The sequence below is a fragment of the Streptomyces sp. NPDC088350 genome (assembly GCF_044753545.1).
GTDB lineage: Bacteria > Actinomycetota > Actinomycetes > Streptomycetales > Streptomycetaceae > Streptomyces.
On sequence record NZ_JBIVNL010000012.1, the window covers coordinates 283093 to 332347 of the forward strand.

Sequence of the window (49255 nt, forward strand, 5' to 3'; positions counted from 1 at the left end):
CAGACCAGCATGCTCTTGCAGTCCCACAACGGTTGGCTGCAGAAGCGAGCACTGCGGTGGCTCGGAATCTACGCTCAAGCGTCGCGGCCCATGCGAGCGAATTGAGCAACCGTTGCAGCGGGTGCGTCCACGTGGGCGGTTCCAAGGGACGGACCTGAGCGTTGGGGAGCCCTCGGAACAACCAGTACACAACCAGGACGATGAAGATCCATCGCGTGGCCAGATTCTGAAGGAGGTGGAGACCGACGTCAGGGTGATCCCAGAGCGCTGCCGATTTGATCTTTAGCCATGAGACCGCCTTGACCGTCGTCCCCACAAGGAACCACCCGACCAATGAGACCCTCAAGCACCACTTCCGAAAGGGTCTCCACAATGCTGCGCTGAATGCCCAGGCGCGTACACCGTCTGCGACGGATCGCGGTATCTCCCAGCCTGGTTGCATCGCATTCAACGACCGCTGTACCCCGGACAGCCTGTCTTGACCATGCTGCTGTCGCGCACTGTCGAACGCTTGGCGGAGATCGTGCTGGAACGCCCGTAGCTGTCCTTGAAGTTGCGAGAAACGAGCGCGTATCTGTGTGATCACAGCGGCCTGGCATGTCACCGCAGCACCGCACTCCATGCCAGATTTTCCTCTCCGGCGTCATGCTTGAAGTGAACCGTATCGGGGTCGGCGGCACGGTCGCACGCGAGGACGTGCAAGGAGGCGGTGTTGTTCATCGATCCCTCTGACAGAGCGTGTTGACCTCCGTAGTCTTGATGCATCCGAAGCAACAGGGGGATGCATGTCGGATCTGGGCTTTGTGGCCGAGAGCGTTACCACTGCACTTACTGGGCTACTGGTCAGTGACGCTTACACATCCATACGCCCGCGGCTGAGCGCGATTTTGGGTCGCTCGCACAGCAACGAAGGCCTCCGAATCGAAGATCTTGACCGTCTTCGTGGGTCGGACCCCGCGAGGTTGCGTAGCGCCGTGTACGAGTACGTCCAGCGACTTGCAGCCTCCGACGAGCACCTTGTGCGGCAGTTCCGGGACGTCCTGGGAGTACCGGAGCCCCGTATCCAACTGAACGTCCACGACAACCAGTTCCGTGGGCCCACTCAGGTGGGCGGCATTCAGATCGTCAACATGCACGAGGTGGAACATGAGCCGGAACTCTGACGCCTCGGAGGTTCACCACAACGTCTTCAACGGGCCCACGGTGATCGGCGGTACCCAGAATCTGGTCGGCATCACTCCGGTCCAGACGTCTCCCCAGCCGTCGATGTACTCGCAAGCCTGGATAGCGATCATGCTTGCCTGGGCGTTCTGCCCAACGGCGGCACGGTTGGCGCAGTCCGCTCCCGGAGGGGGACTCCTGTCAAGCCTCGCGGACCTGGTCCATGCCACCACGCCGTACATCTGGCTGGCGGGTGGTGTCGCTGCCATCCTTGATGTGGCGGGCCACTTTCTGCATCGGCACTGGACTGTGGCGCAGCGAGCGATCACTCACCCCGTCACGTGGAAGCTGAGGCTGCTTGCCGTTGCCGTTGGGGGCGCCACTCTGGCCGTGGTCGCATTCATGAGCGGTCGGTAGCTTGCGGTCAGAGCACGGCGAGGCGAGGTCGTTCCTCTCCGGAGGGCGTTGACCTGGATTTTTTTACGGTGCCCTGGTCGTCTTCGGACGGCCGGGGCACCGCCCTGGTGGCGACGGTCTCGGCGGAGGGTGGCGTGCCGTCTACCGCTTCGCCGCGAGGAAGTCCTCCAGGATCTCGGCGAACCGCGCCGGCTGCTCCTCGGCCGGGTAGTGGCCGCAGTTGTCGAGGACGACCCCCGTGACGTCGTCGGCCGCGAGCCGCATCGTCTGGGCGGCACTCGCGCCGCTCCACAGCGCGCCGCCGACGGCGAGCACCGGGAGCGGCAGCCGGGTCCTGCCGCGCCGCTCGTTCTGCGCGATCGTCTCGTCCAGCGCGCGGTAGTACGCGAAGCTCGCCCGCAGTGCGCGGGGATCCGCGGTGATCGCGTCGACGTAGGCGTCGACGGCGTACGCGGGGATCGCGTCCGGGGTGGCTGCCTTGGTGGCGAACTGCCAGCCGAAGAAGAGCCGTTCCCGTCCCCGGACCAGTTCCTCGTTGAGGTCGGTGAGCCGGTTGAAGCCGAACTGCCAGAGCCGCTGGTTGGCGGCGGCGGGGCCGAAGAACGGCGGGGACGGTGTGAGGCCGGGGATCACCGCTTCGACGATGGCGAGCCGGCCCACCCGCTCGGGGTGATCGGAGGCGAGGGCGTATGCCGTCCATGTACCGATGTCGTGGCCGACGACGTCGAACCGGTCGTGGCCGAGCGCAGTCGTCAACGCGACCAGATCGTTGGCCAGCGTGCCGGCGTCGTACCCGTCGTCGGGCTTGTCGGAGAGCCCGGCCCCGCGCGAGTCGACGGCGACGACGGTGTGCCGGCGGGCGAGCGCGGGCATCACCTCCCGCCAGGCGTACCAGGTCTGGGGCCACCCGCCGATCAGCAGCAGCGCCGGGCCGTCCCCACCGGTGACCGCGTGCAGGCGCAGCCCGTTCGCCTCCACGTGGCGGCTGGTGAAGACGTCGAGGAATCCGTCGGGCAGGCGTAGCGAACTCAAGTTCGTCATGCCGGGGACCCTACCCATCTTTGAACGATCGGTACAAGATGTGTAGGGTGACGGACCATGGCAGGCCGCAAGCAGTTCGACGTGGACGAGGCGCTCCGACGTGCGATGCACGTCTTCTGGCGCTGGGGATATTCGGAGGCCTCGATCGATCGCCTGACCGAGGGCACGGGCCTGGGCCGGGGCTCGCTCTACGGCACCTTCGGCGACAAGAGCGCCCTCTTCCGGAAAAGCCTCCAACGGTACGCGCAGACCTACCAACCGCTGTACGAGCAGGCACTGTCCGGCCCCCACCCGAACCCGAGCGCCGTCGTGGCCGCCTACCTCCAGGTCGCCCTGAACCGCATCGCCGACCCGACGGTCCCGGACGGCTGCCTGCTCACGGTGTCGGCGACGCAGATCCCGGCGCTCGACGCGGAGGGCCGGGCGATGGTCCGCGCCATGATCGACGGTCTGCGGGCGAGGCTGGAGCAGGCGTTGCTGGCGGCCGGGGCCGGTGAGCGGGAGGCGGCAGAGCTGGCGTTGTGCACGCTGGCGACGAACAAGTCCCTGGCGGTGCTGAGCCGCGCCGGCTTCTCGGGCGAGGACCTGGCGACCGTCGCGGCAGCCGCCGCCAGGAATGCCGAGGCTGTGCCGAATCGACCGGCTGATCCGGCTGATCCGGCCGAACCGGCTGATCCGGCCGAACCGGCCGAACCGTCGGGGCCGCGACAGGCGGGAACGACTTCCTAACACCCATCAGCCGCGGCGCATCCCCCGCGAGAGCTACCCGGACCGTCCCTGCGCGGGTGATTCGCGGATTCCGGCGGATTCCTAGCGTGGTCGTCGGGTCGGTCGCCGTCGGAGTGGCCGTCGCCGCAGGGAGGTCACGATGAGCACGCCGTCCGCCGCACACGACGACGCAGGGTCCCGCCCGGACGAGGACGGTGGCGACCGGGGCGGCCGGGGTGGCCGGGGCGGCCGGGGTGGCCGTCTCGGCCGGTTCGTCCGCGCTCCGCTCGGCTGGATGCTGGCGGGCCTGGTGGGTGTCGGCCTGGTCTCGGGGCTGACCGCGACCGGCCCCGGTCCGGTGCCGGTGCTGGGCGCGGTCGCGGCGGTCGCCGTGTACGGGGTGGTGATGCGCCGGGTCGCGGGACGCTCCACCCCGGAGATCGCCCGGCAGGGGGCCGGCCGGGAGGCACTGCGCGGCGGTGCAGTCGGCCTGGGCTTCGTCCTGGTCTCCGCCCTCCTGATCAGGGTGTTCGGGGGCTACGACTTCTCCTGGGCGGGCAACGGCTTCTTCTCCGTCGTGTGGTCCGCCGCGATGGTGCAGGCCGGCGCCGCGGTCACCGAGGAGCTGATGTTCCGCGGTCTCGCCCTCCAGGCTCTGGAAGAGCAGTGGGGCAGCCGGGCTGCCATCGTGATCACCGGGCTGTTCTTCGGTGTCGCCCACCTTGGTGCTCCGGGAGCCGGTGCGTGGAGCGCGCTCGCCATCGCCCTGGAGGCCGGTGTGATGCTCGGCGTCGCGTTCCTGTGGCGGCGTAACATCTGGTTCGTCGCGGGCCTGCACTTCGCCTGGAACACCGCCGAGCAGCTGCTCGGCATCCCGGTCTCCGGACACACTCCCAAGGGCCTGTTCACGGTCGACACCCACGGCTCCGCCCTGCTCAGCGGCGGCACCTTCGGTCTGGAGGCATCGATCGTGCCCGTCCTCATCGGTGTGCTGCTCACCGTCCGGATGTCCGTCCTCGCCCGCCGGAACGGCGGTCTGCGGCCCCGGCGTCCCGGCCGGCGCTGAGGCAGTCCGCAGGCCGCCGCACGGGACGGACGCAGGCTGATCGGAGGAAGAGGCAAGTGATGTTCCCTCAGGGCCCTTTGCGGACACCAAGGTTGCGGACACCGTGGTTACGGACATCGTGGTTGCGGTTACCGCTCGAACGGTGGAAGGAGCAGGACGCCTTCCTCAAAGACGGTGTCCTCGCCCTGGTGCTCACCCTGCTGGCCTTCGTGCCGACCCTGTCGGTCATCGGGGCGCAGATCGGCGATCTGCCCGAGCGGCCGGCGAACGCGCTGGGCCTCGGACTGATCCTGGCCCAGACCCTGCCGTTGGCGGCCCGCCGCCGCTGGCCCGCGGGCTGTCTGGTGGTCGTCGCCGCCGCGTTCGCCGTACACCAGGCGCTGGGTTTCGCGACGACGTTCGGCAGCATGGGGCTGTATCTGGCGCTGTATTCGGCCGGCGCCCACCAGGTCCGCTTCCGCCCGGGTCTGGCGGGCGTGGCGAGTGCGGGGTATGTGGTGCTGGCCCTTGTCCTGCACCGGCTCGGCTCCCCGCAGGACCCGACGGACTATCTCGCCTTCTATCTGGTGCTGGCCGCGGTCCGGCTGGTGGGGAGCGGTGTACGCAAGCGGCGCGGCGAAGAGGCGGAACGGCGGCGGCTGGCCGCCGAGTTGGCCACGGCCGCCGAGCGGGCGCGGATCGCCCGGGAGCTGCACGACGTGGTCACCCACCATGTGACGGCCATGGTGGTGCAGGCGGACGCGGCACAGTTCCTGATCACGTCCGCGCCGGAACGGGCCGCTACGGGAATGGCCTCCGTCAGCGACACCGGCCGCCGGGCCCTGACGGAACTGCGGTATCTGCTGGGGGTGCTGGAGGCGACCGGCGAGTCCATGACCTCCAGGTCTACGACACCCAGGTCTACGACAGCCAGGTCCGCGCCCGGCGACCCCGCCCATGAGGGCTCCTCGCACGGGAGCCGGGGACCCGCTTTCGGCCGGCTGGGAGACCTCGTCGAGCAGGCCCGCAGGTCGGGTCAGCCGGTGGAGTTCAGCGAGCGGGGCGAGCGGCGGCCCCGGAGCGTGGACGTGGAGCTGGCCGCGTACCGGGTCGTACAGGAAGCGCTCACCAACGCGATGAAGTACGCGACCGGGCAGCCGACACGGGTCCTGGTCCGGCACGGCGAGGAGCGCGTCGAGATCGGGGTGACCACCGACGGCCCCACCGACGGCCCTACCCACGGCCCCGTCCCCGTCACCACTCCGGCGGTCGTGCCGGCCACCCGCGAGCCGGGCACCGAGGGCGGACGGGGGCTGGCCGGGCTGCGTGTCCGGGTGCGGATGCTCGATGGTGAACTGGAGGCCGGACCCCGGCCCGGGGGCGGGTTCGAGGTCCGTGCCACGATTCCGTCCCAGCCCCAGCCCCAGCCCCAGCCCGGGTCCGGGTCCGGGTCCGAGCCCGGGTCCCAGCCCGAGCCCGGGTCCCAGCTCCAGCCCGAGCCCGAGCCCGGGTCCCAGCCCGAGCCCGGGTCCCAGCCCCAACCGCAGCCCGAGCCCGAGCCCCAGCCCGGGTCCCAGCCCCAGCCCCAGCCCCAGCCCCAGCCCCAGCCCCAGCCCGGGTCCCAGCCCCAGCCCCAGCCCGGGTCCCAGCCCCCGCCCCTTCAGGAGTGACCCCGTGAGCGACGTGCCGCCGTCACCGATCCGTGTGCTCGTCTGCGACGACCAGGAACTGGTGCGGACCGGCTACGTCACCATCTTCTCGGCCCAGCCCGACATGGAGGTCGTAGGCGAGGCGGAGAACGGGCACGCGGCGGTGGAAGCCGCGCGGCGGCTGCGGCCCGACGTGGTCGTGATGGACATCCGGATGCCCCTGCTCGACGGCATCCAGGCGACCCGGCAACTGGCCGGCCCCAGCGCCGGGGAACCGCCGAAGGTGCTGGTCGTCACCACGTTCAACGTCGACGCCCATGTCTACGACGCGCTGCGCGCCGGAGCCAGCGGGTTCCTCCTCAAGGACGCGCCGCCCGCGGAGCTGGTGAACGGCATCCGGACCGTCGCCCGGGGCGAGGCCCTGCTGGCGCCCGCCGTCACCCGCCACCTCATCGGCCACTACGCCGAGCACCTGCGCCCGGCCGAGTCCTCCCGGCCGGCCAGAGAGGACGTCGTACGCGCGCTGACGCCCCGCGAACTGGAGGTGCTCCGGCAGCTGGCCGAGGGGCTGTCGAACGCGGAGATAGCGGCGGAGCTGTACATCACCCCCGAGACGGTCAAGACCTATGTCTCGCGGATCCTGGCCAAGCTCGCCCTGCGCGACCGGGTCCAGGCAGTCGTCCTCGCCTACCGGGTCGGACTGGCGTCCGGCACACCGTGAACCGGCTCGGTACGGATCCACCGGCTGATGTGCGGCGGACCGTCTCCGGGCGCGGACAGGAGCCGTCCGCCTCGGGCCGAAGGGCGCTCCGGCGGCGGAGAGCCGCTGTGCCCGAGGGGTCGTAGCGGGCGGCACAGTGCGGCTGACGCGGCTGTGGCCGGTGTCGACGTGAAGGTCAAGGCCTCGGTAAGGCCGTCGTCAGAAAGGTCTTGGCGTCCCGTCAAAGCCCCGTCAACGGGAGGCAGTCGACCCTGTTCCGGGCCGTAGCGTCGCCGGGGGCGCCCGACCGGCGCCTGCGCAGCGGGCCCCCACACGCCCGCACCGAGGAGCTGACGACCATGACCACCACCGTGCCCGGCACCACCCCCGCGGCCGGGCCGCTCGGCGAGCGGTACACCGACGCCCGCGAGAAGGACATCATGCGCTTCCGCGTGGTGTCCGGCCCGGATCTGACCACCCGGAACGACGCCTACCTGGCCTGGCAGCTCGACCGCCAACAGGCGGACCTGTGGCCGTACTTCCGCCGCTACGACACCGCGCTGACCACGCGCGCCACCGTCGTCTCCGACACCGGCGTGATCACCGAGGGGCCCAACTTCGGCGGCCAGGACTACCTTTCGCTCACCGGTCACCCCGCCGTCCTGGAAGCCGCCCACCAGGCTTTGCGCGACTACGGCCCGCTCACCGCCGGTTCTCCGGCCCTGGGCGGCGCGACCCCGGTCAGCAGGGCGCTGGAGGCCGGGCTCGCCGAGACCCTGCGCACCGAGCACGTGGCGCTCTTCCCGACCGGCTGGGCGTCCGGCTTCGGCACCATCCGGGCACTGATGCACCGCCGTGACCACATCCTGCTCGACAGGCTCTCCCACGACTCGCTGCGCCAGGGCGCCGCCGCGAGCGGGGCGAGCGTGGAGTTCTTCCGTCACCTCGACAACGACGCCGTACGGCGCCATCTGGCGGGCATCCGCGCCACCGACACCGCCAACGCCGTCCTCGTCGTCACCGAGGGCGTGTTCTCCATGGACTCCGACACCCCGCAGCTGGCCGAACTGCTCGGTGTCTGCCGGGAGTTCGGTGCCCAGCTGATGGTCGACGTCGCCCATGACTTCGGCGCCATGGGCGAGCGCGGGGGCGGACAGCTGGAGGTGCACGGGATCCTCGGCCAGGTCGACTTCGTTGTCGGGGCGTTCTCCAAGACCTTCGCCACCACCGGCGGCTTCCTGGCCACGCCGTCGGCTTCCGCGCGGGAGTACGTGCGCATGTTCGGCGGTCCGCAGACCTTCTCCAGTGCCATCACGCCCGTACAGACCGCGGTGGCCCTCGCGTCCCTGTCCCTCGTGAACTCGCCCGAGGGCGCCCGGCGCCGGGCAGCGGTCAAGGCCGTCGCGACCCGGCTGCGCGAGGGCCTGACGGCCCGCGGTCTGGAGGTCATGGGCGACGTGGTCTGCCCGGTCGTCCCGGTCCTCATCGGCGACACCCCCACCGGCCGTACGGCTTCCGGTCTCATCGCCCGCGCCGGCCTCGTCGCCCACCTCGTCGAACAGCCGGCGGTCGCCTCCGACGCGGCCCGCTTCCGTATGCAGGCCATGGCCGACCACAGCGACGACGACGTCGACACCGCGATCGACATCCTCGACACCTGCATCCGCGCGGCCCGGCAGCGGACCGCCCGCTGAACCCCGCCCCGTGACGTGAGAGAACCGGGCGGGCGGTGACAGGTGGAAGGGCTGTTCGGACGGCCTGTCATCCGCGCCCTCGGCTTCGACGTCGCCCCCATGGCCTTCGCCCGGGTGCGGCGCAGCTCGTACGTACCCGCACGTCCCGCCTGTTTCTTGCGGTCGAAGCCTCCGGCAGGGGCTTTCCGGTCGAGGTAGGTGTTTGCCCACCCCAGAAGTAGGTTTCGGCCCATGGCGCTTGCCGGACCCCTCGCAGCAGCATGAATCTCCGGGCCACGTCGCGTGGCCCGGAGACGAGACGAGGGGCGTATATGTGGCCGTTTCCGGTGGGCGGGGCGCCCTGGCCGACGGGCGTGCTCGTGGCGTTGACCGCGGTCTGCGCGGTGCTGGCCTTCAGGGCGGAGCAGGCGCGGGACCGACCGGGGCGTACCGCGCGACCGGCCCGGCGGATCGGCTGGCCGGTCGTGGCGGGACTGGTCGGTACGGCCGCGTACGGCAGCGTGCCGACCCTGCTGTTCGCCCTGCACAACTCCACCGGATCGGGCGGCTACGTGGTCACCGTGCCGGAACTGCAACCCGACGGGCTGCTCGCGGCGGCGCTGCTGATGGCCGGCCTGCTGGCCACCACGCTGCTCACCTCGGCGAGCGCGCCCGCGCGATGGGTGCTGCCCGGCGTCGCGGCGGTGACCGGCGAGCTGCTGGAATCGACGTACTGGCTCACGCATTCCTCTGCCGGCTATGGGCAGACACTGCTGAACGTCCTGGTGGGCTGTGTGAGCGTCCCAGTGCTCGCCGCCCTGGCCGGTGCGGCTCTGCTCCGGCCGGCGAACGGCAGGCCCGCGCGGCTGGCCGGAGCCGGCGCGTCGGGGTCCGCGCGCTGGGCCCTGCTGCTGCCCGCCGTCGTGGTGATGACCGGTGACCTGCTCGGTCTCGATCTGTGGCAGTTCGCGTCACCGGGCACCGGGATCGGGCCGGCGGTGGTGGGTTACCTGGCGGGGCTGGTGCTGCTGGCCCTCGTCGTGGCCGGGCTGGTGCGCCGGCCCGGGGTGGCGGCGAACCTGGCTGTCCTGGGGCTGGTGGGGATCGGGGCGTACGACGTCGCCCAGAGCGGGTTCGGGCACTACCTGGTGGTGGTGCGGAAGTTCGGCTCCCCGTCCGGGGCGGCGCCGTCCCTCCCCCTGGAAATCGCCCACCACGCATCGGTCCTCGGCGGCATCCAGGGGGCGGTGCTGCTGACCCTCGGGCTGTGGCTGCTGCCGAGGACCGTGCTGGCGGATGCCGGTCGGCTGCTCGGGAGGGGGCCCGACCCGGCGCTGGCCCGGCGGGTGCGGGAGCTGGCCGACACGCGGGCCGATGCGGTCAGCTCGGCCGCCGCGGAGCTGCGCAGGATCGAGCGGGACCTGCACGACGGCGCACAGGGACGGCTGGTCACCATCGGGATGAACCTCAGGGTCGCGGAGGAGATGATCCACAGCGATCCGCAGGAGGCCGCCGCACTCGTGGTGGAGGCCCGCGTCGCCTCGGCGGCGGCACTGGAGGAACTGCGCGGCCTGATCAGGGGGATGCACCCGCCGATGCTGGCCGACCGGGGCCTGGCGGAGGCGGTCCGGGCGCTCACGCTGGACCTTCCCCTGCCGTGCGGGACCGAGATCGATCTGCCCGAGCGGCTCGCCGCCCCGCTGGAGTCGGCCTGCTACTTCGCCGTCGCCGAGGTGGTCACCAACGCCGTCCGGCACGCCTCGGCGCAGGCCCTCCAGATCCGCATGGCCCGGACGGACGGGATGCTGCGCATCGAGGTGGTCGACGACGGGGTGGGCGGCGCGGATCCCGCCCGGGGCACCGGGCTCGCGGGGGTCGAACGAAGGCTGGCGGCCTTCGACGGCATCCTCGCGGTCAGCAGCCCGCCCGGGGGGCCGACGATCGTGGTCATGGAGGTGCCGTGCGCGTAGTCGTCGCGGAAGATCTCTTCCTGCTCAGGGAGGGGCTGGTCAGGCTCCTCAAGGCACGTGGGTTCGAGATCGTGGCGGCCACCGACAGTGCGCCGGGCCTGCTCCGCGCGCTGCTGGAGTGCCGGCCGGACCTCGCGATCGTGGACATCAGGCTGCCGCCCACCCACACGGACGACGGGCTGCGTGCGGCGCTGACCGCCCGGGAACGGATACCCGGACTGCCGATTCTGCTGCTCTCGCAGTACGTCGAGCAGATCTACGCCCGGGAGCTGCTCGCCGACCAGGCCGGAGGGGTCGGTTACCTGCTCAAGGACCGGGTCTTCAGCGACGACCAGTTCGTCGACGCGATCCGTACGGTCGCCGCGGGCGGCACGGTCATGGACCCCGAAGTGGTCACCAAACTGCTCGGCCGCCACGGGCGCGGCGCACGCGAACCCCTCTCCAGGCTGACCGAGCGGGAACGCCAAGTGCTTGAGCTGATGGCCGAGGGCCGCTCCAACAGCGCTGTCGCGAACCGGCTCTTCATCAGTGAGAAGGCCGTCTCCAAGCACAGCACCAGCATCTTCACCAAGCTGGAGCTCGCGCCCTCCGAGGACGACAACCGCCGTGTGCTGGCCGTGCTCGCCTACCTCATGTCCGCGCCGCGAGAAGGCCGCATCCGCCCCGACCACTGAGCTGATCAAGACCGAAACCCAAGGAGGGTCCGTGACAACCACGCCGTTCATGAACCGACAAGGGATGACGCGCCGTCGCATGCTCGGAGCAGCGCTGGCGGTCGGGGCCGCCGTCCCGATGGGGGGCGCCCGCCCCACGTGGGCGGCTTCGACCGCCCCGGGCCCGGTACGGCTCACCCTGCCCGTGCCCACCGGACCGTACCCGGTGGGCACGGTGCCCCTGCACCTCGTCGACACTTCGCGTCCCGATCCCGTGGCCGGTCCCGGGCATCACCGCGAGTTGATGGCCGGCGTCTGGTACCCCGCCCGGGGCGTCGAACGGTTTCCACCGGCCCGCTGGACGTCCCCGGCGGTGGCGCGGGCGCTCCTTACGTCGGTGGGCTTTCCGGCCGACGTCGCGGTGGCGCCACTCACAGCCGGCCATGAGGGCGCGCCGGTCCGGCGGACGGGCGCGCGATTGCCCGTCGTCGTGTTCTCGCACGGCGCGCACGATCACCGTGCGGACACGACCGTCGTGGTGCAGGAGCTCGCCGGCCACGGGTATGTGGTGGTCACGGTGGATCACACCTACGACGCGTTCAGCTTGTTCCCGGACGGTCGGCTCACGGTCCCGCTCGGCCGACCCGGCCTGACACCGCGGGACTTCGCCACCGACATCCGGTTCGTGCTCGATCGCGTCGAGGACCTCGCGGCCGGACGCAACCCCGACGCCGAACACCGGCCGCTGCCGGCCGGCCTGCTCGGCGCCCTCGATCCGCGGCGCATCGGCATGTTCGGCTGGTCGAAGGGCGCGTCGGCGACGGCCTTCGTGATGAGCGAGGACCGGCGCGTCCGGGCCGGGCTGAGCTTCGACGGGCCGATGCAGCCCACGGTCACCACCGACCTGGACCGGCCGTTCATGCTGATGACCGCCGAGTTCCCCCGGGCCACGGAGCCGAGCGTCGCCGAGTTCTGGTCGCACCTGCGGGGATGGCGGCTCAACGTCCAGGCGGAGGGCGCGGTTCACTCGTCGTACTGCGACGCCCAGTTCCTGATCCCACAGCTGGCACAGGCCGTCGGGATGAGCGACGAGGAGCTGCGGGGCTGGATCGGCACCCTCGATCCGGCTCGGGCGGTGCGGATCCAGCAGGCGTACCCGCTCGCCTTCTTCGACCTGCATCTGCGCCACCGGAGCCAGGGGCACCTCCTCGACGGCCCGTCTCCGGCCTTTCCGGAGGTGAAGTTCATCCCATGAAGCGACGGACCGCGTCACTCGTGCGCGGACGATGCGGCATGAGCCGACACGAGCGGCACCGCGCTCCCTGGCCCGCTACCGCTTGTGAGCTTGTGAGCTTGTGGGTTTGTCGGCGCGGATGACGGCCGCGTGCATGCCGTCCGCGACGGGGTGGGTCGGGGTGATGTCGACACCGGTGAAGCCGGCGGCCTCGAGGCCGGTGCGGTACTCGGCGAAGGACAGCGCACCCGCGATACAGCCGACGTGGTCGCCGCGCTGCGCGCGCTGTTCGGGGGTGAGGGTGTCGTCGGCGACGACGTCGGAGACGCCGATACGGCCGCCGGGCCGGAGGACGCGGAAGGTCTCGGTGAAGACGGCGGGCTTGTCGACGGACAGGTTGATCACGCAGTTCGAGATGACCACGTCGACGGTGTTCGCGGGCAGGGGGATCGCCTCGATGGTGCCCTTGAGGAACTCCACGTTGGTGGCGCCCGCCTTCTCGGCGTTGCCCAGGGCGAGGGCGAGCATCTCCTCGGTCATGTCCAGCCCGTACGCCTTGCCGGTGGGGCCGACGCGGCGCGCGGAGAGCAGGACGTCGATGCCGCCGCCGGAGCCGAGGTCCAGGACGCGTTCGCCCTCGCGGAGTTCGGCGACGGCGGTGGGGTTGCCGCAGCCGAGGGAGGCGGCGAGCGCTTCGGTGGGGAGGCCGGTCCGTTCGGCGGTGGGGTAGAGCGTGGCGCCGAAGTTCTCGTCGGTCGCGGTCTCGCTCTTGACGGGCTCGGGGCCGCAGCAGGCGGTGCCGCCCTCGGTGACCTTCACGGCTGCGGCGGCGTAGCGCCGGCGGACGGTTTCGCGCAGGTTGGCGCCTGACTCGCTGGGCTCGGTGGACTGTTCGCTCATTTCTCCACTCCTAGCTGCCTGTATTGACGTTCATTGATTCAACCTTGCGCCTTGGATTGAAAGACGTCAACATAGAAGGATGTCGAAACAAGAGCTTGAGGTGGTCGCTTCGGCGCCCCTGGGCGACGAACGTGCCACCGAGCTGGCGAAGGTGTTCAAGGCGCTGGGCGATCCCGTGCGGCTGCGTCTGCTGTCGATGATCGCCTCGCGGGAGGGCGGCGAGGTCTGCGTGTGCGAGATGACGCCGGCCTTCGACCTGTCCCAGCCGACGATCTCCCACCACCTCAAGCTGCTGCGGCAGGCCGGTCTGATCGACTGCGAACGCCGTGGGACGTGGGTGTACTACTGGGCGCTGCCCGGGGTCCTGGACCAGCTCGCCGCGTTCCTGACGACTCCGCAGGCCGGCACCGGAGTGACCCTGTGACGGCCTCCCTCGCTCGCCGTGCCGTCGCCGAGGCGGTCGGGACCGGGCTGCTGGTGACCGTGGTCGTGGGCTCCGGCATCCAGGCGGCCGAGCTGTCGCACGACGTCGGCGTGCGGTTGCTGGCCAACTCCCTGGCCACCGTCCTCGGTCTGGGCGTGCTGATCACGCTGCTCGGGCCGGTCTCCGGCGCGCACTTCAACCCCGCCGTGACGCTGGCCACTTGGGCGAGCGGCCGTCGTAGCGGATCCGGGCCGGGACTGCGGGAGGTCGCCGCGTACGTTCCGGCGCAGGTTGCCGGGGCGATCGCCGGCGCGGTGCTGGCCGACGCCATGTTCGCCGAGCCGCTGGTGGAGTTCTCCACCCACGAGCGGTCCGGCGGCCACCTGTTACTGGGTGAGGTCGTCGCCACGGGCGGGCTGGTCCTGCTCGTCCTCGGGCTGGAGCGCGCCGGTCGCGCCTCCCTGGCCCCGGCGGCCGTGGCCTCCTACATCGGGGCCGCCTACTGGTTCACCTCCTCGACCTCCTTCGCGAATCCCGCGGTCACCGTCGGCCGCGCCTTCACCGACACCTTCGCCGGGATCGCCCCCGCCTCCGTCGCCCCGTTCGTCGGGGCGCAACTGCTGGGCGCCGTAGTCGGGTTGGCGGCCGTGGCCGTCGTATACGGACGTCCCGTTCGTACGACGGACGTCGTCGTCCCGCACGGTGAACCCGAACTCGCCTCCTCCTGACCGGACTTCAGCCCCCAAGGACACCCGCCATGACTTCCGCCGCCCCGCGCCCCTCCGTGTTGTTCGTCTGCGTCCACAACGCCGGCCGTTCCCAGATGGGCGCCGCCTTCCTCACCCATCTCGCCGGTGACCGGGTCGAGGTCCGGTCGGCGGGTTCCGCTCCCGCCGAGACGGTCAACCCGGCGGTGGTCGAGGCCATGGCGGAGGTGGGGATCGACGTCTCCGCCGAGACGCCGAAGGTGCTCACCGTCGAGGCCGTGCGGTCCTCGGACGTCGTGATCACGATGGGCTGCGGGGACACCTGCCCCGTCTTCCCGGGCAAGCGGTACCTGGACTGGCGGCTCGACGACCCGGCGGGGCAGGGGGTGGACGCCGTGCGGCCGATCCGGGAGGAGATCGAGCGGCGGGTGCGCGGTCTGCTGGGCGAGCTCGGGATTCCGGCGACGCCGGCCTGATACGGGGGTGCGAGCTCCTCACCCCCTGTGCCACTCACTGTGCGGATGTCGCCGCCTCGATCCCGGGGTTCCGCGCGCAGAAGGGCCGCCGCAGACCACGTAGTACGATCCGCGCAGAACTTGACCTGAGGGCTTACGCCCCGGCGCCATCGCGCGGCCGGGGCCCCATCGTGTGTCCGGGGGGACCTGCGTGAAGACGGGGCGTTTTCCGCTGCTGGCCGCTGCGGCGACGGTACTGGGACTGACGGGGGTGATCGTCCCCGGGGCGGCCGACTCGTACGCGGTGTCGGGGGTGTCGCTGCCCATCGCGCGCTTCTCGCACCTGCTGGTGGACGCGGCCCACGGGCATCTCTTCTTCAGCGGGGGCGCCGGCACGGACGGCATCCTCGTGACCGATCTCGACGGCGGCGACGCTACGACGATCGGCGGGGAGCCGGGGGCCACGGGGCTGGCGCTGTCGGACGACGGTTCCACGCTCTACGCGGCGCTGCCGGACCAGGACGCGATCGCCGCGATCAGTACGGACACGCTGGCGGAGACCGCCCGCTACGGCACCGGTGCCGGTACGCGGCCCGACTCGCTGGCCGTCGCCGGGGGCACGCTCTGGTTCGGGTACGGGACGGCGGCGGGCACCGGTGGCATCGGGTCGGTGGACGCCACCGGGACGGTGAAGACAGCGCGGGACGACGGGAGTTGGGCCGGCACGCCCATGCTGGCGACGACGCCGACACCGTCCGGCGCGCTCGTCGCGGCCGTACAGACGGGGGACACCTCGGCGTTCGTCACGTACCGGATCGCGGACGGCGGCGCGCTGACGCGGCAGGCGGCCCGGACGGAGCCGATCCCCGACCTGACCGACTTCGCGGTCAGCGCGGACGGGCAGGACGTCGCGGTCGCGTCGTCGCGGAACGTGTTCGCGAACCGGCTCCGCTTCTCCGACCTGGCAACGGAAGGCGCGTTCGGCAACGCGCTGGGCGCCCCAGCCCTGGCCGTCGCGCCCGATGGCACCCTGGCCGGCTGGGACGGCCGGGCGTATCTGACCGTTCCGGTGAGCGGCTCCGGCTTCTACGGCGAGCACGTGATCGACGATTCGCTACGGCCGGCCGCGCACGGGCTCGCCTGGACGCCGGACGCGAGCCGGCTGTACGCCGTGTCCGTGGACCCCGCCGGCGGAACACCGACGTTGCAGCTGACCCGGTCCCCGGAGACCGCCGCCGTCAGGATCATCGGGCCCGGCACCGAGCCGTTCGCTCCCGGGGAGCCCCTGTCCTTCACGGCGGTGTTCGACTCCACGCTCTCGCTCGACGCGGGCGACAACGGTCAACTCCCGGGCTCCGTACGGATAACGCGCTACGACGACACCCATCCGGACGGCGTGGCCGTACCCGACGTGACCAGGGTCCCGGCGAGTCCGAGGGCCACCTTCGGCACGTACGGCATCCAGGACACCGCCCCGCTCACCGGCACCCTGAGCTACCGCGTCGACTACTCCGGCGGCGGCCACTACGCCCCGGCCACCCGGACCTTCGACGTCCCCCTCGCCAAGTACGAGCCGACCCTGACCCTGTCGTCGCCCGCCGCCGGCACCCGCGCCGCGCCGCTCGTCGTCACCGGTCAACTCACCTGGCCCCACGCCCACTTGACGACCGGCACGGTCCACGTGGTCAAGACGGACGCGGCCCACCCGTCCGGCTACGCCCTCCCCGCGGTCACGCCCGCAGCCGACGGCGGCTTCACCGTCCACGACACACCGCAGGTCGGCAGCACCAACACCTACACCGTCACCTACGACGGCGGCACGGCCTACCTCCCGGTGACCGCGTCGGCGAACGTCCAGGTCTCCCGGGCCACTCCGGCGCTGAGCGTCACGGCGAACGCGGGCGCCTACCGTTCCGGTGCCGCGGCCAAGGTCACCGCGCACCTCGGGACGACGTACAACTCCCGTACGGTGACGCTCTATTCGCAGCCCGCCGGAAAGTCCCGCACCCAGCTCAGGACCGGCCGCGTCGACTCGTCGGGCAACCTGGTGGCGACGGTCAAGGTCACCCGCAACACCACCTTCACCGCGGTCTTCGCGGGCGACTACCGCTACGCCCCACGGACAGCGACGCACGCCGTGACGCTCACACCGGCCGTGACGCGGACCCAGCTGCAATGGCCGCTCGCGACCACCCGGATCGGTTCGACGACGTATCAGGTGTTCTACAAGTCCGAGGTGAACATGGGCTACGACCTCAAGGTCGCTCCCCACCAGTCCACCGGATGCATGTCGGTGTACGTCGAGCGCTCCACCTCGGGAGCGTGGCACCAGGTCACCTCGCAGAAGTGCGTGCCGTTGTACGGCGACGGCTGGTACGGCTACAGCCGCGCCCTCGAACTCTTCGCGGACAACGGCCGTTACCGCCTGCGCGGCCACTACACACCGCCGACCAAGGGTGCGCAGACGGGGTCCGCGTGGAGCGGCTGGACCTACGTCACCGTCCGGCCCGGTAGGCCATGACCCTGCTGAAGGTCGTCACAGGGCCGACTTGATCGTGCGCAGTACCGCGTCCGCCATGCCCCGCTCCCCGCGCGCGTTCGGGTGCACCGGAGCCGCCGGGTTCTGCGGTGCGAGCGGTTCTATCCAGCGGGTGGCCTTCGCCGTGCAGGCGTTGTGGCCGGCGGAGGGGGTGTACGTGTCGACGTAGCCGGCCCCGGCCTCCGAAGCCCGTTGGCGCAGCATCGTGTTGAGCTGTTGCTCCTTCTCGCGGAGGAAGGTCACGTCGCCCGGTGCGAGGGACATCTCTCGGCCGCAGTCGGCGCTGTCGGAGGGCAGGATCGCCGGGTAGGAGACGACGTACACGCGGGCCTCGGGGGCGCGGCGCCGGACCTCGGTCAGGACCCGGGTGAGCCGGTCGCCGGCCGTGGCGATCTTCTGCTTCACCTTGTCGGAGTCGCCGTTGACGTAGTTGCGCTCGCAGGGCGCGTCCTCGGTGAAGTACTTGCCGCTGCCGGTCAGTCGGTACAGCGCGCCCATGGCCACGCACCGTTTGATCACCGAGCCGAAGCCGATGTCGTTGCCGCCGATGCCGACGGTGACCAGGCGGGTCTCGGACGAAAGCGCCCTGAGCTGGGGCGGGTTGGTGCCGTCGTCGGTGTTCTGGTGGGTGGTGAGGTCGGCGGTGGTGGCGCCGCTGCAGCTCACATCGCGGAACTTCCCTCCCCTGAGGCCGAGTTCGGCGGCGACGAGGGCCGGGTAGTTGCCGGCGGAGCGGTCGCAGCCGGCGGGGGTTCCGGTGGGGTCGGTGATGCCGGGACCGGCGGTGTAGGAGTCGCCGAGCGCCACGTACGGGCCCTTGGACGGGGCGGAGTAGGCGATGCCGGTGTGGTCGTCGCCGCCGTCGCCGTCGCGGGTGACCAGGACGACGGTGAGCAGCGTGCCGCAGGCGAGGAGCCCGGCGACTCCGGCCTGTACGGAGGTCTTCATCGAGGTGCCCTCTCGCTGTCGGAAATTGAGTAAATGCGGCTAAAACTTGCGTAGTTGGACGTCCGCGGGCCCGGCGACGGGCGGGGGGAGTGCCCCGTCGCCGGGCCCGGGACTTGCGCCGGTCCCCGTCCCCACAGGATCCGGCGCCGCGGGGCCGCCACCGCTCTCGGCGGCCCCGGTCTGCGGGATCCCTAGGGGACGGGTGTGAGGCGGGCGGTCGGGGTGTCGGTGGCCGGTGCCGGGACCTTGTGGCTCAGGGCCTCGCCCTCGACGTCCACGCGGGGGAGGATCCGGTTCAGCCAGCGGGGCAGGTACCAGGCCTTGTGGCCGAGCAGGGAGAGGACGGCCGGCACGATCGCCATGCGGACGACGAACGCGTCGAACAGGACCGCGATGGCCAGCCCGAAGCCGATCATCTTGATCATCGAGGCGCCCGCGCCGATGAAGCCCGAGAACACCGCCATCATGATCAGCGCGGCGGCCACGACCACCCGGGCGCTGTGCCGGAACCCGGAGACGATCGCCTGCCCTGGCCCGTCCCCGTGGACGTAGGCCTCACGCATCCGGGAGACGAGGAACACCTCGTAGTCCATGGCGAGTCCGAAGACGATGCCCACCAGGAAGATCGGCATCAGGCTCATGATCGGGCCGGTCTGGTCGACGCCCAGCCAGGAGGCCAGGTGCCCCTCCTGGAAGACCGCGACGACCGCGCCGAGCGCCGCGAGCACCGAGAGGAGGAAGCCGAGGGCCGCCTTCAGGGGGACCAGGAGCGAGCGGAAGACCAGGAGCAGCAGCACGATCGCCAGGCCCACCACCAGGGCCAGGTACGGGATCAGCGCGTCCTGGACCTTCTGCGCCACGTCGATGTTCAGCGCGGTCGTACCGGTGACCTCGAAGCTCGCGCCGGAGGACTTCGACTCGATCCCCGATCGTTCGTCGCGGATCGTCTGGACGAGCTGCTTGGTCTTCTCGTCGGTGGGGCTGGTGGCGGGGGTCGCGGAGAACACCGCCGTGTCGCCTGCCGTGTTGAAGCGGGCCGGTGACACGGAGACCACTCCGTCGGTGGCCGCTATCTCCTTCGAGATCGTCGCTACGGCACTCTTCGCGTCCTCCGCCTTCTTGGCGTCGACGACGATGGTCAGGGGGCCGTTGAAGCCGGGGCCGAAGCCCTGGGCGAGGTCGTCGTAGGCACGGCGTTCGGTGGTGGCGGTGGACTTGGCCTCGTCGCCGGGCATGCCGAGCTGGAGGTTGAGGGCGGGCAGCGCCATCGCGCCGAGGCCCACGACGCCGAGCAGCAGGACGGGGATCGGGTGGCGTACGACGATCCGGGCCCAGCGGCTGCCGCCGTTCTCGCCGTTGCCCCGCTCGGCCCTGCCCTTGCCCTTGGCCTTGTTCTTGCGTTCGCGGCGGGAGAGGACGGCGTTGGGCCAGAAGCCGAGGATCGCCGGGACGAGGGTCAGGCAGATGAGGACGGCCAGGAGGACCGCGCCGGCCGCCGCGAGGCCCATCTTCGTCAGCATCGGGATGCCGACCACCGACAGACCGGCCAGCGCGATGACAACGGTCAGACCGGCGAACACCACTGCCGAACCCGCCGTACCGGCCGCCAGTCCGGCGGCTTCGCGGGGCGCGTGGCCCTTGGCGCGTTCCTCGCGGTAGCGGGAGACGACGAACAGGGCGTAGTCGATGCCGCAGGCGAGGCCGAGCATCGTGGCGAGGGTGCCGGTGGTCTCGGAGAGGCCGAAGGTGCTGCCCAGGGCGAGGACCCCGGACATGCTGATGGCGACGCCGATGATCGCGGTGAGGAGGGGCAGGCCGGCCGCGGCCAGCGAACCGAAGGTGATGAGCAGGACCACGGCCGCTATCGCGATGCCGATCGCCTCGGCGCTGCCGCCCGCCGCGGGCTGGGTGGCGAGCGCGTCGCCGCCGACCTCGACGGTCAGGCCCGCGTTCCGGGCCGTGTCGATGGCCCGCTCCAGATGGGTCTTGGCGGAGTCGGTGAGGTCGTGGGCCTTCACCTCGAAGGTGACGGTGGAGTACGCCGTCGACGCGTCCTTGCTCACCGCCTTCGCCGCGAACGGGTCGACGGCGGAGGCGACTTGGGAACCGTCGGCCGCCTCCGTCACCAGCTTCTCGATCGCCGCCCTGTTCTCGGTCGCGGTGACCTTCTCGCCGTTCGGCGCGACGAACACGATCCGGGCGTTGGCGCCGTCCGCCGCGGTGCCGGGGAAGCGCTGCTCCAGCAGGTCGAACGCCTTCTGCGACTCGATGCCGGGCATGGTGAAGCCGTCGTCGGGAGCGGCGGGGGCCTTGGTGGCGGCGAATCCGACGGCGCCGAGGACCGCCACCCACAGGAGGGTGACGAACCAGCGCCACCGGAAGGCCACGCGGCCCAAGTGATAGAGGAGAGTAGCCATGGCTGGGGAAGGCCTCCGAGTCGGCGGTCGGTCGAGATCCGGATCGCGTTCGTGATCGTGGTCTCAAGCCTTCCGCCGGCCGCTCCCCGGCACGAGGGAGTGCCCTCCCGAATGGATGGTGTAGCCCGCTACACCACCGGGCCCCGCACGGAGCGGCTCAACCCGCGTGCAGCTCCGTCAACTGGCCCAGCGGCAGGGTGTGCTGGGTCTGCAGGACCTTCGCGCGTAGATACCGGACGTTGTGCGGGGTGGTGAACACACCGGTCGGGACGCGGTCGTGGACCTCGATGCCCAGGCCGCGCAACTGGTCGGCCTTGTCGGGGTTGTTGGACAGCAGGTCCAGGGACGTGATCCCGAGGGCGGTGAGCATCTGGGCGGCGGCCGTGTAGTCGCGGGCGTCCTCGGGCAGGCCCAGCGCGGTGTTCGCCGCGTACGTGTCGAGGCCCTGGTCCTGGAGGGCGTACGCGTCGAGCTTGTTGTAGAGGCCGATGCCCCGGCCCTCCTGGCGCAGGTAGAGCAGGACACCGCCGCGGTCGGCGATGCGCTCGACGGCCTCGCGCAGCTGGGGTCCGCAGTCGCAGCGGGCGGAGCCGAAGACGTCGCCGGTCAGGCACTCGGAGTGCAGCCGGACCAGCGGGGTGGTGCCGGGGGCGGGGTCGCCGAGGACGACCGCGACATGCTCCTGGCCGTCGGTCAGGCCGTGGAAGGTGACGAGTTCGGCGTCGACGCCGTAGCCGTCCTGGAAGCGCAGCGGTACCCGGACGCGGGCACGCGGGGTGGCGGCGGGGAAGTCGGGCATGCGGGTTCTCCCGGTCCGGTGGACAGTTGTGGCCGTTGCCGGATGTGCTTCAGTTTTGAAGCACATCCACGATCACGGAGACTACCCCATGCTTTAAATTTGAAGCAACAGAATTGTGGGACGGCTCACGAACACGAGGGGGAGGAGCGGCGGCGCCACGGCACGTCCTCCGGCGCCTCCAGCGCCCGCGCGATACCGGTGCTGATCTCCTCCAGCTGGCCCACCTGCTCCGGGGTGAGATGGTCGAAGATCGCGGCGCGCACGGTCTCGACATGGCCCGGCGCGGTACGCACCAGGACGGCCATCCCCTCGTCGGTCAGGACGGCGGTGCTGCCCCGCTTGTCCGACGGACACCCCTCACGGCGCACCAGACCGTCCTTCTCCAGCCGGGTCACGGCGTACGTCAGCCGGCTCCGGGTGATCTTCGACTTCTCGGCGAGGTCGGTCATGCGCAGCCGGTGGTCCGGTACGTCGGAGAGGTTGGCCAGGATGGAGTAGTACAGGTGGGGCATGCCGGCCTCCTGCTGGAGCTGCCGGTCGATCGCGTCCTCCAGGAGGTGCGTCGCGGCGATGTACGCGCGCCAGGCGCTCTGCTCCTCGGCGGTGAGCCAGCGAGTCGTCATGCCCCCAGTGTAGTTTTGTTTCAAACTTGAACCAAGCCCCGCCGTTTCCCAGCCCCGCTGTTCCGTCGAGCCGAGAGCGCGTCGATGTCCTTCCCCTACGTCCTGCTGTCCGCCGCCGTCTCCCTCGACGGCTACCTCGACGACACCGGCCCCGACCGGCTGCTCCTCTCCAGCCCGGCCGACTTCGACCGCGTCGACGAGGTCAGGGCGTCCGTGGACGCGATCCTGATCGGCGCCGGCACGATCCGCGCCGACAACCCCCGCCTCCTCGTCAACTCCCCCGAGCGCCGCGCCGCCCGCCGCGCCGCCGGCAAGCCGGAATACCCCCTCAAGGTCACGGTCAGCGGCTCCGGCGACCTGGACCCGACGGCGAATTTCTGGCACACGGGCGGCGGCAAACTCGTCTTCACGACGGACAAGGGCGCGGAGCGAGCACGCCAACTCGGCCTCGCCGCAGACGTGTTCGCCCTGGGCCCGGAACTCGACTGGCGCCGACTGCTCGAACACCTCCACTCCGTCAGGGGAGTTGACCGCCTGATGGTCGAGGGCGGCGGCACGATCCACACCCAGCTGCTCCAGCAGGGCCTCGCCGACGAACTCCACCTCGTCCTGTCCCCCCTCTTCGTGGGCACTCCGGACGCCCCCCGCCTCTTCGGCCCCGGCACCTACCAGGCAGGCCGCCTCCGCCTCGTGGAGACCCGCCCCATCGAGGACGTGGTCCTCATGCGCTACGAACCCACCGCCCCCGGCACCGGCGACCTCCCCTCCGCCGCCGACCACCACTGGCTCGCCCTGGCCTGCGCCCTGGCCGCGGACTGCCCGCCTTCGGAGACGGCGTTCAGCGTCGGCGCGGTGGTCGTGGCCGAGGACGGCACGGAACTCGCCCGGGGCCACTCCCGCGAGGCCGGCGACCCGGTGGTCCACGCGGAGGAGGCGGCCCTGGCCGAGCTGGACCCGGCGGACCCCCGCCTCCCCACCGCCACGGTCTACACCAGCCTCGAACCCTGCACCCATCGCGCCTCCCGCCCCAAGCCCTGCGCCCGTCTGATCCTCGACGCGGGCGTACGGCGCGTGGTGACGGCCTGGCGCGAGCCGGACACGTTCGTGGAGGGGGCGGACGGGAGTGGGATGTTGGCGGCGCGGGGGGTGTCGGTGGTCGTACTGCCGGAGTACGAGGAGCGGGCGAAGGCGCCGAACCGGCATCTGCTCGGCTGAGGTGCACCCACCCCTCTCCGCAGAAATGTGACACCTCGGGGGGTGAGTGTCACGTTTCTGCGGAACACCCCCTGCCCCCCGGCCCTCGCCGCTCCCCGACCGGCCCATCAGATCCTGCGGCTCACCGCCCACCGGGTCACGCTCGCAGTGAACCCGGTGCGGACAACGCGGAGGTAGGACACATGAGGGCAGTGGCGGTGCTGGGTGCGACCGTGGTCGTAGGGCTTCTCGCCTCCTGCGCGGCGACGGACACCGGTACCCGGACCATGGCACGGGCCCTGCCCGCCGACGCGGCGTTCACCCACCCCGGAGTGCTGGTCAGCAAGGGCCAGTTGGACGCCGTACGGAAGAACGTGACCGCCGGCAAGCAGCCCTGGCTGAAGGCGTACTTCGGGATGCGGGACAGCAAGTACGGGTCGTACAAGTACACGGCGAAGCCGTACGCCGACGTCGACTGCCCCTGGAACGGCAAGGCCGCGCACGGCTGTGTCGAGGAGCGCGAGGACGCGATCGCGGCGTACACGCAGGCCCTGCTGTTCAGCATCACCGGGAAGCAGCACCACGCGCTCAAGGCGCGGGAGATCATGGACGACTGGTCGGCGAGGATGAAGGAGCACACCTCCGAGGACGCCGGGCTCCAGACCGCGTGGGCGGGCTCGACGTGGGCGCGGGCGGCGGAGATCGTGCGGTACGCGCCGGGCGCCGGGTGGCCGGCGGACCGGGTGCGGCGGTTCGCGACGATGCTGCGCACCGCCTACCAGCCCGAGGTCACCAAGGACCTGCCGGACTACAACGGCAACTGGGACCTCGCGATGACCGACGCCGCGATCGGCATCGCCGTCTTCCTCGACGACCACAAGGCCTTCGACGCGGCCGTCACCCGCTTCCGCGACCGCGTGCCCGCCTACTTCTACCTCGCCAAGGACGGCAAGGTGCCGCTCACCCCGGCCCGCTCCAGCGTCACCACCCCGCAGAAGCTGACGACGTACTGGTTCAAGCAGACCACCTTCAGGGACGGCGTCGCCCAGGAGACGTGCCGCAACTTCAAGCACGTCGGGTACTCGCTCGCCGCCACGGCCCACATCGCCGAGACCGCCTGGCACCAAGGGGTCGACCTCTACAACGAGGTCAAGGACCGGCTCGCCGCCGCCCTCGACCTCCACGCCCGCTACCAGCTCGGCGAGTCCGCGCCCGCCTGGCTCTGCGGCGGGAAGGTCGACCGGAACATGGGCCCCGACCTGGAGGTCGCCCTCAACCACCTGGAGGACCGGCTCGGCATGAAGGTGCCCTCCGCGCACCGGCTCGCCGAGTCGACCCGGCCGGCCGGCAGCGACGACCTCTTCGTCTCCTGGGAGACCCTCACGCACGCCGGGAACCCGGCCGACTGAAACACGTGTGACATCGGACCCCGCGGATGGCGTATAGTTGCAATCACAACGGCGCGGGGTGGAGCAGCTCGGTAGCTCGCTGGGCTCATAACCCAGAGGTCGCAGGTTCAAATCCTGTCCCCGCTACTAAGGCCAAGGGCCGGAATCCGGAAACGGATTCCGGCCCTTGGTGTTTCTCCCTCGCGTTTCTCCCCCTGTCGGCCCACCCCGCTCGCCGCCCTCCCCCCACCGGGAAAAACTGGACGCGTGGAGGAGGAGGGTCCGTACATGCGAGCCGGCGGGCGCCTGCCCGCCGATCCCGTGCCCGACCCCGGCCTCGGCCGCGTCGAGGGACGGCGCATCTCGAACACCCGCGCCGTCGTCCACCGCCTGCCCGCGCTGCTGCTGATCGTCGGCGCGTTCTACGACTACCTCACCCCGCAGGACTTCACCGCGGCCCCGTTCTTCACCGCCGCCCCGCTCGTCGCCGCCCCGCTGTACTCGCGGCGCGGCACCGTGCTCACCGGCCTGGCCTCCGTCGCCGTCGTCCTGGTGACCCACATCAGGCTCGGCATCGTCCTCCACGCCGACGCGGTCACCGAGGCGGCCACCGTGGCGACGGTCGCCGTCCTCGCCGTGCTCATCAACGTCCTCGTCCGCCGCAGCAGCGAACAGCTCGCCTCCGTGCGCGAGATCGCGGAGGCCGCCCAGCGCGCCGTACTGCCCGAACCGGCCGAGCGGATCGGCGGGTTCGAGATCGCGGCACGCTACGAGGCGGCGCAGGAGGGCGCGTTCATCGGCGGCGACCTGTACGCGGTGCAGGACACCCCGCACGGCGTACGGCTGGTCGTCGGCGACGTGCGCGGCAAGGGCATGGGCGCGGTCGCGGCCGTCGCCGTGGTCATCGGGGCGTTCCGGGAGGCCGCCGAGCAGGAGGTCACCCTGGAGGCGGTCGCGCAGCGGCTGGAGCGGGCGCTGGCGCGCGAGGGCACCCGGCGCGACGGGCTCGACGCGTTCGAGGGGTTCACCACGGCCGTCCTCGCCGAACTCCCGCACGGCGACGGCGTCGTACGGATCGTCGACCGGGGCCACCCGCCGCCGCTGCTCCTGCACGAGGACGGCACCGTGGACACCCTGCTCGTCAAGGAGCCCGCACTGCCGCTCGGGATGGGGGAGTTGGGGTTCTGGCCCGACCGCGTCGAGGAGTTCGCGTTCCCGGGAGGTTCCACGCTGCTCGTGTACACCGACGGCCTGTCCGAGGCCCGCGACTCCCACGGCGTCTTCTACGACCCCGGGGAGCGGCTGGCCGGCCGGACCTTCCGCAGCCCCGAAGCGCTGCTCGGCATCCTCGCCAAGGAGGTGCGCCGGTACTCCGGGGGCGGGATGACGGACGACATGGCGATGATCGCCGTACGGCATCCATGACCGGCATGTACGGCGGTTGTCACGGGCCGTGACCGGGTGGGCGCCCTCCGCATAACAACTGACATACCGTCAATGGCTGTGGGAATTCTGAGACCTGGTCAACTCGCCCGATTTTCGCCGGTGGTGGCCCGTTCGTCCAGCAAGGAAAGGTTAATGATCAAGCGGAACAGCTTGGAATCGGGCACCCGGGTCTATTAACGTTCGATAACGCAGCGCGGTCGTCCCAGCCGTCACAAGAGACGGCTCCGTGCGCACGCGCCGAATCCCGCGAGGGAACCGGGGAACCACCACTTGGGGTGAATCGCTCGTCGACAGCCGTGGGTACACGGCAGGTTGACGCGCGTAGGAGACCTTCCTGCTCCGAACCCGTCAGCTAACCCGGTAGGCGAGAAGGAAGGAAAGGAGCGCGCCCACGTGGCGTCCAACTCTGCTGCCCCAGAAGCCCCGTTCGTCTACGGCGGTTACCGCCCCGACGAGGGCCCCTGGGAGGAGTGGAACCCCAGCGCGGAGTCCGTTCCTCCCCAGCGCGGCAAGCACCGCGTCGCCAAGCAGCGCGGCGGCGGGGGATTCGCCCGCAGCTCCACCGTCCTGGGCGTCGGTGTCATAGCCGCCGTGAGCGCCGGCGGGATGGCCAGCGCCAACACCGGCAAGCCGCCGGTCTCGATCTCCCTGCCCGACCTGCCCTCCGTGGGCCACCTGCTGGACGACTCCTCCAGCACCCCCAAGGGTTCCGCGACCGCGCTCAGCAGCGTCGGCGTGACCACCACCGAGACCGCCAAGGGCACCTCGGGCGCGGGCGAGCTGCTGCGCAACCGGATCATGGAGCAGGCCGAACTCCAGCAGCTCCAGGTCGACGGCAAGTCGCAGGCCGCCGCCGAGGCCGCCGTCGCCAAGCAGGTCGACGCCGCCGCGGCCAAGGCCGAGAAGGACGCCGCGAAGAAGGCCGCCGACGCGAAGAAGGCCGCGGAGGCCGCCGCCAAGAAGAAGTCCGAGGCCACGAAACTCGCCGCGCTGGCCAAGCAGTACACACTGCCGGTCGGCTCGTACACGATCACCGGCACCTTCGGCCAGGCCGGCACGATGTGGTCCTCCGGCTACCACACCGGCCTCGACTTCGCCGCGCCCACCGGCACGCTGATCAAGGCCATCCACAGCGGCACGGTCACCGAGGCGGGCTGGGCCGGGGCGTACGGCTACCGCACGATCATCACCCTCAGCGACGGAACCGAGCTGTGGTTCTGCCACCAGTCCTCGATCAACGTCAGCGTCGGCCAGAAGGTCGCCACCGGTGACGTCATCGGCCGCGTGGGCGCCACCGGCAACGTGACCGGGCCGCACCTCCACCTGGAGGTGCACCTCAACGGCGCGGCCACCGCCAGCGACCCGGCGCCCTGGCTGCGCAGCAAGGGCCTCAACCCCTGACCCACCCGCTGGAATATCCGGTTCCGGCCCGGCGGTTGACGTGGAGCATGACTTCTCTTCGCAAGCTGGGCCGGTCCGACCTCGAAGTGTTCCCCCTCGTCCTCGGCGGCAACGTCTTCGGCTGGACCGCCGACGAGGCGGACTCGTTCGCCGTGCTCGACGCCTACACCGCCGCCGGGGGCAACTTCGTCGACACCGCCGACTCGTACACGGCGTGGATCGAGGGCAACAAGGGCGGCGAGTCCGAGACCGTCATCGGCAAGTGGCTCAGGTCCCGCGGCAACCGCTCCGACGTCGTCATCGCCACCAAGGTCAGCCAGCACCCCGAGTACCCGGGCCTGTCCGCCGCCAACATCAAGGCCGCCGCCGACGCCTCCCTCACCCGCCTGGGCACCGACTACATCGACCTCTACTACCCGCACTTCGACAAGGAGGAAGTGCCGGTCGAGGAGATCGTCGGCGCGCTCGACGACCTGGTCAGGGCGGGCAAGGTGCGGCACATCGCCGCCTCCAACATCTCCCCCGAGCGGCTCCAGGCGTCCCTCGACTTCTCCGACCGCGAGGGCCTGGCCCGCTATGTCGCGATCCAGCCGCACTACAACCTCGTCTCCCGCGACACCTACGAGGGCGAACTGCGGGACGTAGCCGAACGCGGCGGCCTCTCCGCCCTTCCGTACTTCGCGCTCGCGGCCGGCTTCCTCACCGGCAAGTACCGCCCCGGTACGAGCGTGGAGAGCGCCCGTGCCGGACGCGCGGCGCAGTACCTCGCATCGGAGCGCGGCCTACGGGTGCTGACCGCCCTGGACGAGGTCGCGCAGGCCCACGACGCCCCGGTCGCCACGGTCGCCCTGGCCTGGCTCGCCGCCCGGCCGACGGTCACGGCCCCGATCGCCTCGGCCCGCACGGTCGACCAACTGCCCGCGCTGCTCGCCGTGGCCGAACTGGAGCTGACGGACACGGAGATCGCGAAGCTCACGGAGGCGTCGGCCTAGGCAGGCATCAGGACCGGTACGGGTTGTACACGGGAGTCCCGTACGACCCGTACACCGGCGGCCACGGCGGCACCACCACCGGCACCGGTGGCGCCGTCCGCCGCGCCGCGTAGTCCAGCGCGGGCCGCGCCACCTCCCGGCACAGCCACAGCCCGTGCAGCAACTCCCTTTCCCGTACGGCGAAGTCGGCGCCGGCGCGGCCCCGTCCGGCCCGGTGCCGCAGGAACGCAAGGGAGGTCGCGTACGCCTCGTACTGGGCGACCGAGCGGGCGGCCGGTCTGCCGAGGCGGTGGCCGGCGTACTGGCGGGCCAGGCGGCGGGCCTTCATCGAGCCGAGCACGAAGGGTTCGGCCGGGGTCAGCCAGCCCGCGCAGACGTACACGGGCAACTCCTCGCGCACGGTGCGCAGTTCGCGCTGCCGGGTCCAGACCGCGAGCCAGGTGAGCAGGCCGAACGCGGGGACCATGAAGGCGCCGTAGACCTCGAAGAAGCCGTACTGGCCGAACGTGGAGGAGCCGTTCCACATCGCGTGCATGCCCATCGCGAGCAGCAGTCCGGTCAGGGGTACCAGCACGCGCCGGACGTGGTGCCGGTCGGGGGAGAGGGCGGCGATGCCGAAGCCGATGCCGGTGAGGACGGTGAACAGGGGGTGCGCGAACGGGGACATGACGATACGCACGAAGAAGGTCGCCGCGGTGACGGAGGCGAAGCCGCGGTCGCCGGTGAGCTGGTCGGTGCCGAAGGCGGTGCCGAGGTAGAGGATGTTCTCGGTGAACGCGAAGCCGGTGGCGGTGACCCCGGCTATCACCACCCCGTCGACGATCCCGGTGAAGTCCCGTCTGCGGAAGAGAAAGACGAGCAGCACGGCTGCCGCCTTCGCCGACTCCTCCACGATCGGGGCTATCACCGTCGCGCCGAGGGTGTCCGCGCTCGCGGGGTCCGCGGTCGTGGTCGCTATCCATCGGGTCGCGAAGCTGTTGGCGACGATCGCTATCAACGCGGCGGCGCAGGCACCCCAGGCGAAGGAGAAGAGCAGGTTCCGCCAGGGGCCGGGGTCGACCCGGTCCAGCCAGCGGAACGCGGCGACGAGCAGCGGCACGGGCAGTACGGCGAGCCCGAGGCCCACCAGGAAGCCTTCCGTGCCGGTCTGTTGGCGGACGAGGGCGAGGATGACGAGCCCGGAGAGCGTGAGCAGGGCGATCAGCGCGCCATGGCGGACCCACTTCCGCCGCCACCAGCGCACCCGCGGCCCGTGCCCGGGCACACCACCGGCGGGGTGGCCGGGGTGCGGGGGGTACGGCGGAAACGTGGCCACGGCATCGACCCTAACGAGGTAAGGGCACGGCCCGCGAGGGAGCCTGGCGTCAGCGCTGGTCGTCAGTGCTGGTCGTCGTGGGGTACGCGACGGAAGAGCAGATCGTTCACGACATGTCCCTTGTCCAGTCCCTGGCCCTCGAAACGGGTCAGCGGCCGGAAGTCCGGACGGGGCGCGAAACCGCCGTCGGTTTGGCTGTTCTCGAAGTCCGGGTGCGCACCGAGCACTTCGAGCATCTGTTCGGCGTACGGCTCCCAGTCGGTCGCGCAGTGCACGGTCGCCCCTGGCTTGAGGCGGGTCGCGGCGAGGGAGAGGAACTCCTCCTGGATCAACCGGCGCTTGTGGTGCCGCTTCTTGGGCCAGGGGTCCGGGAAGTACACGCGCAGGCCGTCGAGCGAGTCCGGGGCGAGCATCTCGCGCAGCAGGATGATGGCGTCCCCGTTGGCGACGCGGATGTTGGACAGGCCGTGGTGGTCGGCGAGGCCCAGGAGGTTGCCCTGGCCCGGGGTGTGCACGTCGGCGGCGAGGATGTTCGTCGCCGGGGCGTCGGCGGCCATCTGCGCGGTGGCTTCGCCCATGCCGAAGCCGATCTCCAGGACGACGGGGTTGTCGTTCCCGAACAGTTCGGTGAGATCGAGGTTCCGTTGCCCGTCGATGTCCAGGCCCCACTTGGGCCACAGGCGGGCGAGGGCGTCGGCCTGGCCTGTGGTTACCCGACTCCGGCGCGGCTGGAAACTTCGGATGCGGCGTTCGAAGTGGGAGCCGGCGGGGTCGGGCGTCGGCCCGTCGGGGAAACGGGGCTGGCCCTTGGCTCGGGTGTTGGGTGAGTCGGTCACAATGCGGTGATTTTACGGGGCGTCCGCCTAAGCGTCTGCGTGGCTTGTGTCGTCTTGCGAGTGCGGGTGCGTTGTGGCTGGTCGCGCCCGCGCGGCGGAGCCGCACATGTCACAGCCCCGGGCCCCTAGGGGGTTGCCCTTCCCGGGGTTTTGAGCGGGAGGCGTTTCTCCTCGCCCAGTACGGCCAGTGCTCGTCTGGCGACCTCTCTCCCGATCGGCAGGGACGCGGTGGCCGCCGGGCTCGGGGCGTTGAGGACGTGGACGGCCCGCGGGCCCTCCTTGATCAGGAAGTCGTCGACGAGGGTGCCGTCGCGGAGGACTGCCTGGGCTCGTACGCCCGCCGGGGACGGCACCAGGTCTGCCGCTGTCACGGCCGGGAGGAGGCGCTGTACGGCGCTCGTGAACGCGCTCTTGGACACCGACCGCCGCAGCTCCCCCGCCCCGTACCTCCAGTGCTGCCGGGCCATCCGCCACACCCCGGGCCAGGCCGCCGTCGCCGCGATCTCCCGGGGGCGTACGACACCCCAGCCGTAGCCCTCGCGGGCCAGCGCCGGTACCGCGTTCGGCCCTACGTGCACGCTTCCGTCGATGCCGCGGGTGAGGTGGACGCCGAGGAACGGGAACGCCGGGTCCGGTACCGGGTACACCAGGCCCTTCACCAGCTCGGGGCGCGTCAGCGTGTAGTACTCGCCCCGGAACGGCACGATCCGCATCTCGGGGTCGTCGCCGGTGAGGCGGGCCACCTCGTCGCAGTGCAGGCCGGCGCAGTTCACCAGGACGCGGGCGCGGACGATGTCACCGCCGGCCGGGGTGGCCGTGCGGACGGCGACTCCACGTTCCGGGCGCCGGTCGATGTGGGCGACGCGCGTGCCGTAACGGATCTCCGCGCCGGAGGCCTCGGCCAGGTGGCGGGCGACCTCGGTGTAGTCGCAGATGCCGGTCGTGCCGACCTGTATGGCGGCGAGGCCGCGCACCTCCGGTTCGTACTCGGCGATCTGGGAGCCGCCCAACTCACGCACCGGAATGCCGTTCTCCCGGCCGCGCTGCACGAGCGCGTGCAGGCGGGGCAGTTCGGCGCGCTCGGTGGCGACGATCAGCTTGCCGGTGACGGCGTGCGGGATGCCGTACTCCGCACAGAACTTGACCATCTCGGCAGCACCCCGCACCGCGTACCGCGCCTTGAGCGACCCGGGTTTGTAGTAGATCCCGCTGTGGATCACCCCGCTGTTGCGGCCGGTCTGGTGGCGGGCGGGCCCGCCTTCCTTTTCCAACACCGTGACGCGAGTGCCCGGCGCGGCACGAGTGATCGCATACGCCGTGGACAGCCCGACAATCCCGCCACCAACCACGAGCACGTCACAGTCATACCCGACCACGGTGCACCACCTCCCGCCTCCGATAGTGCACTGCACCACTGACAGTGCCTTCAAACCCGGGGAAGGGCAGCCCACCTAGGGGCGCGGGGAACTGCGCGACCAGCCACAGCGCACCCACACTCGCAAGACGACACAAACCACGCAGATCCCTAGGCGGGCGCCATCAACAACGGCCGAGCCCTCTCCCGCAGCTCAACAACCCGCGGCTCGTCCCCATACGGCTCCAGCCGATGCAGAAGATCCTTCACATACTCGGTCGTCCGCGCCGAAGAGATCCGCCCGGCGACCTCCACCGCCCGCACCCCCTGCTCACACGCCGCATCAAGATTCCCCGACTCCAACTCGGCGACCGCCGAGACAACGAGCCGGAGACCGTGCGACCGCACGAACTCCTCCGTCGGCTTCGACAGCGCCTGCTCCGTGAACCGCCGTACCTGACGCGGCGCCTTCAGATCCCGGTAGCACTCGGCGGCGTCCGCGGCGAACCGGTCGTAGGAGTAGAACCCGAGCCAGGAAGGATCGTTGTCGCCGTCACGGGACCGCTCCAGCCACCCCTCCGCCGCCTTCAGCGCCGCGCCGGCCGCCTGGGCGTCCCCCGCCTTCGCGTGGGACCGCGCCTCGACGAGCCGGAAGAAGCTCATCGTGCGGGCGGTCGCCAGGCCCCGGTTGCGCTCCAGGGCCGCCTGCGCGAGGTCGACACCCTCGTCGCCGAAGCCGCGATACGTCGCCTGCAACGACATCGACGCCAGCACATAGCCGCCCAGCGGTACGTCCGCCGCCGCGCGGGCCAGCCGCAGCGCCTGGATGTAGTACCGCTGCGCCGCCTCCTGTTGACCGGTGTCGAAGGCCATCCACCCGGCGAGGCGGGTGAGTTCGGCGCTCGCGCCGAAGAGCGCTCTGCCGACCTCGTCGGAGTACGAGCCGAGCAGCAGCGGTGCCGCCTCGACCCGCAGACACTCCGGCACCATCGACGAACGCCAGTCGCCGCCCCCGTACTTGGAGTCCCAGCGCCTGGCGTCCTCCGCGGCCTCCCGCAGCTTCTGCACATCGCTGTGGCCGACTTTGAGCGGTGTCCCGGAGGCCTCCGCGGAGTTCGCCTCGCGCGCCACCGAACTGTCGGCCGGGGTTATGAGCCACCGTGAGGCGGGCGTTGCGTATGCGCTGACTGCGAACGACCCGGCGAGCGACTGCCAGATGCCGCCGCTGCCCGCCCGGCGGCCGGCGAGGTCGAGCCGGTACAACTCCGTTGCGGAACGCACGGCTTGACCGACGTCCCGGGGGAAGGCGAGGCCCACTTCCGGCGCGGGATCCGCGTCCGCCAGGCCGATCTCGTGGAGCGGCACCGGGCGGCCGAGCTTCTGGCCGATGGCGGCCGCGATGAGGTGCGGGGCGGCGCCCTGGGGCACCATTCCCTTCGACACCCAGCGCGCCACCGACGTCTTGTCGTAGCGAAGTGTCAACCCGCGTTGAGCGCCAAGATCGTTGACGCGACGCGCGAGTCCTGCGTTGCTGATTCCCGCGAGGGCGAGAACGGTGCCGAGTTTTTCGTTCGGCCCGCGTTGCTCCCTGGACATGCGCCACCCCTCGACACAGACGGCTGCCGCGCTGGCATAACCATGCGGCATTCGTAAACCCAGCGTAGTTCGCCGCATCCCAAGCGTTAAGGGGCATTGTTCCGGATGGCGGGATTGTGGTCCGTACGCGAGTGCGGGGTTTGCACGCAGGGTTGCGACGTGCCCCCGCCGTGTGGCCGTGCGCCCGTGCGTGCGCTCTTCTCCGGCCATCGCGGGAGCGCTTCGATGGATCGTGCGTGGGTCGGCCCGCTGTACTGGATCCAGTGGGCTGGGGGACACCGCCGCCTACATCCCCGCGGGCGGCGGACCGGTCCGGGAGGCGTACTCCGCCTCCCGGACTGTGCGTGGTGCGAAGCGGTGCGCACGGCATGTACGGAGCGTGCGCAAGCCTGTGCTCGTAAAGCCGATTTGGCCGAAAACCGCCCCCACCGCTTGGTGCCCAATACCGCTCCTACCACGGGAGTTGAGGGCGCGTTAGATGTTTTGGGGGAGCGTATCGGGGGCGCATTCGCGTCGCGGACGTAGGGTCGTCGTTGTCCGGTTGTCCCTCGTCCCGGGCGTCCTTGTGCGATCGCGAGCGGCTTCTCCCGCTCTCCGGAAGGCGTCCTTCATGGCAGCATGGTGCCCAGTTCGTGCGGTGCACTGGTTGTCCACAGCCTGTGGAGGCGTCGATGCGGTGGTTGGTGGGATGGAGCAGTACCGCCGCTGGAGCCGCCGCGATCGGTTCCGCGGGGGCGACCGGGCTCGACGGTGAGACGGTGCACCCGGTGGGGTCCCAACTCCTGTGGGGCGACCCGGATCCGCTGTGGGCGGTCGGCGACTGGCGGCCCGACGAGGTGCGGGTCGTGAAGGTCGACGCGGAGACCCGGATCGCGGTCCTCGGTACGTGCGGCGCCACCGACGAGGAACTGCGCCTCAGCCTGTTCTCCGCGCGCGGAGGGGCACTTCGGCATCTGACCGCCTGGTCCGGCAGTTACACGGCGGTCGTCAAGGTCGGCCGCCGCACCATGGTCTGCGGTGATCTCGCGGGCGCCAAGCCGGTGTTCTACACCCCCTGGGCCGGCGGTACGGCCTACTCCACGGCCGCGCTCCCGCTCGCCGACCTCATCGAGGCCAACCTCGACTTCGGGCACCTGGCGGCCCTGCTCGCCGCCCCGGACGTGCCGGCCGCGCTGCACGACTCCACGCCGTACGACGGGGTACGTCGCATTCCGCCGGGGCACGCGCTCATCCTGCGCGCCGGGGCGCGCGAGATCGCCGGGTACGAGCCGGTCGCCTCCCTCGCCGTCGCCGCCGCGCCCGTCGACCCCGACAGCGCGGTGGACGCCGTACGAGACGCACTCGTCGAGGCCGTGCGCGCGCGCCTGTCCGCGCCCCGGCACGTTCCCGACATCGACCCGGGCCCGGTGCCCGGCATGGGGCCCGCGGAACGGCGTGCCGCGCGCGGGATGCCCGTCCCCGGGATCGGCGCCGACCTCTCCGGCGGGCCCGCCTCCGGGACCCTCGCCCTGCTCGCGGCCGGACTGCCGGGGGCGCCGGGCACGGTCCTCGGGCACGGCACCGGCGCGGGCGAGCGGCTCCTCGCCGTCACGTTCAACGATCTCGCCGTCCGCGGGCGCGAGTCCGAGGTGGAGCGGGCGGGCACCCTCGCGGCCAACCCCCGCCTGCACCACGTCGTGGTGACCGGCGGCGAGGACGTCCTGCCGTACGCCGAACTCGACGGCCCCCTCACCGACGAACCCGGCCCCTCCCTCATCACCGCCGCCCGCCACCGCGCGCGGCTCGCCGCGGGCAGCGCCGACCACTTCACCGGCTACGGCGCCCGCCAGGTCCTGGACGCGCACCCCGCGCGTCTCGCGGATTTGCTGATGGACCGCAAACGACGTCATCTGGTGCGCCCGGTCGCCGCGTTGGCGAAGGCGGACGGTTCGGTGATGGTCCCCGCGCGCGTGTACGGCGCGGCCCGCCGGCTCGCCCGCACTCCCTACGGCGCGGGACTCGAAGTCCTCGCCGACCGCCTGATGAACCAGCGCTTCGAGGAGCCCGGCGGCGCCGTCGGCGCGTCCCTCGCCGCGCTCACCTGGGCCAGGCCGGGGCCCGCCGCCCGCTGGCTGACCGGTGAGGCCCTGGCTGAAGTATCGGTTCGCCTACAAGGGGCACCCAGCCGCCAGGGCCAGGGAGTCGGCCCGGGACAGCGCCCCGGCGACTTCCGCGCGCGGGCCGCGCTGGCCCGGCACGCGGGCGACCTGCGCGTCCTCGAACAGGCCGCCGAGATCCGCTCCCAGCGCCTGCACACGCCCTTCCTCGACAACCAGGTGGTCCGCGCCTGCCGCACCCTTCCCGAGGCGCTACGGGTCCAGCCCGGGGCCCGCGCTGCCATTCTCCGTACGGTCCTGGAGGGCGCCGGCGTGGGCGACCTCCCGCCCGGCTGGGGCGCCCCCTCCCACGCGTCGTCGGCAGCCGCGGCCCGCACCGGGCTCCGGGTGGCCGCGGACTCCCTGATCGACCTGTTCAACACACCCCTGCTCGCCCAGGCGGGCCTGGTGGAGGCCCGCGTCGTCCGCAAGGCGCTGCGCGCGGCGGCACAGGGTGAGCCGCTGCCCCTGGACGGCCTCGCGGACCTGGTGTCCCTGGAACTGTGGCTGGGACGGCTGCTGGCCCGCCGGGGCACATGCTGGACGGGGACGCCGGCACGCGCGCGTGCGGTACCAGCGGGGATCAGGCCGCAGCGGGGGGCGTTGGCCTCCGGCGGGGGTGCGGGGGTGGCCTGAGACGGGCCCCAAGTGGGCGGTGGGTGGCGGTGCTTCCGGCGGTGGCCTTCGCTGACCCGGGAGTCCGAGTTCGGAGGGCCCCGGAGCCGGACACCGCCCGGGATGCTGTCGCCGCGAATGTGCCACTTCATGCCGGTGGTGTCACATTCGCGGAACCGGGACCCGTTCCACGCGGCTCGACGAGACGTGTGACCGGCCAGGTCGGACACGGCAGGGCTCCAGCCGCAGGGTGACGAGGACCCGTTCGTGGCCCGGCCCGGATCTCAAGTGCACAGCCCGCGGTGTCGCCCCGGTCGGCGTGCCCCCTCGCGCGGCAGCACACCGGCACAAACCGCCCCAAGTGCGAGGGCCCGTAGGGAAACGCCGTGACCCTGCGCCGCACGCCCGGCGACAATGACCCGGTGCGGTACAGAATCCTGGGCAGCACCCGGGCGGAGGACTACCAGGGCACCGTCGTACCCCTCGGCGGTGCGCGGCTGCGCGCCCTGCTCGCGGCCCTGGCCCTGCACCCGGGCCGGGTCGTCCCCTTGGGCACCCTGATCGACGAGGTGTGGGCGGACGAACCTCCCCAGGACGCCCCGGCCGCCCTCCAGGCCCTCGTCGGCCGCCTCCGCCGCACCGTCGGCAAGGACGCGATCGCCTCCGACCCCGGCGGCTACCGCCTCGCGGCGACCCGGGACGACGTCGACCTGTTCGTCTTCGAACACCTCGTACGCCGGGGTACGGCCGCCCTGGGCCGGGGCGACGCGGCCCTCGCCGCCCGCGACCTCGACGAGGCGCTCGCCCTGTGGCGCGGCCCCGCCCTCGCCGACCTCCCCGACCGCTCCGCCGCCACCCGCCCGGACGCACTGCGCCAGGAGGCGACCCGCGCCCGCGTCGAGGCCGACCTGCTGCTCGGCCGCGCGGCCGACGCCGTACCGGAGTTGAAGGAGCTGACCTCCGCCCATCCCTACGACGAACCGCTGCACGCCCTCCTCATCCGCGCCCTGCGCGCCTCGGGCCGACAGGCCGACGCGCTGGCCGCGTACGAGACGGTCCGGCGCGCGCTCGCCGAGGGACTGGGCACCGACCCCGGACCGGAACTCCGAGCCCTGCACCGCGAGTTGCTCAGCCCGACGGCTCCGACGGCTCCGACGGCTCCGACGGCTCCGACGGCTCCGACAGCTCTGGTGGGCACGACGGGCACGGCGTCCCCAGCGAGCACGGCACCCCCCGTCCCGAACGGCAACCTGCGTCCGCGGCTTACCTCTTTCGTGGGCCGGGAACCCGAGATCGCCGCCATCCGTTCCGAAGTGCACAGGGCCCGCCTCGTCACCCTCACCGGACCGGGCGGCTCCGGAAAGACCCGTCTCGCCGAGGAGGCCGCCGCCGGGCTCCCGCAGGCGTGGCTGGTCGAGCTGGCCCGGCTCGACCGGCCGGAGGCGGTGCCGGGCGCGGTGGTCAGTGCCCTCGGTCTGCGCGAGACCGTGCTGATGACCACCGAGCTGGCGACCCCGCAGGACGACCCGGTCGCCCTGCTGGTGGAGCACTGCGCCGCGCGCGGCAGACTCCTGATCCTTGACAACTGCGAACATGTCATCGACGCGGTGGCCGACCTCGCCGAGACCCTCCTGACCCGTTGCCCGGGGCTCACGATCCTCGCCACCAGCCGTGAACCCCTGGGCGTCCCCGGCGAGTCGGTGCGCCCGGTCGAGCCCCTCGTCCCCGACCAGGCGCACCGCCTGTTCGCGGAGCGCGCCGCCGCCGTCCGCCCCGACGCGGGGACCGTGCTCCGGGACACGGACGCGGTGGCGGAGATCTGCCGCCGCCTCGACGGCCTGCCCCTCGCCATCGAACTGGCCGCCGCCCGGCTGCGGTTGCTCACCCCGCGCCAGATCGCCGACCGCCTCGACGACCGCTTCCGCCTCCTCACCTCCGGCAGCCGCACGGTCCTGCCCCGCCAGCAGACCCTGCGGGCCGTCGTCGACTGGTCCTGGGACCTGCTCGACGAGGACGAGCGCACACTGCTGCGCGAGATCTCCGTGTTCGCCGGCGGCTGGGACCTCGCGGCGGCGGAGACCGTGTGCACCGGCCCCGCGGCCCATCTCATCGGCGCCCTGGTCGACAAGTCCCTGATCGTGGCCACCCCGGGCGAGGCGCACGACGGCATGCGCTACCGCATGCTGGAGACCATCCACGAGTACGCCGTCGAGCGCGCCGCCGAGACCCCCGACCTGCGGACGGAGGCCGAGCGTCGGCACGGGGCCTGGGTGCGCGCCCTCGTCGAGAAGGCCGAGCCGCTGCTCCGCTCCGGCGGCCAACTCCCGTGGATCGCCCGCCTGGAGACCGAGCTGGACAACATCCGCGCGGCCCTGGACCGGACCGTCACCGCGGGCGAGGAGGACCGGGCGGGCGCGCTGGCCCTCGCCGTCGGCTGGTTCTGGTGGCTGCGCAACTACCGGCGCGAGGGCGTCGACTGGGTCGAGCGCATCCTCGCCCTGATCACGGCCGCGGGCGCGCCCGACCCGTTCGACGCCTATCTCGCCGACCCGGACGCCGAGACCGGCCATCCCCTGCACACCCAGCGGATGAACCTCCGGATGCTGCACCTCTTCCTCGGCTCCGAGGACGGCGCCCTGGACCACCTGCCGAACGGACTGCGGGACGAGCGGCTGCGCCGGTACGTCACGCTGGTGCAGCGCCACTTCGCCGAGGGCGGCCCCGACGCGGCCCGTATGCCGGGGCTCGCCTGGCCGTTCACCGCCTACTTCCTGCGCGCCACGATGGACATCCGGGACGTCATGGACGTGGCCGTCGCCAACGCCCGTGCGTACGGCGGCGACTGGGAGATCGCCGTCATCCTGATGTTCCGCACGCACATGGTCGTCGACTCCCCGGGCGGCATGGCGGGCGTCGACGACGACCTGGAGGAGCTGCGCGGGCTCTGCCGCCGCGTCGGCGACCGCTGGGTGCGGGCCCAGGTGTCCAGCGCGATCGGCGAGGCCGCCATGAGCCGGGGCCGCTTCGAGGAGGCGAAGGAGGCCTACGAGGAAGGGCTGGCGCTCGCCTACGAGGTCGGCGCGTACACCGAGACGCCGTTCCTCATCGCCCGGCTCGCCGAACTCGCCTTCCGCGCCGGTGACCGCGACAGCGCGCTCGCGGGCCTGGACGAGGCGACCGAGGCGACCGAGCGGCACGGGGTGCCGGACGCCCACGCGTTCATCCTGCTGCTCCGCGCGCACATCGCCCTGGAAGACGGGGAGCCGGCCCGCGCCCGCGCGTACTGCGACCAGGCCCGCGCGGAGAGCGGACGCGGTACTCCGCCGCCCCAGTTCCGGGCGGCACTGAGCGCGGTCGACGCCCTGATCACGGGCGCCGAGTCCGGCCCGGAGCGCGGCCTGGTGGCGATGACCGCGGCCCTGCGCCAGGCCGTGGACCTGCGCTGCGCCGAGGCGGTCACCGCGGCCCTCGTGGACCACACGGCGCTGCTCCTCGCCGAACTCGACGAACTACCGCGCGCGGTACGGCTGTTGGCGACCGCCGACCAATGGCGCGGCGACCATCCGCGCCCCATGCCGGAGCGCGAACGGACCGAGCGTGTCGAAGCCGCCGCCCGCACCGCACTGGGTCCCGAGCGCTACGCCGCCGAGCGCACCCGCGGCGCGACCCTCACCGCGGCCGACGTACTGGCCCAGCTGCCCGGCCGGCCGGAGCGCCCTACCGGCACGTGAACCGCGACTCCGCCCAGTCCGCCAGCGCCAGGTCGTCGAAGGAACTGTGCGGTTCGACCACCAGCCGCACGGTCTTCCGCCCGCTGATGTCCACATGGACGGGCACCGCCGGGTCCCCGCCCTCGATCTCCCCGGACCTCCACAGCCGGACCCCGTCGGCGTACACCGAGAAGGAGACCTTGCCGAGCCCGAGCATCATGTCGTCGACGCCGACCGTCGCGTCGTAGGAGACGCACTGGCGGTTGAGGTCGATCGTGACGGAGGACCGGCCGTGCACGGTCGCGCCGTGGGCGTACCGCGTGCCGCCGATCGAGACGCCGTAGCGCTGCCACACCCAACTGCTCTCGCCGAGCTGGATCTCCGGCGCGGTGCCGTCGCCGTTGACGTTGTACGAGAGTTCGCTGACCTGGAAGATCGTCGGCGCGGGTGGGGGCGTCGGGGTCGGGGTGGGAGTGGGCGTCGGCGTGGGTGTGGGGGTCGGCTTCGGGGCCGGGGTGACCGTGGGGGGCGGTGTCGGCTTCGCCCGGGGGGTGGGCGTCGGGGTCGGAGTAGGCGTGTGCCGGGGCTTCAACACGGCTGGTTCCGGGGCCGGTTGCTTCTTCGGGGGTGCCGGGGGCGTCGACTCGGGCCGGGCGACGGGGGAGGAGGAGGGCGCCGGTTTCGCCTCGGGCTTCTTCGCGGGGGTGTGGGTGCTGCCGGCCAGCGCGAGGGCGATCGCCGCCGCTGCCGCCGTGGCGACCACACCGGCCGCGATGCCCGCCTTCACGGGCGCGCCGAGCCCCTCGGAGGCCACCGCGCCACCGGCACCGGCCCCGCCGGACGAACTCCCGCCCGCCGCCGCCGCGGCGCCCGCGGCACCGGCCGCGCCCGCCCCGGCACCGCCCGCGATGAGCGCGACCGCCTTGGCGTACCCGGCGGCGCCGAACCAGCCGATGACCGCGACCGGGACGACCGCCGGGATACCGCTGGCGACCTCCTCGATCTGCAGCGCGGCCAGCCGGCACTTGGCGCACTCCTCCAGGTGCTTGCGCAGCCCGCGTTCGGCACGCGTGCGCAGCCGGCGGCGGGCGTAGGTGCCGAGCTGGTCGGCGTAGCGCGCGCACTCCTCGTCGTCGGTGAGGGTGGCGCTGACATGGGCCTGGAGGTAGGCCTGCTTGAGGCCCTCGCGGGCCCGACTGGCCAGCACGCGCGTGCCGTTGGCGTCGAGCCCGAAGAGCGTGGCGACCTCGCTCGGCGACTCGTCCTCGACCTCGGTGTGCCACAGCACGGCCTGCCACCGCTCGGGCAGCGACCGGAAGGCCCGCATCGCCATCGACTGCTCGGCCTCGTGCATGGCCCGTACGTCGGCGCCGAGGTCGAGCGTGTCGTCGTTCGACACTTCGGACACCCGCGCGGACTGCGCGGCGAACACCGCGAAGTCGTCGACGAGTTGCTCCCGCTTCGCCGACTTCGTCCAGTTGGCGGCGACCCGTCGCACAGAGGTCAGCAGATAGGCGCGTACGGCGTGCTCGGGCCCGGAGCCGCCGCGCACCGCCTGGAGCATGCGGGCGAAGACCTCGGCGGTGAGGTCGTCTGCGGTGTGCGCGTCCCGGCAGCAGGTGCGGGCGTAGCGGCGCACGGCGTCCGCGTGGCGCCGGTACAGCGCCTCGTACGCCGTGTCGTCACCGGCGCGCATCCGCTCGATCAGTGAGGCGTCGGCGGGCGGCAGCTCCAGCGGGGGCGGCAGCACGCTGCCCTCGCGTTGTGGCGGGACACTGCCCTCACCGGGATCGCCGCCCTGGGGGACACCACTCGGCCCACCCTGACTCGGTACCTGTGGTGCGGTCAGCCCACCGGCCTCCGGGTCACCGTCACCCAGTGACTCGTCCCGCCCGTCAACGCTCATCGCGGAAAGCCCCCGCCGCCTGCCCAGCCAGTCCCGAACACCGGGCCAGCGTGCCATATTGGCTTTTGTTCAGAACCCCGTCGGACGGACCTTCCACTCATCCGTGGGGACTTCCCGCAACGCAGTACTAGCGTTCACCCCTGCGGGGAAGGCTCAACTCTCGCCCCAGGATGGGGAGTTGTCGACGGTGACCGAAATGACCGGAACGCCCCCGGCTGCCACTCGGGACGCGGGCACCACGGCACCCCCGCCCCACAGTCACCTATTCGAGTCACCCGCGAACGGGCTACGGGCCGGCATTTTCAGAGCGTCCGGCACCTTTTCGGCGCAGGCAAGCGAATTCAGCCCTTCTGGCACCTTTTCGGCGCAGGCCGACGAATTGAGCCCGTCCGGCACCTTTTCGACACAGGCCCACAAAATCAGCCCGTCCGGCGTTTGAGGACGAGGCCCCTTCAGGGCCGAAGCGGGGGCCTGGGGGCGCAGCCCCCAGAAGCCGCCCACACCGACCCCGCCCCACTCTCACAACGGCCGCGACCGCAACCCCTCCAACAAAATATCCAGCAACCGCGCCGACGCCGCAGCCTGCTGCGCCGCATCCGGCAACGAGGGCGCCGCCGTAGCGATCACCAGCAGCACATCCGACACCGACACGTCCGCCCGCAACTGCCCCGCAGCCCGCGCCCGATCCACCAACTGCCCCACGACCTCCAGCAGCGCAGTCGCCCCGGCGTCGTAGTCCGCGGAACCCAAGGCCCCCGCCGACTCCTCGGGCACCAGCCGCAGTTCACCCGCACCCGGCTGCGTCCGCTGCTGCGGCACCCGCGCCTCGTCGAGGAGAGCAACACCCTCACCCTCATCGGCGACGCCAACCCGCAGCACCTGCGGCGGCAGCAGCCGCCCGGCGCCCGAGGCCACCGACGTCCGCAGGAAGCGCGACAGCGCCGACCACGGCTCGTCCTCCTGGCCGAGCGCCGAACGCGCCTGGTCGGTCAGCCGGGAGGTCTCCTCCTCGGCTATCCGGCGCACCAGGACGTCCTTGCTCGGGAAGCGCCGGTACACCGTGCCGACACCGACCCGCGCGCGCCGCGCCACGTCCTCCATCGGCGCGCCGTATCCCAGCTCGCCGAAGACCTCACGCGCCGCACGCAGTACGTGCTCCAGATTGCGCTGTGCGTCCACCCGCAACGGCGTCGTCCGCGAACTGTCCCCGCGTCCGTTCCCCGTCGCTCCGACCGCGCCGCCGGATGCGACGGCTGACGCGGATGTCCAATGAGAGTCCTGAATATGCATACACGTTCCCCCGGTTAATGACGTCTCCCCCCGGAGACTCCCCGCCATCGGCAGCCGGAGCATCGTGAGACAAGCCCGGTCCGCGAGCCCCGCTCTTCGCGGACTCGCTGAGCACATCCCCCTTCACCCCGTCGACACACGAACATAGTTGAGAGGGGGTCAATTCAGAAGGGGCAGGTTCCGCACGGAGCGCCCCCCGATCGGAGTACGGGTCACATACATCCCGATTGCGCCCCCCGACGCCACCCCAATCACCCCCACTGACCTGCGCACCTGCCCCACACTCCGGCAATTCCGGCGCCCGCGCGCGGCCTCCCCGGCCGGTCACACAATTTGTCGAGCCTGTGGACAAACTCCAGCGCCGGGTGCGTCATGGGATGGTGAAGGAACGCGCGCGCATTCTCGTTGTCGGTGGCGGCTACGTCGGGATGTACACAGCCCTCCGCCTTCAGAAGAAGTTGAAACGTGAAATCAAGCGCGGGCAGGTCGAGATCACGGTAGTCAGCCCCGACCCTTACATGACGTATCAGCCGTTTCTCCCCGAGGCCGCCGCCGGTTCGATCTCCCCCCGCCATGTCGTCGTCCCGCTGCGCCGCGTCCTCGACCAGTGCCGGATCGTCATCGGCGAGGCCACCGCCATCGACCACGGCAAGCGCACCGCCACCCTCAGCACCCTCGCCACCGAGGAGGAGGGCACCGGCACGGAAGAGCTGTCGTACGACGAACTCGTCCTGGCCCCCGGCTCGGTCTCGCGCACCCTCCCGATCCCCGGTCTCGCCGACCACGGCATCGGCTTCAAGACCGTCGAGGAGGCCATCGGCCTGCGCAACCACGTCATCGAGCAGATGGACATCGCCTCCTCCACCCGCGACCCCGCGATCCGCGACGCGGCCCTGACCTTCGTCTTCGTAGGAGGCGGTTACGCCGGCGTGGAGGCACTCGGCGAGCTGGAGGACATGGCCCGCTACGCCGTGCGCTATTACCACAACGTCGACGCCGACGACCTGAAGTGGATCCTCGTCGAGGCCTCGAACCGCATCCTCCCCGAGGTCGGCGAGGAGATGGGCACGTACACCGTCACCCAGCTGCGCCGCCGCAACATCCAGGTCCTCCTGGAGACCCGCCTCGACTCCTGCGCCGACCGCGTCGCCGTCCTCAGCGACGGCCAGCGCTTCCCGACCCGCACGCTCGTGTGGACGGCCGGCGTGAAACCCCACCCGGTCCTCGCCGCCACCGACCTCCCGCTCACCGCGCACGGCCGCCTCAGGTGCACCGCCGAGCTGACGATCGAGGGCGCCACGCACGCGTGGGCAGCGGGAGACGCGGCAGCCGTCCCCGACGTGACGGCCACCGAACCCGGCACGGAGACCGCCCCCAACGCCCAGCACGCCGTACGCCAGGCCAAGGTCCTCGGCGACAACATCGCGCACTCCCTGCGCGGCGAGCCCCTTCAGACGTACGCCCACAAGTACGTCGGCTCGGTCGCCTCCCTGGGACTGCACAAAGGCGTCGCGCAGGTCTACGGACGCAAGCTGAAGGGCTACCCTGCCTGGTTCATGCACCGCGTCTACCACCTCAGCAGGGTGCCCACCTTCAACCGGAAGGCCCGTGTGCTCGCCGAATGGACGCTGGCGGGGCTCTTCAAACGGGAGATCGTTTCCCTCGGTTCGCTCGAACATCCCCGAGCGGAGTTCGAACTCGCGGCCGGTGGAAAGCCTCCACAGGACCCGAAGGGGTCGAACTGACCGGACCGAGGAACTCCACCGACCGCCCCGGCGTCTGACGAATGTCGCCCCGGTTCGGTCACACTGCCAGACTGGTGCACGACTTCGGGCGGGCCCACGCCCGCCCTTCTCACCCAAGAGGCTTTCCCCACTGTGCTGCATTCCCCGGGGGCCAACCCCCGGACCCCCGGCAGGGTCCGGAGCGGGCCGACACCACCTACACGAGGCAAGGATTCGTGAACTTCACGCGCTGGAGCGCCCGGCTCCCCGGAACGCAGCGCCGCGCCGCAGCGCGGACCGACCACACGGTCACCCCGGACCGGCGGGGAGAAGGATCCGTGCCCGCGGCCCGCGCCGAGCAGCTCACCGACGAGCCGCCGCCCGCCCCCGCCGTCGACGACCTGCCCGTCCGCGAGGTCCTGGACCGCGTCCCGGCCCTCGTCGCCCTTGTGCACGGCCCCGACCAGCGCATCGCGTACGTGAACGACGCCTACGCGGCGGCCTTCGGCGACCGCCCCCTGGGCGCACCGGCCCGCGAGGCCCTCCCCGAGCTCGACGAACTCGGCCTGCTCCCGCTCCTCGACCAGGTCCTGCGCAGCGGCAAGCCCCGCACCCTGAAGTCCCGCAAGGGCCCCGACAGCCGCTCGTACACCTTCACCTGCACCCCGGTCGCCGAGAGCGCCGACGGCGGCGAGGGCGGCGTCCTGATCTTCGCCACCGACGTCACCGACCACGCCGAGGCCGCCGAACGCCTGCGCGCCAGCGAGCGCCGCCAGCGCGAAACAGCCGTAACGCTCCAGCGCTCTCTTCTGCCCCAGGAACTGGAAGAGCCCGACGACCTGCGTATCGCCGCCACCTACCAGCCCGGAGGCACCGAGGCGGCGGTCGGCGGCGACTGGTACGACGTGATCACCCTCGGCGGCGGACGGACCGCCCTGGTCATCGGCGACGTCATGGGCAGGGGCGTCCGCGCGGCGGCCGTCATGGGCCAACTCCGCACCGCCGTCCGGGCGTACGCCCGCCTCGACCTGCCCCCGCACGAGATCCTCCAGCTCCTGGACGGCCTCGCCACGGAGATCGACGCCAACCAGATCGCCACGTGCGTGTACGCCATCTTCGACCCGAACGAGGGCCGCCTGGTGTACGCCTCGGCTGGCCACCTCCCGATCCTCGTCCGCGACGAGACGGGAGCGGTCCAGCGCGCCGACGAACCCACCGGCCCCCCGCTCGGCACCGGCGGCTGGATCCACTCCTCGGGCTCGATCCCCCTCAGCCCCGGCTCCACGGCGGTCCTCTACACGGACGGCCTGGTGGAGCGCAGGGACGAGGACCTGGACGAGGGAATCGCCTCCCTGGAGCGCGCCCTGGCCGGCGCCACCGGCACCCCCCAGGTGGTCTGCGACCGCCTGGTCCGCTCCCTGGGCGTCACCGCGGACCACGACGACGACGTCGCCGTCCTGGTCATCCAGCACCCGGCCCGCTCCGGCCCGCACGGCGAGCTGTTCCGCAACGCGGCCCTGGAGCTGCTCGGCGGAGTCGAAGCGGCCCCACGCGCGCGTGCGTTCGCCTCCGGAGTCCTCACCAGCTGGCGCTTCCCCACCGAACTCCACGACCTCGGCGTCCTGGCCGCCAGCGAACTCGTCGCCAACAGCCTCCAGCACGGCACCCCGCCCATGCGCCTACGCCTCCGCCGCACCGACCGCCGCCTCATCGTCGAGGTGACGGACGGCGACGACCACCTCCCCCGGCGCCGCCGAGCGGAACCCGCGGACGAGTCGGGCCGAGGCATCGCGATTGTCGCCACGATCGCCTCGAACTGGGGCTCCCGCCGCACACCGGGCGGCGGCAAGGCGGTGTGGTGCGAGTTCGTACTCCCGAAGACGGCCCCGGTATGAGGCCCTACGCGTCCGCACCGACCGGCTCGACAGCCCCCCGAGCGACGACCCGACTCCCCTTCGCCCGCCACGGCTGATCCTGTACGGCGGTCAACTGCCGCCCCAGCCGCACGGCGAGCACGCTGATCCCCAGCGAGAACAGCAGGAACATCACGACATACGGCCCCGGCAGCGAGGCCCCGAGCGGCCCGCCCACCGCGGGCCCGACGGCCAGCGCGAGCTGCTTCACCAGGGCGAAGGCCGAGTTGTACTGCCCGGCCATCCCCTCCGGCGCCAGATCGGCGACCAGCGGGGCGACGGTCGGCGACAGCATCGCCTCACCGAGCCCGAACAGCGCGTACGTCGACACGAAGGCGGCCGTGGCCATCTCCTGGCTCCCGTGCCCGAGCCCCGCGTACCCGGCGGTGACCCAGGCAAGCGCCCAGATCAGCCCGACGGCCGCGATCACCCGGGACCGCCGGCGCCGCTCGACGAACTTCAGCACCGCGAACTGCGCGACCACGATCACCGCGGTGTTCGCGGCCAGCGCGGTCCCGAGCGCGGACGTCGATATACCGGCCGCCTCGACCCCGTACGCACTCAACCCCGACTCGAACTGCCCGTAACAGGCGAAGAACAGCACGAACCCGAGCACGCTCAGCTGCACCATGGCCCGGTTGCCGAGCAGCTGCTTCCAGGCACCCTTGGCGGACTGCGTCGGGGCGTCACCGATGCTCGGCGAGTGCGGCATCCGCACCGTCGCGACGACCCCGGCGAGCACCAGGAACATCGCGGACTCGATCCCGAAGAGCAGCGTGAACGACGACGCGCTGGTCGTGTCGACCAGATGACCGCCGATGAGACCACCGACACCGAGCCCGAGGTTCTGCAGAAAGAACTGCGTCGCGAAGGCACGCGAGCGCGTCTCGGCCGTGGAACAGTCCACGATCATCGTGGCGAGCGCCGGCTGCATCACGGCCTGCCCGGCCCCGAGCGCGGCGGCCGACAGCAACACAGCCGTCGCGTCGCCCGCCAGCCCCAGGCTCATCGAGCCTACGGCGGCCAGAACCAGGGCGACGATGAGAACCGGTCGGGGACCGCGCCGGACGATGGCCCGCCCGGCGAACGGCAGCACGATCAACGCGGCCACGGCGAAGACGGCGAGTACGAGACCCGCCGTCATGGCCCCAAGACCCCGCACCTGCGCCACATAGACGTACAGGTACGGGACCGTGAAGCCGAGCCCGAACGCGCTGAGTGCGTTTCCCACGTGGATCCGGCGCATCGCTGCGCCCATCGCCCTGGTCACGTTCACCTCAATCAACTAGTTAGATCTGAAGACTTAGAAGCTAAAGAGTACATACTCAAGGACTTCAAGGCAAAGGAAGCCCGTGCCATACTGCGCGCATGGCCGACACCAGCGGCGTCCCGGAGCCGACGCTCGACGAACAGATCGCCGCCTACCAGCGCGAGTTCCGGGACCTCGACCCCCAGGTCGAAAAGATCGTCTCGGCCCTGGGCCGGCTCAACCGTCGTATGAACGTCGCCTACGGCCGTCAGACCGCGAACCTCGGCATCAGCAGCGCCGACTGGGAGGTCCTCAAGGCCCTCGTCCTCTCCGGCGCCCCCTACCGGATGGGCCCGAGCGACCTGGCCAAGCGCCTCGGCCTCACGCCGGCCGCGATGACCCACCGGATCGACCGCATGGTCGCCGAGGGCCTGGTCACCAGGGAGCGGGACGAGTCCAACCGCGTCCGCGTGATCGTGGAGCTGACACCCGAGGGCCGCGGCAAGTGGCTGGAGGCGATGCGCATGGCGACGGTCTTCGAGGGCGAACTCCTCCAGGACCTGTCCCCGGAGGAGCGCACCGCCCTCGGCGAGGTCCTCACCCGCCTGCTGCGCAGGGTGGAGCACGCCCAGCCGGACGCCGGCGGCCGGCTCAGCGACCTCGACTGAGCTCGAATAAAAGATCTTGACAGGGGGCGCTTGACAGTCCCCTCTCCGATACGTAGTGTTCTCCGGGTTGCCACGGGGCCGTAACGGTTCTGCGACAGCACCTCCGCCGCATCAGCGGCACCCCAAACCATCAGCGCGATCTCCCAACGGGATTGATTTCGGCGTGCCCGAATTCAATTCGATTTGGGTACGACGGTTCGGTAGCCCGATTAGGAGCTGCCGGGTGGATCCGCTAAGGTTTGAAACGTCGGAACGGCCCAAGGGCCGGGAAGACAGCCCACTCTGACTGGGAGTCAGGCCCGAAAGGATCTGATAGAGTCGGAACCGCCGGAAAGGGAAACGCGGAAGCGGAAACCTGGAAAGCGCCGAGGAAATCGGAACCGGAAACGGTCTGATAGAGTCGGAAACGCAAGACCGAAGGGAAAAGCCCGGAGGAAAGCCCGAGAGGGTGAGTACAAAG

37 protein-coding genes, 1 tRNA gene, 1 pseudogene and 1 riboswitch (1 of these 40 cut by a window edge) are annotated in these 49255 nt (G+C 71.5%); of the genes and pseudogenes, 25 read left to right on the forward strand and 14 right to left on the reverse strand.

What is annotated here, in order from left to right; all coding sequences use genetic code 11:
- Positions 1 to 27: the 5' portion of a hypothetical protein gene (locus ACIQBL_RS37300; RefSeq protein ID WP_401950285.1), read on the reverse strand. The gene continues 366 nt to the left of window position 1, outside the view; 27 of the gene's 393 nt are visible here — the first part of the coding sequence; the start codon lies at positions 25 to 27; the stop codon falls past the left edge of the window.
- Positions 28 to 974: 947 nt separating this feature from the next.
- Here ACIQBL_RS37300 and ACIQBL_RS37305 point away from each other — a divergent pair.
- Both ACIQBL_RS37305 and ACIQBL_RS37310 read left to right on the forward strand, forming a co-directional pair.
- On the forward strand, positions 975 to 1163 hold the full coding sequence (locus tag ACIQBL_RS37305; RefSeq protein WP_401950287.1) for a hypothetical protein: 189 nt from the start codon (positions 975 to 977) through the stop codon (positions 1161 to 1163).
- Complete coding sequence (locus ACIQBL_RS37310; protein WP_401950289.1) at positions 1147 to 1578, forward strand: hypothetical protein; 432 nt, start codon at positions 1147 to 1149, stop codon at positions 1576 to 1578. The genes ACIQBL_RS37305 and ACIQBL_RS37310 overlap by 17 nt, the downstream gene beginning before the upstream one ends.
- A 141-nt stretch (positions 1579 to 1719) precedes the next feature.
- Here the strand turns inward: ACIQBL_RS37310 and ACIQBL_RS37315 are convergent, their stop codons facing one another.
- Positions 1720 to 2619 carry an alpha/beta fold hydrolase gene (locus tag ACIQBL_RS37315; protein ID WP_401950292.1) on the reverse strand — a complete coding sequence of 300 codons (900 nt, stop codon included), beginning with the start codon at positions 2617 to 2619 and terminating at the stop codon, positions 1720 to 1722.
- Between the two features lie 57 nt (positions 2620 to 2676).
- Here ACIQBL_RS37315 and ACIQBL_RS37320 point away from each other — a divergent pair, with 57 nt between their 5' ends.
- From ACIQBL_RS37320 to ACIQBL_RS37355, 8 genes and pseudogenes are all read left to right on the forward strand, one after another.
- Entirely contained in the window at positions 2677 to 3348 is a 672-nt protein-coding gene (locus ACIQBL_RS37320; protein WP_401950294.1) for a TetR/AcrR family transcriptional regulator, read from the forward strand.
- Positions 3349 to 3487: 139 nt separating this feature from the next.
- Complete coding sequence (locus ACIQBL_RS37325; protein WP_401950296.1) at positions 3488 to 4393, forward strand: lysostaphin resistance A-like protein; 906 nt, start codon at positions 3488 to 3490, stop codon at positions 4391 to 4393.
- A gap of 59 nt (positions 4394 to 4452) precedes the next feature.
- Positions 4453 to 5790, forward strand: a pseudogene (locus ACIQBL_RS37330) (sensor histidine kinase); the annotation flags it as partial.
- 256 nt (positions 5791 to 6046) lie between these two features.
- A complete protein-coding gene (locus tag ACIQBL_RS37335; RefSeq protein ID WP_401950298.1) occupies positions 6047 to 6742 on the forward strand; it encodes a response regulator in 696 nt (231 codons plus the stop codon).
- Positions 6743 to 7080: 338 nt separating this feature from the next.
- On the forward strand, positions 7081 to 8415 hold the full coding sequence (locus ACIQBL_RS37340; protein ID WP_401950300.1) for an aminotransferase class I/II-fold pyridoxal phosphate-dependent enzyme: 1335 nt from the start codon (positions 7081 to 7083) through the stop codon (positions 8413 to 8415).
- Positions 8416 to 8726: 311 nt separating this feature from the next.
- Positions 8727 to 10364, forward strand: coding sequence for a sensor histidine kinase (locus tag ACIQBL_RS37345; RefSeq protein ID WP_401950302.1), 1638 nt, complete (start codon positions 8727 to 8729; stop codon positions 10362 to 10364).
- Complete coding sequence (locus ACIQBL_RS37350) at positions 10355 to 11038, forward strand: LuxR C-terminal-related transcriptional regulator (RefSeq protein ID WP_401950304.1); 684 nt, start codon at positions 10355 to 10357, stop codon at positions 11036 to 11038. Before ACIQBL_RS37345 ends, ACIQBL_RS37350 begins: the two co-directional genes overlap by 10 nt.
- A 31-nt stretch (positions 11039 to 11069) precedes the next feature.
- Positions 11070 to 12272, forward strand: coding sequence for an alpha/beta hydrolase family protein (locus ACIQBL_RS37355; RefSeq protein WP_401950307.1), 1203 nt, complete (start codon positions 11070 to 11072; stop codon positions 12270 to 12272).
- Between the two features lie 75 nt (positions 12273 to 12347).
- On the opposite strand, the gene arsM is transcribed toward ACIQBL_RS37355, so the two are convergent.
- Positions 12348 to 13151 carry an arsenite methyltransferase gene (arsM, locus tag ACIQBL_RS37360; RefSeq protein ID WP_401950310.1) on the reverse strand — a complete coding sequence of 268 codons (804 nt, stop codon included), beginning with the start codon at positions 13149 to 13151 and terminating at the stop codon, positions 12348 to 12350.
- A gap of 79 nt (positions 13152 to 13230) precedes the next feature.
- Here arsM and ACIQBL_RS37365 point away from each other — a divergent pair, with 79 nt between their 5' ends.
- From ACIQBL_RS37365 to ACIQBL_RS37380, 4 genes are all read left to right on the forward strand, one after another.
- Positions 13231 to 13575, forward strand: a complete 345-nt coding sequence (locus tag ACIQBL_RS37365) for an ArsR/SmtB family transcription factor (RefSeq protein WP_401950312.1) — start codon at positions 13231 to 13233, stop codon at positions 13573 to 13575.
- Positions 13572 to 14303, forward strand: a complete 732-nt coding sequence (locus ACIQBL_RS37370; protein ID WP_401950315.1) for an aquaporin — start codon at positions 13572 to 13574, stop codon at positions 14301 to 14303. Before ACIQBL_RS37365 ends, ACIQBL_RS37370 begins: the two co-directional genes overlap by 4 nt.
- Before the next feature lie 29 nt (positions 14304 to 14332).
- Positions 14333 to 14758 carry an arsenate reductase ArsC gene (locus ACIQBL_RS37375; RefSeq protein WP_401950318.1) on the forward strand — a complete coding sequence of 142 codons (426 nt, stop codon included), beginning with the start codon at positions 14333 to 14335 and terminating at the stop codon, positions 14756 to 14758.
- 190 nt (positions 14759 to 14948) lie between these two features.
- Complete coding sequence (locus tag ACIQBL_RS37380; RefSeq protein WP_401950321.1) at positions 14949 to 17258, forward strand: hypothetical protein; 2310 nt, start codon at positions 14949 to 14951, stop codon at positions 17256 to 17258.
- A 15-nt stretch (positions 17259 to 17273) separates the two neighbouring features.
- Here the strand turns inward: ACIQBL_RS37380 and ACIQBL_RS37385 are convergent, their stop codons facing one another.
- The 4 genes from ACIQBL_RS37385 to ACIQBL_RS37400 form a co-directional block, all read right to left on the reverse strand.
- Positions 17274 to 18224 (reverse strand): SGNH/GDSL hydrolase family protein, encoded by a 951-nt coding sequence (locus ACIQBL_RS37385; protein ID WP_401950324.1) that lies wholly within the window; start codon positions 18222 to 18224, stop codon positions 17274 to 17276.
- A 191-nt stretch (positions 18225 to 18415) separates the two neighbouring features.
- Positions 18416 to 20641, reverse strand: coding sequence for an MMPL family transporter (locus ACIQBL_RS37390; RefSeq protein ID WP_401950327.1), 2226 nt, complete (start codon positions 20639 to 20641; stop codon positions 18416 to 18418).
- A 157-nt stretch (positions 20642 to 20798) separates the two neighbouring features.
- Positions 20799 to 21440, reverse strand: a complete 642-nt coding sequence (gene ribA / locus ACIQBL_RS37395; RefSeq protein WP_401950329.1) for a GTP cyclohydrolase II — start codon at positions 21438 to 21440, stop codon at positions 20799 to 20801.
- Positions 21441 to 21565: 125 nt separating this feature from the next.
- Complete coding sequence (locus ACIQBL_RS37400) at positions 21566 to 22063, reverse strand: MarR family winged helix-turn-helix transcriptional regulator (protein WP_401950331.1); 498 nt, start codon at positions 22061 to 22063, stop codon at positions 21566 to 21568.
- Positions 22064 to 22147: 84 nt separating this feature from the next.
- On the opposite strand from ACIQBL_RS37400, the gene ACIQBL_RS37405 reads away from it, so the two are divergent.
- From ACIQBL_RS37405 to ACIQBL_RS37430, 6 genes are all read left to right on the forward strand, one after another.
- Positions 22148 to 23278, forward strand: coding sequence for a dihydrofolate reductase family protein (locus ACIQBL_RS37405; protein WP_401950333.1), 1131 nt, complete (start codon positions 22148 to 22150; stop codon positions 23276 to 23278).
- A gap of 182 nt (positions 23279 to 23460) precedes the next feature.
- Positions 23461 to 24666 carry an alginate lyase family protein gene (locus tag ACIQBL_RS37410; RefSeq protein ID WP_401950336.1) on the forward strand — a complete coding sequence of 402 codons (1206 nt, stop codon included), beginning with the start codon at positions 23461 to 23463 and terminating at the stop codon, positions 24664 to 24666.
- 52 nt (positions 24667 to 24718) lie between these two features.
- Positions 24719 to 24792: transfer RNA gene (locus ACIQBL_RS37415), tRNA-Met, on the forward strand.
- 141 nt (positions 24793 to 24933) lie between these two features.
- On the forward strand, positions 24934 to 26070 hold the full coding sequence (locus ACIQBL_RS37420) for a PP2C family protein-serine/threonine phosphatase (protein WP_401950339.1): 1137 nt from the start codon (positions 24934 to 24936) through the stop codon (positions 26068 to 26070).
- A gap of 246 nt (positions 26071 to 26316) precedes the next feature.
- Positions 26317 to 26473, forward strand: a riboswitch (cyclic di-AMP (ydaO/yuaA leader).
- Positions 26474 to 26484: 11 nt separating this feature from the next.
- A complete protein-coding gene (locus ACIQBL_RS37425) occupies positions 26485 to 27492 on the forward strand; it encodes a M23 family metallopeptidase (protein WP_401950342.1) in 1008 nt (335 codons plus the stop codon).
- 47 nt (positions 27493 to 27539) lie between these two features.
- A complete protein-coding gene (locus ACIQBL_RS37430) occupies positions 27540 to 28484 on the forward strand; it encodes an aldo/keto reductase (protein ID WP_401950344.1) in 945 nt (314 codons plus the stop codon).
- Between the two features lie 7 nt (positions 28485 to 28491).
- Here ACIQBL_RS37430 and ACIQBL_RS37435 read toward each other — a convergent pair whose 3' ends face one another.
- The 4 genes from ACIQBL_RS37435 to ACIQBL_RS37450 form a co-directional block, all read right to left on the reverse strand.
- The gene (locus ACIQBL_RS37435) at positions 28492 to 29799 is read right to left on the reverse strand and encodes a PrsW family intramembrane metalloprotease (RefSeq protein ID WP_401950347.1); all 1308 of its coding nucleotides are present in this window, start codon (positions 29797 to 29799) and stop codon (positions 28492 to 28494) included.
- A 62-nt stretch (positions 29800 to 29861) separates the two neighbouring features.
- Positions 29862 to 30635: a tRNA (guanosine(46)-N7)-methyltransferase TrmB gene (gene trmB / locus ACIQBL_RS37440; protein ID WP_401950350.1), complete on the reverse strand. Its 774-nt coding sequence runs from the start codon at positions 30633 to 30635 to the stop codon at positions 29862 to 29864.
- Positions 30636 to 30760: 125 nt separating this feature from the next.
- On the reverse strand, positions 30761 to 32011 hold the full coding sequence (lhgO, locus tag ACIQBL_RS37445; RefSeq protein WP_401950353.1) for an L-2-hydroxyglutarate oxidase: 1251 nt from the start codon (positions 32009 to 32011) through the stop codon (positions 30761 to 30763).
- A 149-nt stretch (positions 32012 to 32160) separates the two neighbouring features.
- Positions 32161 to 33585, reverse strand: a complete 1425-nt coding sequence (locus ACIQBL_RS37450) for an MFS transporter (RefSeq protein WP_401950356.1) — start codon at positions 33583 to 33585, stop codon at positions 32161 to 32163.
- A 671-nt stretch (positions 33586 to 34256) separates the two neighbouring features.
- Between ACIQBL_RS37450 and ACIQBL_RS37455 the strand changes: the two genes are divergently transcribed.
- Together ACIQBL_RS37455 and ACIQBL_RS37460 are read left to right on the forward strand one after the other, a co-directional pair.
- Positions 34257 to 36356, forward strand: a complete 2100-nt coding sequence (locus ACIQBL_RS37455) for an asparagine synthase-related protein (protein WP_401950358.1) — start codon at positions 34257 to 34259, stop codon at positions 36354 to 36356.
- Between the two features lie 401 nt (positions 36357 to 36757).
- On the forward strand, positions 36758 to 40066 hold the full coding sequence (locus ACIQBL_RS37460) for a BTAD domain-containing putative transcriptional regulator (RefSeq protein WP_401950361.1): 3309 nt from the start codon (positions 36758 to 36760) through the stop codon (positions 40064 to 40066).
- On the opposite strand, the gene ACIQBL_RS37465 is transcribed toward ACIQBL_RS37460, so the two are convergent.
- Both ACIQBL_RS37465 and ACIQBL_RS37470 read right to left on the reverse strand, forming a co-directional pair.
- Positions 40053 to 41951: a sigma-70 family RNA polymerase sigma factor gene (locus ACIQBL_RS37465; protein WP_401950364.1), complete on the reverse strand. Its 1899-nt coding sequence runs from the start codon at positions 41949 to 41951 to the stop codon at positions 40053 to 40055. The genes ACIQBL_RS37460 and ACIQBL_RS37465 overlap by 14 nt on opposite strands.
- Before the next feature lie 519 nt (positions 41952 to 42470).
- On the reverse strand, positions 42471 to 43241 hold the full coding sequence (locus ACIQBL_RS37470) for a TetR/AcrR family transcriptional regulator (protein ID WP_401950367.1): 771 nt from the start codon (positions 43239 to 43241) through the stop codon (positions 42471 to 42473).
- A gap of 377 nt (positions 43242 to 43618) precedes the next feature.
- Here ACIQBL_RS37470 and ACIQBL_RS37475 point away from each other — a divergent pair, with 377 nt between their 5' ends.
- A complete protein-coding gene (locus ACIQBL_RS37475; protein ID WP_401950369.1) occupies positions 43619 to 44986 on the forward strand; it encodes an NAD(P)/FAD-dependent oxidoreductase in 1368 nt (455 codons plus the stop codon).
- Positions 44987 to 45201: 215 nt separating this feature from the next.
- On the forward strand, positions 45202 to 46860 hold the full coding sequence (locus tag ACIQBL_RS37480) for a SpoIIE family protein phosphatase (RefSeq protein ID WP_401950372.1): 1659 nt from the start codon (positions 45202 to 45204) through the stop codon (positions 46858 to 46860).
- Positions 46861 to 46864: 4 nt separating this feature from the next.
- On the opposite strand, the gene ACIQBL_RS37485 is transcribed toward ACIQBL_RS37480, so the two are convergent.
- Positions 46865 to 48148: an MFS transporter gene (locus ACIQBL_RS37485; RefSeq protein WP_401950374.1), complete on the reverse strand. Its 1284-nt coding sequence runs from the start codon at positions 48146 to 48148 to the stop codon at positions 46865 to 46867.
- 98 nt (positions 48149 to 48246) lie between these two features.
- On the opposite strand from ACIQBL_RS37485, the gene ACIQBL_RS37490 reads away from it, so the two are divergent.
- Entirely contained in the window at positions 48247 to 48795 is a 549-nt protein-coding gene (locus ACIQBL_RS37490) for a MarR family winged helix-turn-helix transcriptional regulator (RefSeq protein WP_043684080.1), read from the forward strand.
- Positions 48796 to 49255 lie beyond the last annotated feature (460 nt).

What these genes read in the sequence shown, in the direction of transcription:
- ACIQBL_RS37310 (WP_401950289.1), top strand. Translation starts at nt 1,147, where the DNA reads ATGAGCCGGAACTCTGACGCCTCGGAGGTTCACCACAACGTCTTCAAC.
- ACIQBL_RS37315 (WP_401950292.1), bottom strand. Translation starts at nt 2,619, where the DNA reads ATGACGAACTTGAGTTCGCTACGCCTGCCCGACGGATTCCTCGACGTC.
- ACIQBL_RS37320 (WP_401950294.1), top strand. Translation starts at nt 2,677, where the DNA reads ATGGCAGGCCGCAAGCAGTTCGACGTGGACGAGGCGCTCCGACGTGCG.
- ACIQBL_RS37325 (WP_401950296.1), top strand. Translation starts at nt 3,488, where the DNA reads ATGAGCACGCCGTCCGCCGCACACGACGACGCAGGGTCCCGCCCGGAC.
- ACIQBL_RS37340 (WP_401950300.1), top strand. Translation starts at nt 7,081, where the DNA reads ATGACCACCACCGTGCCCGGCACCACCCCCGCGGCCGGGCCGCTCGGC.
- ACIQBL_RS37345 (WP_401950302.1), top strand. Translation starts at nt 8,727, where the DNA reads ATGTGGCCGTTTCCGGTGGGCGGGGCGCCCTGGCCGACGGGCGTGCTC.
- arsM (WP_401950310.1), bottom strand. Translation starts at nt 13,151, where the DNA reads ATGAGCGAACAGTCCACCGAGCCCAGCGAGTCAGGCGCCAACCTGCGC.
- ACIQBL_RS37365 (WP_401950312.1), top strand. Translation starts at nt 13,231, where the DNA reads ATGTCGAAACAAGAGCTTGAGGTGGTCGCTTCGGCGCCCCTGGGCGAC.
- ACIQBL_RS37375 (WP_401950318.1), top strand. Translation starts at nt 14,333, where the DNA reads ATGACTTCCGCCGCCCCGCGCCCCTCCGTGTTGTTCGTCTGCGTCCAC.
- ACIQBL_RS37385 (WP_401950324.1), bottom strand. Translation starts at nt 18,224, where the DNA reads ATGAAGACCTCCGTACAGGCCGGAGTCGCCGGGCTCCTCGCCTGCGGC.
- ACIQBL_RS37390 (WP_401950327.1), bottom strand. Translation starts at nt 20,641, where the DNA reads ATGGCTACTCTCCTCTATCACTTGGGCCGCGTGGCCTTCCGGTGGCGC.
- ribA (WP_401950329.1), bottom strand. Translation starts at nt 21,440, where the DNA reads ATGCCCGACTTCCCCGCCGCCACCCCGCGTGCCCGCGTCCGGGTACCG.
- ACIQBL_RS37400 (WP_401950331.1), bottom strand. Translation starts at nt 22,063, where the DNA reads ATGACGACTCGCTGGCTCACCGCCGAGGAGCAGAGCGCCTGGCGCGCG.
- ACIQBL_RS37405 (WP_401950333.1), top strand. Translation starts at nt 22,148, where the DNA reads ATGTCCTTCCCCTACGTCCTGCTGTCCGCCGCCGTCTCCCTCGACGGC.
- ACIQBL_RS37410 (WP_401950336.1), top strand. Translation starts at nt 23,461, where the DNA reads ATGAGGGCAGTGGCGGTGCTGGGTGCGACCGTGGTCGTAGGGCTTCTC.
- ACIQBL_RS37420 (WP_401950339.1), top strand. Translation starts at nt 24,934, where the DNA reads ATGCGAGCCGGCGGGCGCCTGCCCGCCGATCCCGTGCCCGACCCCGGC.
- ACIQBL_RS37430 (WP_401950344.1), top strand. Translation starts at nt 27,540, where the DNA reads ATGACTTCTCTTCGCAAGCTGGGCCGGTCCGACCTCGAAGTGTTCCCC.
- ACIQBL_RS37450 (WP_401950356.1), bottom strand. Translation starts at nt 33,585, where the DNA reads ATGTCCAGGGAGCAACGCGGGCCGAACGAAAAACTCGGCACCGTTCTC.
- ACIQBL_RS37455 (WP_401950358.1), top strand. Translation starts at nt 34,257, where the DNA reads ATGCGGTGGTTGGTGGGATGGAGCAGTACCGCCGCTGGAGCCGCCGCG.
- ACIQBL_RS37465 (WP_401950364.1), bottom strand. Translation starts at nt 41,951, where the DNA reads ATGAGCGTTGACGGGCGGGACGAGTCACTGGGTGACGGTGACCCGGAG.
- ACIQBL_RS37470 (WP_401950367.1), bottom strand. Translation starts at nt 43,241, where the DNA reads ATGCATATTCAGGACTCTCATTGGACATCCGCGTCAGCCGTCGCATCC.
- ACIQBL_RS37475 (WP_401950369.1), top strand. Translation starts at nt 43,619, where the DNA reads ATGGTGAAGGAACGCGCGCGCATTCTCGTTGTCGGTGGCGGCTACGTC.
- ACIQBL_RS37490 (WP_043684080.1), top strand. Translation starts at nt 48,247, where the DNA reads ATGGCCGACACCAGCGGCGTCCCGGAGCCGACGCTCGACGAACAGATC.